The 57,671-nt window shown below is 40.4% G+C and carries 38 protein-coding genes and 1 pseudogene (1 of these 39 running past the window's edge); 31 read left to right on the top strand and 8 right to left on the bottom strand.

Going from position 1 to position 57,671, the window contains the following annotated elements; genetic code table 11:
* Together CYO89_RS07025 and rsmA are read right to left on the bottom strand one after the other, a co-directional pair.
* Positions 1–1,773, bottom strand: partial view of a ribonuclease J gene (locus tag CYO89_RS07025; RefSeq protein WP_181001818.1) — the 5' portion only. 381 nt of this gene lie to the left of the window's left edge; the window shows 1,773 of its 2,154 coding nt (coding positions 1–1,773); the start codon lies at positions 1,771–1,773; the stop codon falls past the left edge of the window.
* Positions 1,739–2,581 carry a 16S rRNA (adenine(1518)-N(6)/adenine(1519)-N(6))-dimethyltransferase RsmA gene (gene rsmA, locus CYO89_RS07020; protein ID WP_103581196.1) on the bottom strand — a complete coding sequence of 281 codons (843 nt, stop codon included), beginning with the start codon at positions 2,579–2,581 and terminating at the stop codon, positions 1,739–1,741. Before rsmA ends, CYO89_RS07025 begins: the two co-directional genes overlap by 35 nt.
* 107 nt (positions 2,582–2,688) lie before the next feature.
* Here rsmA and CYO89_RS07015 point away from each other — a divergent pair, with 107 nt between their 5' ends.
* The 4 genes from CYO89_RS07015 to rlmN are packed head-to-tail and all read left to right on the top strand — an operon-like array spanning position 2,689 to position 8,547.
* Positions 2,689–5,967, top strand: a complete 3,279-nt coding sequence (locus CYO89_RS07015; protein ID WP_103597763.1) for a DEAD/DEAH box helicase — start codon at positions 2,689–2,691, stop codon at positions 5,965–5,967.
* Between the two features lie 2 nt (positions 5,968–5,969).
* Positions 5,970–6,725 carry an imidazole glycerol phosphate synthase subunit HisF gene (gene hisF / locus CYO89_RS07010; protein ID WP_103597762.1) on the top strand — a complete coding sequence of 252 codons (756 nt, stop codon included), beginning with the start codon at positions 5,970–5,972 and terminating at the stop codon, positions 6,723–6,725.
* On the top strand, positions 6,725–7,405 hold the full coding sequence (locus CYO89_RS07005) for a purine-nucleoside phosphorylase (RefSeq protein ID WP_103597761.1): 681 nt from the start codon (positions 6,725–6,727) through the stop codon (positions 7,403–7,405). Before hisF ends, CYO89_RS07005 begins: the two co-directional genes overlap by 1 nt.
* A complete protein-coding gene (gene rlmN / locus CYO89_RS07000) occupies positions 7,402–8,547 on the top strand; it encodes a 23S rRNA (adenine(2503)-C(2))-methyltransferase RlmN (RefSeq protein ID WP_103597760.1) in 1,146 nt (381 codons plus the stop codon). The genes CYO89_RS07005 and rlmN overlap by 4 nt, the downstream gene beginning before the upstream one ends.
* A gap of 296 nt (positions 8,548–8,843) precedes the next feature.
* Here rlmN and CYO89_RS06995 read toward each other — a convergent pair whose 3' ends face one another.
* Entirely contained in the window at positions 8,844–9,767 is a 924-nt protein-coding gene (locus CYO89_RS06995) for a pseudouridine synthase family protein (RefSeq protein ID WP_103597759.1), read from the bottom strand.
* A 186-nt stretch (positions 9,768–9,953) separates the two neighbouring features.
* Between CYO89_RS06995 and purB the strand changes: the two genes are divergently transcribed.
* The 4 genes from purB to CYO89_RS06975 all read left to right on the top strand — a co-directional run bounded on the left by purB (position 9,954) and on the right by CYO89_RS06975 (position 15,307).
* Positions 9,954–11,285, top strand: coding sequence for an adenylosuccinate lyase (purB, locus tag CYO89_RS06990; RefSeq protein WP_103597758.1), 1,332 nt, complete (start codon positions 9,954–9,956; stop codon positions 11,283–11,285).
* A 348-nt stretch (positions 11,286–11,633) separates the two neighbouring features.
* Positions 11,634–14,009, top strand: a complete 2,376-nt coding sequence (locus CYO89_RS06985) for a ribonucleoside-diphosphate reductase subunit alpha (protein ID WP_103597757.1) — start codon at positions 11,634–11,636, stop codon at positions 14,007–14,009.
* Positions 14,000–14,647, top strand: a complete 648-nt coding sequence (locus CYO89_RS06980; RefSeq protein ID WP_141090664.1) for a hypothetical protein — start codon at positions 14,000–14,002, stop codon at positions 14,645–14,647. The genes CYO89_RS06985 and CYO89_RS06980 overlap by 10 nt, the downstream gene beginning before the upstream one ends.
* Before the next feature lie 141 nt (positions 14,648–14,788).
* Complete coding sequence (locus CYO89_RS06975) at positions 14,789–15,307, top strand: hypothetical protein (RefSeq protein WP_103597755.1); 519 nt, start codon at positions 14,789–14,791, stop codon at positions 15,305–15,307.
* 118 nt (positions 15,308–15,425) lie between these two features.
* Here the strand turns inward: CYO89_RS06975 and CYO89_RS06970 are convergent, their stop codons facing one another.
* Positions 15,426–15,665, bottom strand: a complete 240-nt coding sequence (locus CYO89_RS06970; RefSeq protein ID WP_103597754.1) for a hypothetical protein — start codon at positions 15,663–15,665, stop codon at positions 15,426–15,428.
* A 290-nt stretch (positions 15,666–15,955) separates the two neighbouring features.
* Between CYO89_RS06970 and CYO89_RS06965 the strand changes: the two are divergent.
* The 10 genes and pseudogenes from CYO89_RS06965 to CYO89_RS06925 all read left to right on the top strand — a co-directional run bounded on the left by CYO89_RS06965 (position 15,956) and on the right by CYO89_RS06925 (position 24,894).
* Positions 15,956–18,238, top strand: a pseudogene (locus CYO89_RS06965) (ribonucleoside triphosphate reductase).
* Positions 18,239–18,337: 99 nt separating this feature from the next.
* Positions 18,338–19,012, top strand: coding sequence for an anaerobic ribonucleoside-triphosphate reductase activating protein (locus CYO89_RS06960; RefSeq protein ID WP_103597752.1), 675 nt, complete (start codon positions 18,338–18,340; stop codon positions 19,010–19,012).
* An 84-nt stretch (positions 19,013–19,096) separates the two neighbouring features.
* A complete protein-coding gene (locus CYO89_RS06955; RefSeq protein ID WP_103597751.1) occupies positions 19,097–20,242 on the top strand; it encodes an iron-containing alcohol dehydrogenase in 1,146 nt (381 codons plus the stop codon).
* Between the two features lie 29 nt (positions 20,243–20,271).
* Positions 20,272–20,913, top strand: coding sequence for an NAD(P)H-binding protein (locus CYO89_RS06950; RefSeq protein ID WP_103597750.1), 642 nt, complete (start codon positions 20,272–20,274; stop codon positions 20,911–20,913).
* Positions 20,910–21,680, top strand: a complete 771-nt coding sequence (locus CYO89_RS06945; RefSeq protein WP_103597749.1) for an SDR family NAD(P)-dependent oxidoreductase — start codon at positions 20,910–20,912, stop codon at positions 21,678–21,680. The genes CYO89_RS06950 and CYO89_RS06945 overlap by 4 nt, the downstream gene beginning before the upstream one ends.
* 70 nt (positions 21,681–21,750) lie before the next feature.
* Complete coding sequence (locus CYO89_RS06940) at positions 21,751–23,187, top strand: subtype B tannase (protein ID WP_103597748.1); 1,437 nt, start codon at positions 21,751–21,753, stop codon at positions 23,185–23,187.
* 49 nt (positions 23,188–23,236) lie between these two features.
* A complete protein-coding gene (locus CYO89_RS06935; RefSeq protein ID WP_103597747.1) occupies positions 23,237–23,749 on the top strand; it encodes a hypothetical protein in 513 nt (170 codons plus the stop codon).
* Positions 23,750–23,761: 12 nt separating this feature from the next.
* Positions 23,762–24,442, top strand: a complete 681-nt coding sequence (locus CYO89_RS06930) for a putative quinol monooxygenase (protein WP_103597746.1) — start codon at positions 23,762–23,764, stop codon at positions 24,440–24,442.
* A gap of 78 nt (positions 24,443–24,520) precedes the next feature.
* Entirely contained in the window at positions 24,521–24,667 is a 147-nt protein-coding gene (locus CYO89_RS10410) for a hypothetical protein (protein WP_181000067.1), read from the top strand.
* Positions 24,664–24,894 (top strand): DUF2798 domain-containing protein, encoded by a 231-nt coding sequence (locus CYO89_RS06925; RefSeq protein WP_103597745.1) that lies wholly within the window; start codon positions 24,664–24,666, stop codon positions 24,892–24,894. Before CYO89_RS10410 ends, CYO89_RS06925 begins: the two co-directional genes overlap by 4 nt.
* 38 nt (positions 24,895–24,932) lie before the next feature.
* On the opposite strand, the gene CYO89_RS06920 is transcribed toward CYO89_RS06925, so the two are convergent.
* Both CYO89_RS06920 and CYO89_RS06915 read right to left on the bottom strand, forming a co-directional pair.
* Complete coding sequence (locus tag CYO89_RS06920; protein ID WP_002940734.1) at positions 24,933–25,223, bottom strand: DUF5339 domain-containing protein; 291 nt, start codon at positions 25,221–25,223, stop codon at positions 24,933–24,935.
* Positions 25,224–25,333: 110 nt separating this feature from the next.
* A complete protein-coding gene (locus CYO89_RS06915; protein WP_012140636.1) occupies positions 25,334–25,978 on the bottom strand; it encodes a ferritin family protein in 645 nt (214 codons plus the stop codon).
* Positions 25,979–26,217: 239 nt separating this feature from the next.
* Here CYO89_RS06915 and CYO89_RS06910 point away from each other — a divergent pair, with 239 nt between their 5' ends.
* The 9 genes from CYO89_RS06910 (at position 26,218) to CYO89_RS06870 (ending at position 39,133) form a co-directional block, all read left to right on the top strand.
* Positions 26,218–26,874 carry a thiol:disulfide interchange protein DsbA/DsbL gene (locus tag CYO89_RS06910; RefSeq protein WP_103597744.1) on the top strand — a complete coding sequence of 219 codons (657 nt, stop codon included), beginning with the start codon at positions 26,218–26,220 and terminating at the stop codon, positions 26,872–26,874.
* 8 nt (positions 26,875–26,882) lie between these two features.
* Positions 26,883–27,503, top strand: a complete 621-nt coding sequence (gene dsbI, locus CYO89_RS06905) for a protein-disulfide oxidoreductase DsbI (RefSeq protein ID WP_103597743.1) — start codon at positions 26,883–26,885, stop codon at positions 27,501–27,503.
* Positions 27,504–27,550: 47 nt separating this feature from the next.
* Positions 27,551–29,200, top strand: coding sequence for a sensor histidine kinase (locus tag CYO89_RS06900; RefSeq protein WP_103597742.1), 1,650 nt, complete (start codon positions 27,551–27,553; stop codon positions 29,198–29,200).
* A 3-nt stretch (positions 29,201–29,203) separates the two neighbouring features.
* Positions 29,204–29,884 carry a response regulator transcription factor gene (locus tag CYO89_RS06895; protein ID WP_103597741.1) on the top strand — a complete coding sequence of 227 codons (681 nt, stop codon included), beginning with the start codon at positions 29,204–29,206 and terminating at the stop codon, positions 29,882–29,884.
* A 69-nt stretch (positions 29,885–29,953) separates the two neighbouring features.
* Positions 29,954–30,136: a hypothetical protein gene (locus CYO89_RS06890; RefSeq protein WP_103597740.1), complete on the top strand. Its 183-nt coding sequence runs from the start codon at positions 29,954–29,956 to the stop codon at positions 30,134–30,136.
* Positions 30,137–30,406: 270 nt separating this feature from the next.
* Positions 30,407–33,352 (top strand): retention module-containing protein, encoded by a 2,946-nt coding sequence (locus CYO89_RS10260; RefSeq protein WP_141090730.1) that lies wholly within the window; start codon positions 30,407–30,409, stop codon positions 33,350–33,352.
* A 131-nt stretch (positions 33,353–33,483) separates the two neighbouring features.
* Positions 33,484–37,623 (top strand): retention module-containing protein, encoded by a 4,140-nt coding sequence (locus CYO89_RS06880; protein ID WP_103597739.1) that lies wholly within the window; start codon positions 33,484–33,486, stop codon positions 37,621–37,623.
* Between the two features lie 150 nt (positions 37,624–37,773).
* Entirely contained in the window at positions 37,774–38,310 is a 537-nt protein-coding gene (locus CYO89_RS06875; RefSeq protein WP_103597738.1) for a hypothetical protein, read from the top strand.
* 88 nt (positions 38,311–38,398) lie between these two features.
* Positions 38,399–39,133, top strand: a complete 735-nt coding sequence (locus CYO89_RS06870; protein WP_012140625.1) for a hydroxymethylpyrimidine/phosphomethylpyrimidine kinase — start codon at positions 38,399–38,401, stop codon at positions 39,131–39,133.
* Between the two features lie 55 nt (positions 39,134–39,188).
* Here the strand turns inward: CYO89_RS06870 and ilvD are convergent, their stop codons facing one another.
* Together ilvD and CYO89_RS06860 are read right to left on the bottom strand one after the other, a co-directional pair.
* On the bottom strand, positions 39,189–40,862 hold the full coding sequence (gene ilvD / locus CYO89_RS06865; protein ID WP_103597737.1) for a dihydroxy-acid dehydratase: 1,674 nt from the start codon (positions 40,860–40,862) through the stop codon (positions 39,189–39,191).
* A 93-nt stretch (positions 40,863–40,955) separates the two neighbouring features.
* The gene (locus tag CYO89_RS06860) at positions 40,956–41,990 is read right to left on the bottom strand and encodes a type II asparaginase (RefSeq protein ID WP_103597736.1); all 1,035 of its coding nucleotides are present in this window, start codon (positions 41,988–41,990) and stop codon (positions 40,956–40,958) included.
* A gap of 361 nt (positions 41,991–42,351) precedes the next feature.
* Here CYO89_RS06860 and CYO89_RS06855 point away from each other — a divergent pair, with 361 nt between their 5' ends.
* The 4 genes from CYO89_RS06855 to CYO89_RS06840 form a co-directional block, all read left to right on the top strand.
* Complete coding sequence (locus CYO89_RS06855; RefSeq protein ID WP_103597735.1) at positions 42,352–45,534, top strand: retention module-containing protein; 3,183 nt, start codon at positions 42,352–42,354, stop codon at positions 45,532–45,534.
* A gap of 172 nt (positions 45,535–45,706) precedes the next feature.
* The gene (locus CYO89_RS06850; protein WP_103597734.1) at positions 45,707–47,101 is read left to right on the top strand and encodes a hypothetical protein; all 1,395 of its coding nucleotides are present in this window, start codon (positions 45,707–45,709) and stop codon (positions 47,099–47,101) included.
* Positions 47,102–47,261: 160 nt separating this feature from the next.
* Positions 47,262–51,656, top strand: a complete 4,395-nt coding sequence (locus tag CYO89_RS10405) for a hypothetical protein (protein ID WP_181001904.1) — start codon at positions 47,262–47,264, stop codon at positions 51,654–51,656.
* Positions 51,657–51,968: 312 nt separating this feature from the next.
* On the top strand, positions 51,969–57,671 hold a 5,703-nt coding region (locus CYO89_RS06840; protein WP_181001903.1), incomplete at its 3' end, for a retention module-containing protein.

Below are 57,671 nucleotides of genomic sequence, written 5' to 3'. Positions count from 1 at the left end.
TAGGTATTTTTGACAAACCTCCATCTGATCGCCGTCGCTCATTAGATAGATATTTCTCTCATCCACACCACAGCTGATGGCCGTCTCTTTGTGCTTTGCGATGTGGTTGTACTCGCCATGCACTGGCAAGAAAAATTTTGGTTTTATCAGGCGAAGCATCAGCTTTTGCTCTTCTTGCGCTGCGTGACCGCTGACGTGGATCTCGCTAAAATCTTGGTAAGCGACGCTCGCACCTGATTTTAGTAAGAAATTTAGCACCGTTGAGACGCTGTTTTCATTGCCTGGGATCGCTTTTGAGCTGATTATGATCTGATCGGTCGGCTTTATCTTTATATATTTGTGCTCATCTGTCGCCATGCGGTAAAGCGCGCTCATGGTCTCGCCCTGAGAGCCAGTAGTGACGATAAGCACCTCGTCATCTTTAAATTTGCCAACCTCGTTTGCATCGATAAAAATTTTCTTATCAAGCTTGATGTAGCCAAGCTCCATCGCAGTGTATAAATTTCTCTCCATTGATCTGCCGATGACACAGACTTTGCGGTTGTATTTTAGACCCCATTCGATCGCTTGATAGACGCGGTGGATGTTTGAGCTAAATGTGCTCATTATGACGCGGCCTTTTGCCTTTGAAAATATCGCGTCAAAGGTCTTGCCAACGCTGCTTTCGCTCTTAGTAAAGCCCTCTTTGTAGCTGTTTGTGCTATCGCTTAATAGACAGAGCACGCCACGCTCGCCATAATACGCTAGTCTGCCAAGGTCTGTTGGGTAGCCATCTATCGGTGTGTGGTCGATCTTAAAATCGCCTGTGTGGATGATCGTGCCAGCCTTTGTCGTGATCGCAAGTGCTGAAGCGTCGATGATAGAGTGGGTTATATGTATCCACTCGACCTCAAAGTCACCTATGAGATATGGTTTTCTTTTTTCGACCGATCTAAAGAGTGAGCGCTCTTGCTTTAGTCCGTGCTCTTCAAATTTATTATTTATCATGCCAAGCGGTAACGGTGTGGCGTAGATAGGAAATTTAAACTCTTTGTAAAAATAAGGCACCGCGCCGATGTGATCTTCGTGTGCGTGAGTGATGATGACGCCTTTTATCTTATCTTTTATCTTGCGAACATAGTCGAAGTCTGGGATGAGGATATCCACGCCGTGCATGCTCTCGCTTGGAAAGCTCATGCCGATATCAACGATGATAGCGCTAGTTTCGGTCTCAAAGACAGTCATATTGCCGCCGATCTCGCCAAGGCCACCAAGTGGAGTTATGCGAATTTTATGCTCGCTTGAGTTTAGATATTTTAGTGGCTCAAGTCTTAGCTCGTGAGTGGCTTTGTTTGCCTCCATCGCGCTTGCGATGTCTTGCTGCCACTGCTCGTTGCCATTTAGCTTTGCGGGTAAATTTTTCTTTGGTTTTTTAGCCTTTTTTGGCTTCTCTTTTTGCTCTTTTGTCTCGTTTTTAGCTTCAGCTTTTGGCTCTTGCTTTGGCTTTTCTTTTTGCTGTTTTTGCTCTTTTGGCTTATTGTTTTCGCCAGTTTTGTTTTGATTTTTATTGTTTCTTTGCTTTTTTGGGCGAGGATTTTGACTTTTTGGCTCGGCGTGCGTTTTGGCTTCAGCTTGCTCTGCCGCAAAGAAGTTATCTATCACGCTTTTGCTTGCCAGTGAGGTTTGCTCGGTAGTTTCGCCATCTTGTTTTGGCTTATTTTTTGGTCTAAATCTTCGTCTTTTGTTGTTTTTACTTTGGTTAGTTACAACTTTCTCTTCGTTTTTGTCGTTCATTATCTTCCTTTAATCTTTCAAATACTTTTAGATAAGAATCGACATCTAGTTCGTGTGGACGTAAATTTTGAGCTAAGCTTAGGTCTTCAAAAATTTCTTCTAACACTTTTTTGTCAAAATTTGTGGATAAATTTTTCAAAAGCGTCTTTCTTGGCGAAGCAAACGCAGCTCTTAAAAATGCTTTAAAAGCCTCGTATTGTTTTGCATCTTTGAAAATCCCGTCTTTGCCAAAAATCTTTTTTGTTTTTTGTAGTTTGATGACTGAAGATGTGACCTTTGGAGGTGGATTAAAAAGTTTTGCATCCACGTCAAACAAAAGCTCACACCTGCCTTGAAGTGAAGCGAGGATCGATAAAGCGCTAAATTCTTTATCCCTGCTCTTTGCACTAAATTTAAGAGCAACCTCTTTTTGTATCATCACAATAAGCCCAAGGCATTTTTCGTCATCTATCGCATTTAGTATCATCTTCGTAGCAACGTAATAGGGCAAATTTGCGACCAAAAAGTAGTTCTCGCTACTTAGTCCGCCCTCTTGCTGCCACTGTTCTAAAGCATCTTTACAAAAAAGTTTTAATTGTCCATTTTGGATCTCATTTGCAAATTTGACCTTTAAAATTTGAAACAGCTCACAATCTATCTCAAAAGAGGTCGTCTTATAAATTTGCAAAAGTCTAAATGTCAAATCACCTAAGCCAGGCCCAATCTCAACGACGTTTTCTACGTCCTTGGGTATCGCTTGGATGATCTTATCTAGTGTCGCTTTGTCTTGTAAAAAATTCTGTCCAAAGTGCTTTTTTGCCTTTATCATAGCCGCGATATTAGCCAAAGATTACTTATACTATGATTACAAGTTTAGTTTAATCATATATAAAATGGACTATAATCGCTAAAAAACAACAAAATAAGGCAAGAAATTTGAGTAGGGCAAATACCTTAAAATACTTTTTATTATCACAATATTTAGAACCAAAAACCTTAGACGAGCCAAAAAAGACAAATAGCAAATTTAAAAAATCAATAGACCTTGAGATCGCAAATTTCGATGAGAAATTTGTCCAATTTTTAAGAGCGTTTGATAGGTCGCTTTTAAAAAATGGTGTAGAAATTTCGATTTATGGCGGCATTTTTGAGACGGACTTACTCGCTCTTGCGATATCAAAGCTAGCAAAGGTGAAATTTGAAAAAGAGCAAATTTTAGATGAGTTGCGCTCTGAGCAAACGAGCTTTGAAAAGGCATTTTGTTATAAGCTTAAGCTCTCTGGCGATCTAGTCTTTTGTAAAAATGAGCAAAGTTTTGCTTTAAAAGATGCAAATTTAGATGATGAGCTAAGCCCATTTTTCACGCCAAACTCAACAAATGAGCTTTTTATCCCAACGGCTCCTTGGGCGATGGTGCGCCTAAACCACCTAAAAGAGATCAGCCAAAGCGACTTTAACAAAGAGTGCGAGCACATAAAGGATAAAATTTCTATCCACAAAGAGAAAATGCGGCTTAGCGACTATGTAAAAGCAGTCCATGAGGAGCTAAAAAGCTCGCTAAAGACACCATTTTGCAAAGACGTGATCAGGCTTGAAGTAAGGATCGCTGATCCAAATTTTAAAGAGAACGACGCCCTTTTAAATAGCTTTTTTATAGATGATATAAATTTGCTTATCAAATTTTACGAGTCAGGCAGGACGCACGAGCTGACGGATCAGTTTTTAGACGAGGGCAGTGAGAATAAATTTGAGAGGCTTGACGTTAGAGATGAGCTAAATCAAAGGGCGGTGAGGGACTTTTTTAAGGCTGAACGCTACCCAAGATCGGCTTTTGCGAGTGATTTTGCCCTAAATTTCTCACAGCAAATGGCGCTAAATAACATAATAGAGAAATTTAAAGAAGGAAGCGGTGGAATTTACAGTGTAAATGGCGTTCCAGGCACGGGGAAGACGACGCTTTTAAAGGACGTGATGGCTGAAGTGGTGACGCTTAGGGCGATGAAGCTAGCACAAATGAGCAGACACGATATCTTTGAGCCAGTCTATGATAGCGACGAAAAGGCACTTTATTTTAGGCTAAATGACGAGCTACAAGGCTACGAGATGGTCGTTAGCTCATGCAACAACGGCGTGGTTGAGATTTTGAGTAAGGAGCTAAGCCAGTTAAAGAGCATAGGGGATTATAAGGGCGAGATTGATTATTTTAAATTTATAGCCACAAGGCTGCTCTCGGCTGATGAAAAGAGTGAATTTGGCGAGAAGTCCTTTATCTCAAAGCCAGCTTGGGGGCTATTTTGCGTGGCGCTTGGATCAAATCAAAACAAGTCAAATTTTGTTTTTAATGCAATTAACGGTGTAAAGATCGAGGCTACTCACAGCCAGTTTGACAAGATCGCAAGCGAATACGGCGAGTTTTTGGAACAAGATGGCTTTTTGATGGGGCTTGGCAAGTACCTTGCAGTGGGCGAAGGTGTCGATGACTTTGACGTGGCAAAGGAGAAATTTAACCTTGCACTTCACGAGGTAAATTTGCTTTTTAGCGAGATCAGGATCAAAGAAGAGGAGCTAAAGAGCCTAAAAAGTGAGCTAGCTGACGTCGATAGAAGGCTTGAGAGCTACTACTCGGCCAAGCAGATAGAGGAGCTTTTATCTCCGCTTGAGAGCGAGCTTGCCAGCGTTAGTGACGAGCTTGGCGCTAAAAAGGCGGAGGCAGAGGAGCTAACAAGGCTTGTTAGTCAAAATGAAGCCTTGCAGGAGTATTTAAATTTACCGCAAAAGCCAGCTTTTTTTGCCTTTCAGCAAATTTTTAAGACAGAGGCCTTTGAAAGATATAATGACGAGGCGCTAAAGGTCGGCGAGATAAACCGCCAGATAGCCGAGCAAAATTTAAAAGCAAGCAAGCAAAATGGCGAGAGCAAAGAGAAAAACGAGGCAAGGTTAAATGAATTAAAAGAGGATATAGCAGAGCTTGAGAGCAGGGCAGCAGCGCTTGGCACTAAGATAAATCTTTACAAAAGGCTGCAAAGCGACTTTGCTAGACGCCAAAAGATACTTGGTAGGAGCGAAGAGCTAGATATCTTTTTAAACGGCAGCTTTAGCGAGAGCAACGAAGAGATGCAAAAGAGTATGCCATTTATGATGGAATTTGGCATAGACCAGAAATTTCACAAGACAAAGCTTTTTAGGGCTAGGATAGAGCTTTTTAAAGAGGCGCTAAATTTACATAAGGCTGCCATTTTTGCTTGTAAAGAGGCTGTTAGGACAAATTTACGTGCCCTTAGCGTTATCTTTAACGATGAAAAGATGGCTGAGAAAAACGGCTTAGAGGCAAAGCATAGACGTGAGATCATTAAGGGGCTCTTCTTGCTAACGCCAGTTGTTAGCTCGACTTTTGCTTCGTTTAATAACACCTTTAAAGACCTTTTAAATAGCGATATAGGCATGCTTTTGATAGATGAAGCAGGGCAGGCAAATTTAACTAACGCGTTAGGCGCCTTGCTTCGCTCAAAGATGGCCGTGGTGGTTGGCGACCCACTTCAACTTGAACCGGTCGTAACACTGCCTGTTAGTTTAAATAACGCAATCCTTAGCTACTGCGAGGCAAAAGAGGAGTTTAACTTGCTTAAATCTTCTGTGCAACTAAGAGCCGACAAAGCACAAAAGATCGGCACATATATAAAAGGTAGTGGCGAGAGTATCTGGGTCGGCTCGCCACTGATCGTGCATAGAAGATGCGCTAACCCTATGTTTGAGATCTCAAACGAGACAACATACGACGATATGATGATACTTGGTAGAAGTGCAGCTAGTAAATTTGCAAACACTAACGTGCAAACAAAGTGGATAGACGTTAGAAGTGAAGAGTGGATAGGCAACTACAATAAAGCCGAGGGCGAGGTGGTTAAAGAGCTCTTGGCAGGCGAGCTAGCTAATGAAAAAAATAACATCAGGATAATAACGCCATTTAAAGACGTTTGTAGAAATTTAAAAGGTGCAGGTACTATCCACACGATGCAGGGCAAAGAAGCTGATATTATCGTATTTGTGTTAGGTGGAGCTACAAAGGGCGCTAGAGCATGGGCTGCTAGCAAGCCAAACCTGCTAAACGTGGCGCTAACAAGAGCAAAAGAGGTTATTTATATAGTTGGAAACCGAGAAAATTGGGCTAGTTTGCCATATTTTGAAGTGGCAGCTAGAAAGATAGACAAAGGATAAATTTGAATCATTTTTCAAAACGCATAATCCCATGCCTCGACGTAAAAGACGGCAGGGTCGTAAAAGGTGTAAATTTTGTTGGGCTTGTCGATGCTGGAGACCCAGTCGAGATAGCTAAAAGATACAACGACGAGGGCGCTGACGAGCTTTGCTTTTTGGATATCACAGCCTCTCACCTTGGCCGTGATACGATAGTTGATGTGGTAAAAAAGGTCGCAAGCAAGCTTTTTATACCCCTAACCGTTGGCGGAGGCATACGCACGATCGATGATATCTCTCGCCTTTTAAATGCGGGCTGTGACAAGGTGAGCCTAAACTCATCGGCGATAAAAGATCCAAATTTGATCGACGAAGCGGCTAAGAAATTTGGCTCACAATGTGTCGTCGTAGCGATCGACGCTAAAAAGATCGAAAATGGTTATAGCGTTTTTATAAATGGTGGCAGGATCGATACCAAAAAAGATGCCTTTTCTTGGGCAAAAGAGGTCGAGTCGCGTGGAGCAGGGGAGATATTGCTAACGTCTATGGATAATGACGGCGTCAAGCAGGGCTTTAGTCTGGAGCTAACAAGGATCTTTAGTGCGCTTTCTATACCGACTATCGCAAGCGGTGGCGCTGGTAAGATGGAGCATTTTAAAGATGCTTTTGAAGCCGGGGCTGATGCGTGTTTGGCGGCTTCGATATTTCACTTTGGAGAGATCGAGATAAAAAAGCTAAAAGAGTATCTCAAGGCAAATGGCGTTGAGGTTAGGCTTTGATGTTAGTTATCTCAGCTGGAAAAAATGAAATTTTTGACTTTGCCTTGCCGATGGGTGTGGGGCTAGTCGATATGGCGATAAATTTGACAAAGTTTTTGCAAAAAAGATCATGCGTGGGAGCAGATGAAAAGAGTATAAATTTAAAAAACATTGATCCACACTACCTCGCAAAGATCGAGGCTAAATTTGCAAACTCATCAAACCCAGAGCTACAAAATCTAAGCCAAAATTTGTCAAAAAATCCTGATCAAAATTTATACCAGATGCCAGAAAAGATAGTTTTTGTTGGCTCGGCTGGTCTATATAAAGATGGTGAAATTTTGCAAATTTATGAAAGCTCGGTTGGGGCAAATATTGAAATTTCTAGCATAGAAAATAGATCTTATTCGCCCATCGAGTGTGAAATTTCTTCTATCGTTTCACGTGGAACTATCAAAACAAATTCATCAAATTTCATAACGACAGACAAAAATTTGGCTCATAAAATGTTTGAAAAGGGATATTTTTTAGAAAATATGGAGTTTTTTTCTGTTCTAAAAGTGGCTAAAATTTTTAAAATTCCGGCTTATGGAATTTTCGTAGCGACAAATTTTTGTGATGAAAATGCGCATGCTGATTTTATAAAAAATCACTCTGCGGCCAAAGAGCTACTAACAAAATATGTAAAGGAAAATATGTGAAAAATTTGCTTGATCTTAGCATCGAAGAGTTAAAAGAGCTTGTCTCTCCCTCGTTCAGAGCGACGCAAATTTATGAGTGGGTATATAAAAAAAATGCAACAGAATTTAGCCAAATGCTAAATTTGCCAAAGGATATGCGTCAGGATCTGGCTGAGAAATTTTATCTTGATCCTCTAAAATGTGTGAAATTTGAGCAAAGTAGCGACGGCTCGATCAAGTATCTTTTTGAGCTAAAAGATGGTCTAAAGATAGAGAGCGTTTTGCTACCTATGAAAGAGGAGATTAGCGACGAAGATGGCAAGATTAGTCGCCATGCTCGTTACACTGTTTGTGTTAGTTCGCAGGTTGGCTGCAAAATGGGCTGTGCTTTTTGCCTAACAGCAAAGGGCGGGCTTGTTAGAAACCTAACTGCTGGCGAGATAGTAGGGCAAATTTTATGGATAAAAAGAGAGAACAACATACCATACGAGAGGCGCATAAACGTTGTCTATATGGGGATGGGCGAACCGCTTGATAACCTTGCTAACGTTAGTAAAGCGATCAAAATTTTAGCTCTAAATGAGGGCCTAGCCATATCGCCACGCCGCCAAACTGTTTCAACAAGTGGCCTTGGCAGTCAGATAAAAAAGCTTGGCGAGATGGACCTTGGTGTCTTGCTGGCCATATCGCTACATGCTGTTACTAACGAGCTTAGAAGCCGCCTGATGCCGATAAATAAGGCGTATAATATCGAGGCTGTTATGGATGCTGTTAGGGGATTTCCTATCGATATGCGAAAGCGTGTGATGTTTGAGTATCTTGTTATCAAGGACTTAAACGATAGTGTTAGTGACGCAAAAAAGCTGGTTAAACTGCTGCATGGCATCAAGGCAAAGGTAAATTTGATCTATTTTAACCCGCATGAGGGTAGTGAATTTGGACGGCCTGAGCTTGCTAGCATGCTAAAATTTCAAGAATATCTAAGGGATCATGGTGTCACTTGCACGATCAGACAGAGCAAGGGACTTGATATAAGTGCAGCTTGCGGACAACTAAAACAGCGAAATGAAAACCCAAAATTCAGAGCTAACGTTAGCGATAAGAGTACAGCTAAAACAGAAGAAAAACCAACTAACGATAAAACTAACGTGAGTAAAAAATGACAGCTCTTGATATCGCTGAGATAATTTTTATAGTAATAGTTGCTGCTGTTGGACTTGGGCTGATCCTAAAAGTTTTAAAAGAGGAAAATAAAACTTCAAAATAAATTCTAAAAATTTGGCATGAAATTTTGTGGATGAAAAACAAAAATACAAAGTTGATTGCCAAAAATTTAAATCACAATGTGGTGACACTAAAAATCTAATTCTACTTTTCAATAAAAACTCTATTTCAAATTTAAAAGCAAAATTACGAAAAATTTTTATAGATTATTTTTACTAGAAAGACTTTTTAAAATTTAAATAGTTTGATTATTTGCTTCTTTTGCAAATTTATAAAACTCACTCTCTGCATCAAATTTGCTTTTTATGGTGTAAAAAATTTCATCAAATTTAAATGAAATTTCGTCCGAGTGAAGTAGGAGCCTTTTTGCACCAGTTAAATTTATCCGTTCACTCTCACTCATCTCTTTGTCTAAAATTTTCTCGATCTGCGGACGCGACAAACCATAAAGTGGTTCGCCAAGGATCTTGTGTTTCACATGAAACAAATGCAACCGAATTTGATGCTGCCTGCCAGTGAGTGGGATAGCCCTAACCAAAGTCGTATCGATATCGTCAAAATATCTGAACGGCAAAATTTTAGTCACAGCGCTCTTGCCGTTTTCGCAAATTTGCATTCGCATTTTAACATCGTCGTAGTTGTTCGCTAGATCCATCTTAGCATCGATCGCAAATTCTCGCTCGATCTTGCCTTGCACCATCGCGACGTAGCTTTTAGAAACCTCTCTGTTTTCAAAGATCTTCTTTAGCTTTATCGTAGAATTTCTATCTTTTCCCACGACTATCACGCCACTTGTTTCGCAGTCCAGCCTATGTGCCACGCTCGCGTCTAGCCCAAAAAGTGTGTAAATTTCATCATTTAGCGAGTATTCGCAGTGCCTACCATTTGGGTGGCTCAGCACCCCACTTGGTTTGTCAAATATCGCAAAGCTCTCGCACTCAAAGATCGGCTTTAGTCCCTTTGGCTTGGCCTCATAGTCGATCAAAAAGACATCGCCGCACAAAACGGCATTTTTCTCACTCACGACACTACCGCCACAGATCAGCCTACCTTTATCTATTAGGCGCTGGGTTTGGCTCATGTTAAAGCCATTTTGCAACAAAATTTCGTAAGCTTTTTGATGATCTGCAGTGGTGATAAATTTATTTACGTAGGGCAAAAATGATCCTTTGAAAAACGAGCGAGCTATCTTAAGCCCAAATTTATAAGCGTATAACCGACATTTCAGCCCGGATTTTATATAATCAAAACTTAAATTTAGAGAAATTGCACGACGTGATTTCTGGCTCAAAAAGCCAAATTTATACTTTCAGGACAAAAGCAAACTAACACAAAAGGTTCAACAATGGTCGAAAGATACTCACGCAAAGAAATGGCTGAAAAGTGGAGCATACAAGCAAAATACGACGCTTGGCTCAAGGTAGAAAAAGCTGCTGTTAAAGCTTGGAATAAGCTTGGCTTCATAAGCGACAGCGATTGCGAGAAAATTTGCAAAAACGCTAAATTTGAAGTGGCTCGCATCGACGAGATAGAAAAGACGACAAAGCACGACGTCATCGCATTTTTAACAAGCGTCAGCGAGAGCCTTGGCGATGAGAGCAGGTTCGTGCACTACGGCATGACCTCAAGCGACTGTATCGACACAGCCGTCGCGCTTCAGATGAAAGAGAGCCTAGAGCTCATCATCAGCGACGTAGAGGAGTTTATGCAGGCGGTCAAAAACAGAGCAAACGAGCACAAGCATACGCTCATGGTCGGCAGAAGCCACGGCATCCACGGCGAGCCGATAACTTTTGGCCTTGTGCTTGCCATCTGGTACGACGAGATCGCAAGGGCACTAAAGCTCATCAAAGATGCAAAAGATACGATCAGCTACGGCAAACTCTCAGGCGCTATGGGAAATTTGGCCCACGCACCGATGGAATTTGAAGAGCTAACTTGCGAAGAGCTAGGTCTAAAAGCTGCTCCAGCGTCAAACCAAGTGATCCAGCGCGACCGCTATGCCCACGTGGTGAGTGCCATCGCTATCTTAGCCTCTACTTGTGAGAAGATCGCAGTTGCCATTAGACACTACCAAAGGACCGAAGTTTACGAGGCGGAGGAGTACTTTAGCCCAGGACAAAAGGGCTCAAGCGCGATGCCACACAAGCGCAATCCAGTCCTTAGCGAAAACATCACCGGCCTTTGCAGGGTGCTACGCTCATACGTCACGCCTTCTCTTGAAAACGTCGCCCTTTGGCACGAGCGCGATATCAGCCACAGCTCGGTTGAGAGATTTATCCTGCCAGATATGTTTATCACGGCTGATTTTATGCTGGTTCGTATCAAAAATTTGATAGCAAATTTAGTCGTCTATCCAGAAAATATGATGAAAAATTTAAATTTAACAGGCGGTTTAGTCTTTTCTCAGCGCGTGCTTTTACAGCTGCCACAGCGTGGAATTTCTAGAGAGGACGCCTACAAGATCGTTCAGCGCAACGCCATGAAAGTCTGGGCGGACTTGCAAGAGGGCAAAAAAGCGATCGATGAACAAGGTCACAGCCTATTTTTACAAAATTTGCTAAACGATGAGGATCTAACCAAGAGCCTTAGCAAAGATGAGATCAAAGAGTGCTTTGACTACAACTACTACACTAAAAACGTAGATAAAATTTTTGCCAGAGTTTTTGACAAATAAATTTAAACACAAGGGGTAAATTTAGCCCCTTGCAAAATACCCCAATACAAATCCACCTTAAATTTATCTCGCAAAATTTATAAGCTGGTGGCGGCATTTTCAATTAGCTTTTACAAGTGTTAGTAAAATTTAGTGGTAATGTTGGCGCATTTAAATTTTGGTCGTTAAAGCTAACACAAAAGCTCATCACGCTTAGCATTTTTTGCTGCTTGTAAAAGACTTTTGATAGCCTTTATCTTTCTCATTTTGGCTATAAATTTTATATTTATTGAGTAGTTTTTAGCAAAGAGAGTTTTTATATCTTTTTGGATAAAATCTCAAATTGAAATTTAACACGGAGAGATATTTTTGAAAGTTATAAAACGTAATGGCAGAACAGAAGAGCTTGATATCAGCAAGATCAAAAAATATACAAACGAAGCGGTTTTGGGGCTTAGCAACGTAAGTCTTAGCGAGCTTGAGGTAGATGCGAAAATTCAGTTTAGGGATATGATAACGACTGAGGAAATTCAGCAAACTCTTATAAAAACAGCAGTTGATAAGATCGACATCGACCGTCCAAACTGGACATTTGTCGCTGCGAGGCTATTTTTGTTCGACCTTTATCACAAAGTGACTGGCTTTAACGGCTACAACCACCTAAAAGACTACCTCGCAAAGGGCGAAAAGGTAGGCCGCATCATCCCTGGGCTAAAAGAGAAGTACGACTTAGAGGATCTAAACGCCTACATAAAGCCTGAGCGCGACCTTCAGTTTGCATACCTTGGTATCAAGACGCTTTATGATCGCTATCTCATCAAAGACAAGAGCGGTATGCCTATCGAGCTGCCACAGCACATGTTTATGGCGATAGCGATGTTTCTTGCGCAAAACGAGCTAGACAGCCAAGGCTGGGCTAAGAAATTTTACGACCTCATCTCTAAATTTGAAGTGATGCTAGCCACCCCAACGCTCTCAAACGCAAGGACTACACGCCACCAGCTAAGCAGCTGTTACGTAGGCAGCACGCCTGATAATATCGAGGGCATTTTTGATAGCTACAAAGAGATGGCGCTACTTTCAAAATTTGGCGGCGGTATCGGTTGGGACTGGAGCAAGGTGCGTGCGATGGGTGGTAGTATAGACGGACACAAAAACGCAGCCGGCGGTATCATACCATTTTTAAAAGTGACAAACGACATCGCAGTAGCGGTCGATCAGCTAGGCACTAGAAAGGGCGCGATCGCTGTTTATATCGAGCCTTGGCACATGGACGTGAGCGATTTTCTCGATCTTCGTAAAAACTCAGGCGAAGAGAGACGCCGCGCACACGAGCTTTTCCCTGCACTTTGGATAAACGACCTATTTATGAAGCGTGTCAAAGAAAATGGCCGCTGGAGCCTCTTTGACCCAGCTCAAGTAAGCGACCTTTGCGACCTTTATGGCGAGGAGTTTGAGAAGAGATATTTAGAGTATGAAAACGACGAAAATATCCAGAAAAACACCATCCTTGCAAAAGAGCTTTGGAAGAAAATTTTAACTAGCTATTTTGAAACGGGCATGCCATTTTTATGCTTTAAAGACAATGCCAACAAAGCAAATTCAAACGATCACGAAGGCATCATCAGAAGCTCAAATTTATGCACCGAAATTTTCCAAAACACAGCGCCAAACTACTATAAGATCAAGATCACTTATGAAGATGGCGGCGAGGAGCTATTTGACGAAGAAGAAGATGTCACGGTTGATAGCGGCATAACTAAAAAAGCCAAAAAGCTTAGCGCGCTTGATAGCCTAAAAGGCAAGCAAATTTTCATCGTAGAAAAAGAGAGTATCGAGGGCAAAACGGCAGTTTGCAACCTTGCGAGTATAAATTTAAGCAAGATAAACAGCAAAGAGGACATCGAGCGTGTCGTGCCGATAGCTATTAGAATGCTTGATAACGTTATAGACCTAAATTTCTACCCGCACAAAAAGGTAAAACACGCAAACCTAGCCTCTCGCTCGATCGGCCTTGGCGTCATGGGCGAGGCACAAATGCTAGCTGAGAAAAATGTAAAATGGGGCAGTTATGAGCACTTGGCGCTCATTGATAGCATAATGGAAAACATAAGCTACAATGCGATCTACGCTAGCTCAAATTTAGCCGTAGAAAAGGGCATATATCCAAAATTTGAAGGCTCAAAATGGAGCAAAGGCATCATGCCGATAGACACCGCAAACGAGAACGCAAAGGCTCTTTTAAACGACAAAGGCGGGCTATTTGACGAAAATGTCTGCGACTGGGACAAGCTAAGAGAGAAGGTCAAGCGCGACGGCATGAGAAATGGCTACCTAATGGCGATCGCTCCAACTAGCTCGATCTCGATCCTTGTTGGCACCACTCAGACCATCGAGCCAGTCTATAAACGCAAGTGGTTTGAGCACAACCTAAGCGGTATGATCCCAAATGTCGTGCCAAATTTAAGCCCAGATACTTGGCAGTTTTACACGCCAGCTTACGAGCTTGATCAAAGAATTCTTATAAAAGCAGGCGCGATCCGCCAAAAATGGATCGATCAAGGTCAAAGCCTAAATATCTTCATGAGCTTAGACAAAGCAAGCGGCGGATATCTAAGTGAAATTTACACGCTTGCATGGGAGCTCGGACTAAAATCAACTTATTATCTACGCTCTGAGTCACCAGATAGCGAAAAACTAAACGACGTAGCTGACCGCTCGATCGAGTGTGAGGGATGTCAGTAGTTAAATTTAAGATGGTCTTTTGCTTTGGCAAACTAGCCAAGGTAAAAGACCTATTTGTAAGTGATAAAACAGAGAGAAGCTCACGAGGTATCTCAGGTCTTATCGGCTACGTAAGTGCATCATACCTATATAAGATAGTCCTAGACTATATGCCTTTTACGGTTGGCATTGTAGCTGGAGCACTAGCCTTTATAAGCTATGTTATAGAGCTAGCTAAGTTTTACTACATCTCACCATTTGTTACAGCTTTTGCTGTCACTATGGGTAAAACAAACAAGATAGTTGACTTCTTAGTAGGGGCACTATCTATATTCTTTAAACCTATCTTGATAGTTATATTTATCTACTTTGGTCTATTTGTCTATGGTATATTTAAAGATATATTCTTACTCTATGCCGAAGAGCAGATGAATATGATGTATGAGCTTCAAAGCCAGTTCTTCTTAACAATTATGCTTCATATATTTATGGCACTGCTACACATCATAGGTGCAATAGGTGGTGCTTATATGCTTTGGAAGATCATACTTCATGCACCAACATGGGTTTTAAAGATGGTAGGTCTAAGTGATAGTGGAGCAAGCTTCGCTTCTCAAGAGTTGGCACGTAACCTAGAGAAATATACCTTCCATATGTAACAAAAGTGAGATATTTTTACAATGCTTTGATACCAAACTAGAAAGGAAAGAGATGAGTACAAAAACTTTACACCAAACAAGAAGAAAGGAAAGAGATGAGTACAAAAACTTTACACCAAACAAGAAGAAAGGAAAGTTAAGATGAGAAATAAAGCATTAATTGCAGCAGTTGTTGTAGGATTTATTGGTTGTATAAATTTAAATGCCTACTATGGATCTTCTGATGTTTTTAATAAACATTTAAGAGGAGAAGCTAAAGAAGAAGTAGTTGATTGTGATGATCCAAAAAATAGACCTAATTTTATTGGTGGTGTAATGATAAGTGGCAAGGAAGAGTGTGGTGTTAATCGTGGAACCGCTGCTAGAGCTAAACAAGAACTAGATAGGACTATCGGTAGAAACCCAGTAACTGGTAAGGTCACCTCAAAGGCTGAGCTACTAGGTGGCAACAAAGCTACAAACAACCTTGAAAAAGCTCAAAAGAACTATGGCAAAAAGGAATTTGAGCTAGAAGAAGCCGAAAAAGCCTATGCTGATAACCCAAGTGTCAAAAACTCTAACCGCTTAGAAAAAGCACGTAAAGCCTTTAAAAAAGCACAGCTTGACCTTGAAGCAGCAGAAGAGATAAAAGCTAAAGACGATAGAAGAAACACAAAATAGTAGCGGCGTGGTCTTTCACGCCTTGGGTTTAAATTCTCTGAAGCTTCAAAGCTTTTTTGAGAGTAGAATATTAAAATCTTTTTAAGGTCTGATTGGAAGCGTTTGCTTAATAAAAGCTTCATTTAGACCTTTCTTTTTTTAAATATGGCCTCATCTCTAGGTCAAATTCGTCTAAATTTACGCATTCTAATTCACCACGTTTTTTAGCGTTTATTAGCTCAGCCAGATCCTTTTGATCTGCTTCATCTAAATATCCGTCGTCATCATAATAAAGTATCGTTTCAGGATCAAGCGCAACAATGGCTTTGATAGCTTCTATGATGCTATCATTTGCGGTTTGTATATTCATCGAAGTCATTTTTATCCTTTAAATTTTTGAGATTATACCCAAATAAGCTTGATTGATTTGTAAAATTTTAAACAGACTATTTTAAAAACTAAAATTAAAATAATTATTTAAGTAAAAATAATCAAATTTTATTTTAAAATACCTAAAATATGTAAAATAATATTTAAGAAAACTTCTTAAAATTTTATATTTTTTGATAAATATTATTAAACAAAATAAAATAGTTATCTATCTTTTAAGCTTTCTTGTCCTATACTTTTAAACTCCATATCAAAAAAATAATCAGAAAAGAGCAAGTGATGCGTGAAATTTTAAAACGAGATGGCACAAGGCAAGAATTTGTAGCATATAAGATAGTAGATGCGATAAAAAAGGCATTTGCAAGCGAAAATAAAGCTTATGACGAGCAAGTTTTTACAAACGTAGTCCAAGACATCTTTCAAAAATCAAGTGCGATAACAGTCGAAGACATCCAAGATGCGATCGAAAAAGAGCTATTTGACGGCGGACATTTTGAAGTTTTAAAGAGCTTCATGCTCTACCGCCACACGCACAAGCTTCAACGCGAGCAAATTTTAGGCCTAAACGAAGATACGACCTATATAAACTCAACCCAAACTATAAATGAGTACATAAACGGCACAGATTGGAGAATTTCTGCAAATTCAAACACAAGCTACTCAAACGCAGGCCTTATAAACAACACCGCCGGCAAAGTCATAGCAAACTACTGGCTAGACGCTGTTTATAACAAAGAAGAAGGCCTTGCCCACAGAAACGGCGACTACCACATCCACGACCTAGACTGTCTTACAGGATACTGCGCTGGCTGGAGCCTGCGAGCCTTGCTAAATGAGGGCTTTAACGGCGTTCGTGGTAGGGTCGAGAGCAAGGCACCAAAGCACTTTAGAGAAGCACTCTATCAGATGGCAAATTTCTTAGGCATTTTACAAAGCGAGTGGGCTGGCGCTCAGGCGTTTTCTAGCTTTGACACCTACCTTGCGCCTTACGTTTTCAAAGACGATCTAAGCGACGCCGAGATCAAAAAGGCGATAACTAGCTTTATATTTAACCTAAATGTCCCTGCACGCTGGGGTCAAAGCCCATTTACAAACGTAACCATAGACATCACCTGCCCAAGCGACCTAAGAGATCAGATCCCAACGAGCGATGATATACACCTCTTTACAAACGTAAAAGATGAGAAAATTTTGAAAAAAGCAAACCAGCGTGGCAGGAAAAATTTGATCGATATGACCTACAAGGACTTTGAGCCTGAGATGGCGCGCATAGACAAGGCATTTTACGAGGTCTTGACAGCTGGCGACAAGTGCTCACAGCCTTTTACATTCCCTATACCAACTGTAAATATCACAGAGGATTTTAACTGGGATAGCGAAGTGGCGGATGTGCTCTTTGAAAATACCGCAAAAATGGGCTCAAGCTACTTTCAAAATTTCATCGGCTCACAATATACTTACGACGAAAATGGCAACAAGATAGAAAACGAAAACGCCTACAAACCAGGCCACGTGCGCTCTATGTGCTGCCGCTTGCAGCTTGATCTAAGAGAGCTTTTAAAGCGTGGTGGCGGTCTTTTTGGAAGTGCTGAGATGACTGGCTCAATAGGCGTCGTCACTATAAATTTAGCCCGCCTAGGATACAACTACAAAGGCGATAAGGTCGCACTTTATAACAGACTAAGCTACCTTTTAGAGCTAGCTAAATCAACCCTAGAGAAAAAGCGTAAATTTATCCAAGAGATGTATGACAGAGGGCTTTATCCTTACACAGCTAGGTATCTAAAGCACTTTAACAACCACTTTAGCACGATCGGCATAAATGGCATGAACGAGCTGCTTAGAAATTTCACCGACGATAAAGAGAACATTTCGACTAAATTTGGACGAGAATTTGCCCTTGAGATGGTTGGCTTTTTACGCGATAAGATAAGGACATTTCAAGAAGAGAGCGGAAATTTATATAACCTTGAAGCAACTCCAGCTGAGGGCACGACATACCGCTTTGCCAAAGAGGATAAGAAACGCTATCCAGACATCATCCAAGCAGGCGAGGGCGATAATATCTACTACACAAACTCGACCCAGCTACCTGCAAATTTCACAGACGATGCTTACGAAGCGCTTGACCTGCAAGATGAGCTACAAAGCGCCTATACTGGCGGCACCGTCTTTCACCTATATATGAAAGAGCGCATAAGCTCGGCTAAAGCTTGCAAAGAGCTTGTAAAGAGTATAATCTCAAACTACAAACTCCCATACATCACGATAACGCCAGTCTTTAGCGTCTGCTCAAAACATGGCTACATAGCTGGCGAGCATGAGTTTTGCCCACTTTGTGATGCAGAGCTTATAGAAAATGAGAAGAAAAAATCCAAATAAGGAGAGGAAATGACAGAAAAAGAAATTTTAGAAAAAGTGCAAGAAAAGCGCACAAGATGCGTGGTCTATACTCGTGTTATGGGCTATCACAGACCAGTTGAGAGCTTTAATCTCGGTAAAAAAGGCGAGCACAAAGAGCGTGTTAAATTTGACGAATACGCAAGTTGCTGCAAGAGATAAATTTCTTGCCTAAAAACAATAATAAATTTAAAAAAATAAATTAAAATGCAAACCAAAGGCACGCCCCTGTGCCTTTTAGTTTAAAAAAGGGTCAAAAACTTGCAAAAAGTCTTTAGTATAACGCCATTTACGACGCTTGACTACCCAGACAAAGTGGCAGCTGTCATTTGGTTTGCAGGGTGTAATATGCGCTGTGGATACTGCTACAACATCGAGGTTGTAAAGTCAAATGGCACTATAAGTTTTAGCGAAGTTTGCGACTTTTTAGACCGCAGGGTCGGCAAGCTAAATGGCATCGTCTTTAGCGGTGGCGAATGCACTGCAAACCCTCTTTTTTTAAGGCTAGCACGTGAGGTCAAGGCGCGCGGCTTTAGCTTAAAAGTTGATACCAACGGCTCATATCGTGACGTCTTGAAAGAGGCGATAGATGAGGGGCTGATTGACTACATCGCGCTTGATTTTAAAGCTCCAAAGGAGAAATTTATCGGCATCACTGGCTCAAATTTATATGAGAAATTTGCCGCCACGCTTAGATACCTGCTTGAGATAAATTTTAAATTTGAAGTTAGAACGACCGTGCATGCGGACTTGCTAAGCGAAAAGGATATCTCTGAGATGTCAGAGCTACTTTACGAACTTGGATATAGAGGGGATTATTTCTTACAAAAATTCTTTAACACTGGCGAAAATTTTGGAGGCTTAGGCGATCCAAAAAACAGCTTCGATCCAGATAAGATCACATCAAAACTACCTATCAGACTAAGAAATTTCTAAATTTAGCGCAGATAAAAATAGCTAAAAATAAGAAAATTTAACTAAAATTTACCCCAAATCACAAAAGCAAACAAGGAGAAAACTATGCAAAATTTCAGCTTTTTAAACCCTACTAAAATAGAATTTGGCAAAGACAAAGAGCAAAATATCGGCAAATATATGAAAGAATTTGGCGTAAAAAAGACGCTCATCATCTATGGCAGCGACAGGATCATGAAAAACGGACTTTTTGACATCGCCACAAAGAGCCTAAGCGCAAATGGCATCGAGTTTTGCAAGATAGGCGGCGTGAAGTCAAACCCAGTTCTAAGCAAGGTAAATGAGGCTATAAATTTAGCTAAAAAAGAGGGCGTCGATAGCGTGCTAGCCATAGGCGGTGGCTCGGTGCTTGATAGTGCTAAGGCCGTGGCTGCTGGTGTGAAGTATAACGGCGATGTTTGGGACTTTTTTACTGGCAAATGCCCAAAAGAGGCGCTTATGATCTTTGACATCATAACGCTTGCTGCAACTGGCTCAGAGATGAACGGCGGCGCAGTCGTCACAAACGAAGCCACAAAAGAGAAATTTGCCATGCACGGCGCTTGTCTTTACCCAAAGGTATCGGTGGTAAATCCGCTTCTTCAAGCAAGCGTTAGCAAGGAGTACTTGGTCTATTCAGCCTCAGACATCATCGCTCACAGCATCGAGGGCTACTTTACGGCGAGCATCCAGCCTGAGATCATAAATTTATACATCGAAGCAAACATCAAAACCGTTATGAAAACGACTGAAATTTTACTAAAAGAGCCTGAAAACTATGGCGCTAGAGGCGAGTTTGCTTGGGCTGCTACGATGGCGCTAAATGGCCTAACTTACGTTGGCACGGCTGGCTACTCTTATCCAAATCACATGATCGAGCATGCCATAGGTGCGGTGGTTGATTGCGCGCACGGGGCTGGGCTAAGTGTGGTTATGCCAGCTTGGATGAAGTGGTATAAAAATAAAAACTTAAAGGCATTTAAGCGCTTTGGCAAAGAAATTTTTGGCGTAGATGACGCAGACGAGGCTATTAAAAAGCTAAAAGAGTGGTTTAGCAAGATCGGCACACCAACAAGCCTCATCGAAATCGGCGTTGATGAGTCAAATTTAGACGAGATCATGGCGCTAGTTTATGACTACGCCAAGGGCAGGGGCTTGGAGCAAATTTATACAAAAGAGGCCATAAGCGAAATTTTTGCCTTAGCGAGATAGAATTTATCCAAAATTTACAAAGGATAAACATGAAAAAAGTCGCCCTTATAGCAGGAGCCAGCGGCGCTGTAGGAAGTGAAATTTTAAAAGATTTATGCGAGAGTGAGCACTATAGCAAGGTGGTCGCTCTTGTTAGGCATGAGCTAAAATTTACTCATGAAAAGCTTGAAGTAAAGATAGTAAATTTTGATGATTTTAAAGATGAGGTGCCATTTATCGCTGATGACGTATTTTGCGCGCTTGGCACGACGATGAAAGTGGCAAAGCACAAAGAGCAGTTTTACAAAGTCGATGTGACCTATCCGATAAATTTCGCCAAATTTGGCTTGGAGTGCGGTGCAAAACGCTTTGTCTTGCTCTCGGCTGCAGGCGCAAACAGAAAGTCAGGCTCGTTTTACCTAAAGGCAAAAGGTCAAGCAGAAGCAAAGATAAAAGAGCTTGGATATAGCTCATTTCATATCGCTAGGCTGCCACTTATCGAGGCTGAGAGAAAGGAATTTAGACTAGGTGAGTATTTGGCGATAAAGGCGTTTAAATTTATCCCAAAAGGCTTTTTTGACGAGTATCGTCCGATGAGAGCGGAAGATATCGCTAGAGTGATCGTGCAAGTAGCACAAGATGATCACAGTGAAGGTGTAAAAATTTATAGTCCGGAGGAATTTACAAAATGAAAAAATATATAGTGATCACTGGGGCAAGCTCAGGCATAGGAGCGGCGGCGGCAAAGGCATTTGCAAGGCGCGGGGAGAATTTGATCCTTGTTGCAAGACGTAGGAAGCTTTTAGAAGAGCTAAAAAGCGAGATAGCTAAATTTGCAGACGTAGAGGTCGTGATAGAAATTTGCGACCTTTCAAAGCAAGAAAATGTCCTAGCTCTTTGGCGTAATTTAGAAAAATTTGAGCTAAAAGCGCTTATAAACAATGCTGGCTTTGGCGACTATAACAAGGTTGGCGAGCAAAATTTAGACAAAATCACGCAGATGATAAATTTAAACATCATCTCACTTGTCACGCTCTCAACGCTCTTTACGAAAAAGTATAAAGACAAAGATACGCAGCTTATAAATATCTCTTCGATAGGCGGCTACAAGATCGTGCCAAACGCCGTCACATACTGCGCTAGCAAATTTTTCGTAAGTGCCTTTAGCGAGGGACTTTACCACGAGCTAGCGCAAGATAAGCAGGCAAAGATGCAAGCAAAAGTGCTGGCCCCAGCTGCTACAAAGACAGAATTTGGCATGGTAGCAACCAGCAAAGAGAGCTACGACTACGACAAGGCGTTTAAAAAGTACCACACGAGCGAGCAGATGGCGGAGTTTTTGCTTCGCCTTTATGATAGCCACTACTGCGTTGGCTCGGTCGATAGAGATAGCTTTGAGTTTTCACTGCACCAGCCTAAATTTGACTATGCGGTCAAATACGAGCCAAAAGATAACTAGGCGCTAAAGCCTTGGTAGCCTACGCCAAGGCTAGTAAAGTAAAAAGTAGGACAAAATAAAAAGGCAGATCATGAAATGCGTTAGAGTTGCTATTTTAGGGGTTTGTTTAGTAGGCGCTTGCTTTGGCGGCGAGCTTAAATTTGATGAAAAGAAATTTGAGCTAAAAAGCGTGCAAGTTGGCGAGAGGACACTTAAATTTAGAGCCTATGAGGGCATAGTCTATGTGGCAAAGCCAGTTAGCGACTATGAGGTCTTAAATTTCTACGTACCAGAGGGTAAATTTGACGATAAAACTACGGCTATTTTTATGCCAAATGGCATAGGCGGCTACATGCCAGCCAAACCGCAAAAGCCAGAAACCAAAAACGAAAAGCCAAATGCCACCCTTGAAGCGCTTATTAGAGGATACGTCGTGGCAAGCGTTGGCGCTAGGGGCAGGACGCTAAAAGATGGCGAGAAATTTATCGGCAAAGCGCCAGCTGCGATAGTCGATCTAAAAGCGGCCGTTAGATATCTTAAATTTAACGACAAATTTATGCCAGGCGACGCAAATAAGATCATCTCAAACGGCACGAGCGCAGGCGGCGCGATGTCAGCACTTCTAGGAGTAAGCGCAAATGCAAAAGAGTATGAGCCATATCTTAAAGAGCTAGGCGCTGCAAAGGCGGACGATCAAATTTATGCCGCCTCTATCTACTGCCCCGTGACAAATTTAGAGCATGAGGACGAGGCGTATGAGTGGATGTTTGGGGATTTGGATAAATTTGAAAGGATTGATTTTGCAAGTCTTGACGCGGCTAGCTTTAACGACAGAAGCAAAAAGCCAAAGATGATCACAGGCGAGCTAAACGCCACTCAAAAAGAGCTCTCACGCGAGCTAAAAAGTAAATTCCCAGCCTATCTAAACTCGCTAAATTTAAAAGACGCCAAAGGCCACGCGCTAAGCCTTGATGAAAACGGCGAGGGCAGCTTCAAAGAGTATATAAGCGCTCTCATCTCAAGGGCTTTTACCGCTACAAAAAACAGCGATAAAAGCACGCTTACGCCTAAATTTATCACGCTTGATACGAAGGGCTGCGAGCTTGGATATACGTTTAAGCTAGAAGACTTCATCGCCTCGCTAAAGCGTGCCAAAGCAGTAGTCGCCTTTGACGGCCTTGCTCTTGAAAATGCTGAAAACGACCTTTTTGGCGATAGCAAAACGCCTGCAAAGCACTTTACTAAATTTGCCAAAGAGCGAAGTGGCGGCGAGATGGCGGAGGCTAGCGTCATAAAGATGATGAATGCGATGAACTACACCGCAAACAAAAACGCGGCGAAATTTTACCGCATAAGACAGGGCACAAACGACACCGATCTAGCCCTTGCCGTGCCTGCTATGCTAGCACTCGCGCTTAAAAATGCTGGCAAAGAGGTTGATTTTGAAGCGGTCTGGGGGCAAGGACACGGTGGCGACTACGACTTAGACGAGCTTTTTGCTTGGATAAAAAGAGTTTTAGAAAAATAAAACTAAGGAGAAGATATGAGAAATTTTAAAATTTTCAAGGAGAGTAAAGATGAGAAATAAAGCATTAATTGCAGCATTTGTAGGATTTGTTGGTTGCATAAATTTAAATGCCTATGATGGATCTGATGTTTTTAATAAACATTTAAGAGGAGAAGCTAAAGAAGAAGTAGTTGATTGTGATGATCCAAAAAATAGACCTAATTATATTGGTGGTTCAATAGTAAGTGGTAAAGAAGAGTGCGGTGTTAATCGTGGAACCGCTGCTAGAGCTAAACGCGAACTAGATAGGACTATCGGTAGAAACCCAGTCACTGGTAAGGTCACATCAAAGGCTGAGCTACTAGGCGGCAATAAAGCTACAAACAACCTTGAAAAAGCTCAAAAGAACTATGGTAAAAGGGAATTTGAACTTGAAGAGGCAGAAAAAGCCTATGCTGATAACCCAAGTGTTAAAAACTCTAACCGCTTAGAAAAAGCACGTAAAGCCTTTAAAAAAGCACAGCTTGACCTAAAAGGCGCAGAAGAGATAAAAGCTAAGGCTGATATGAAAAAGGCAAAATGATAAGGAAATTTGATGTTTAAAAAGCTATTTTTACTAGCGGTTTTGGCAGCTTTTGCCTTTGGGGCGGAGGCTAAGATAGGTTTTTACGAGCTACTTGTGACGCCAAATAACAAGAGCTTGCTAAAGCAGCTTGGCAGGGAAAATATACTAAGCTCAAAGAGCGAGCCAGGCACGCAGGCGATATTTTTTATGAGCGCAAAGAGCAAGCCAGAGCTATTTTATGTGCTTGAGTTTTACAAGGACGAGGCGGCTTATAAAAAGCATATAAGCTCGGCACATTTTAAGAAATTTGCAAGTGCGAGCGCTGAAATTTTGGCTAGCAAAAAGGCTGTAAGCGTGAAAAAACGGGCTGCGTTTTCTAAAAATTTGACCCCAGAGCGCCTAAAAGATAGCTACTTTCACATCACAAATTTAAGCCTTTTGGCAAAGAGTGATGCGAAATTTGAAAAGATCATCAAAAAATATATGCAAAAAAGCGTAGATGATGGTGCTTACGCGCAGTTTGCCTTTAGTCAAAAAGAGACACCTAATAAGTGGGTGCTGGTTGAAATTTACAAAGACGAAGCTAGCTTTGAGAGCTACCGCCACAGCGAAAACTACAAAGCCTACGCCAAAGAGCGAGCTGGGCTAATAGATGAATTTGACGGCTTTGGTCTAAAAAATGAGACCTCATTTAGCAAGGTAAAATTTTAGGAGATTTATGAAAAAGATCTGCTTTTGCCATTTATAAGGCGGGCGGATTTGTTTGCAAGTAAATTTAAAGGAAAAAAGGTGTTTATCGTTACTATTAGTTTAAAAACAGATCTCATACCAAAAGAGAGTGCTGAGGAGCTTTTTGCCGAGCATAGAGGGTGGTTTATAAAGTATGCTGAGTATGTGGTTAGAGAATTTAAGGCTATTATGGGCAAGATTTCATGATACCGGCGAAATTTTATAGATATGTTTTTACTTTTATAATGTCAGCATTTATGGCGCTTATAATGTCCTTTATGTTGACATATTTTAACCTAGGCTTTATTGACGGCTTTGTGCAAATTTGGCTAGCAGCTTATCTAAAAGCCTTTATGGTCGCCTATCCTGTGATATTTTTCATAGCGCCACTGGCTGCAAAACTAGCAAATTTGATATGTAAAAGCGAGAAGTAAATTTGAAGTGTGGCTAGAGAGCCTAGCCACGTGAAGGTTTATTTTAAAAGACCTTGTTTTTTCATTTGGTCCATTACTTGAGCAAACATCTCTTTAGCTTGTTTGCAAGTAGCGTCTTGTTGCTCTTTTGGTAAAGAAGCTAGTTGATCCATTGATTGTTTCTTTTGATCTTCATACATTTTTACTTGTTGCTCTTGACCAGCTTGTTTGTAAGCTTCGACCATTTTGTCGATGTCTGAGAAGTAAGACTTGCAAGTATCTGTAAGATCTGCAGCGTTTAGGCTTAGTGCAAAGCCAAGAGTAGCTAAAACTAAAAGTGATTTTTTCATCTCTTTCTCCTTGTGAAAATTTAAGGAGATTATATAACTTTTTTATTTTAAATAGATTTAAATTTATTAAATTTAGCCAAGACAAGCGCCTTGGCTAAAATTTTGGCTTTTTAGCCTAAGAATTCGCGTTTAAAATACTCTTTTGGAGCTTTGCAAAGTGGGCAAGCGCCTGGAGCTTTTTTGCCTCTATGAACGTGTCCGCACACCTCGCAAACCCAGATATCTTCTTCGTCGCTCTCAAAAAAGCCCTCTTCATCAAGCATCTTTTTAAGCTCTAGATACTCCCTCTCATGCTCTACTTCAACCTTGCCGATCGCGTTAAATAGTCTCTCAACATCTCTTAGCTCTTCTTCTTTCGCGATCTTTGCAAAGTCTGGATACATCGTCGTATGCTCGTAGTTTTCGCCAGCTGCAGCGTCAAGTAAATTTTTATCCATCTTATCGATCGGATCGTTCATCATCTCGTGATACTTCTTAAATTCAGCCCTTGCGTGCCATTTCTCGTTTTCAGCTGCCTCGTAAAAGTGTCTAGCTATCGCGTGATAGCCTGCTTCTTTAGCTAGGTCGCCGTAAAGCTCATACTTGTTTCTAGCTTGTGACTCGCCAGCAAATGCCTTCATCAAATTTACCGCTGTTAAATTTTCAGTGATGCATTTCATCTCTTCGCCGCAACAGGTTAGTGTGCCGCCGCCAACCTTTTGAACTTCGATCTCGTTGCCGCATTTCTCGCATTTGTATGTTTCATACTGTCTCATTTTGACTCCTATTTTGATAAAATTTGAGCGGATTATAACCAAATAATTAAAATATGTAAATAATAATTTTTATTGATAACGTATATTATTTTTATAAATTTAACAAAATACAAAATCACCAAATCCATCATCATAAATTTAAAAAAGATAAATTTCAGCCAAAATTTATTCTAGCGTTAAAAGTGCGGTTGAGCTTGGTTGTAGAATAACTCAAAATAAATCATCCAAAGGAGATCATCATGAGTTTTCTATCTAAATTTAGTAAGGCTATCTTTGCCGTTGCCGTTGCTGGTGCGATCAGTGCTAGTGCATTTAGCGAGGGCGAGGACTACGTCAAGCTTGAAAAGCCACTAAGTGTGGGACAAAATACGCTAGTTAAAATTTTTAGCTACGCTTGCCCATTTTGCTACAAGTACGACAAGAGCGTCACTCCAAAGGTAGTTGAGAAAATCCCTGGACTAAAATACGAGCCATTTCACCTAAAGACAAAGGGCGATTATGGCGAGGTTGCGAGCAAGGTCTTTGCCGTGCTTATCGTTATGGACGAGGCAAAGGGAGTGAGCTTGTTTGATGAAAATTCGCTATTTAAAAAGGCTAAATTTGCCTACTACAAAGCTTATCACGACAAAAAAGAGCGCTGGAGCGATGGCAAAGACGCTGAGGGCTTTTTAAAGACTGGACTTGATGCTGCTGGCGTTAGCAAAGCAGACTACGAAAAAGAGCTAGCTAATCCAAAAGTGACTGAGCTACTTAAAAAGTGGGATGAGAGCTATGACGTGGCTAAAATTCAAGGTGTGCCAGCATTTGTCGTAAATGGCAAATATCTCATCATGACAAAATCAATCAGCTCGCTTGACGGCATGGCAGCACTCATCGAAGAGCTTCTTAAAAAATAAGGCGCCACATGAGCTTTTTTAAAAAAATGGCTAAATTTCAAGACTCACGCATCTCTTGGGCGATCTTAGTCTTTGTAAGTGTCGCGCTTGTCGTTATCGCGCACTCGCTCTTTCAAAACTACGCCTATATGCCGCCTTGCGAGCAGTGCGTCTATATACGTTTTGCCTTTTTATGTATGGCACTTGGCGGTGTGATAGCCATGATAAACCCTAAAAATTTGCTCTTTGCTTTAGTTGGCTACGTCTTTGCCTTTTGGGGAGCGGTGCAGGGCATAATGTATAGCGTAAAGCTAGCTAAAATCCACGACGCAGTGCATGGCGATGATCCTTTTGGCGTGCAGGGCTGCTCGACTGAGCCACACTATCCATTTGGCTTGCCACTTGAGAAGTGGGCGCCTGACTGGTTTATGCCAACGGGTGATTGTGGCTATGACAGCCCTATGGTGCCTGATGGCGTGGTGCTAAGCGATTTGCAAAAGAGCATAGTGGATCTTTATGCAGATGGTTGGTATCTTGTGCCGTCTTCTAAATTTATGTCGATGGCGGATTGCACGCTGCTTGGCTTTGGCATTTGCTCTGTTGTGCTTGCACTTATGCTTGTTTCAAAGCTCTTATCTTTTAAAAAATGAATTTTAGTTAGCCCTATTTTTGGGCTAACTTAGGATATACTGCGCGCATGGGTATTAATTTAAAATCACAAAATATTAAAATTTATGCGATCATCTTGCTAGCAAGCCTCTTTGTCGTGCTTCTTGGGCTAAATAGCTACAACAAAGCAAAAGAAAAGATCATCGAGCTATCTGATAAGAACAATATCGCAGTTAGTAAAAATATCGTTAGCAACTTTCAAATTTGGCTTGATGAGCGCTTAAATTCACTCATCCGTGCGTCAAAATTTATCCAAAACTCTAATATCATAGATGACGATACTAGGGTGGCAAATTTCATAAAGCTCTTTAAAGAAAATGCGAAAGAATTTGATCTCATGCAGCTTCTAAGAGAGGATGGCGAGATCTTTGTAGATGGGCAAAAGATCTCAGAAGAGGTGATGTCAAAGCGCGAGCGAGCGGGGCTTATCTGGTATGTCGAGACAAAAAATACAAATGCCCCAAGCGTAAATTTCATGCAAAATCACAAAATTTTAAATGACTCTACTTTAAATTTATGCGTGCCAGTTGAAAAAGACGCGAAATTTGAGGCAGCACTTTGCGGCGTCGTGCGCATAGGCACTATCTTTGATAGCATCAAAAACTTTAGTCTTGCGCCAAATTCTTACTCATTTTTAGTAACTCACAGCGGCGAGATCCTCACATCGATGGCTGATGCGACGCTAAAAAGAGAGATCGAGGAGAAATTTAAGGAGCTATTTTTAAAAGATGAAGACATCACTAGCCTAAAGATAGGGCAAAATTTGATCCAAGTAGCCGAGATACCGACGATGAACTGGTTTATCGGGGCTGGCACAAACAACGAAGAAGAAATTTTAGCCATGACAAGAGAGGCGCTAAAAAACGCCCTAAATTTACTCTTTGCCTTCGTCGCACTTGCATTTTTAGCAAACAGCCTGCACAACTTCATGTATAACAAGATAAAAAAGGTGCAAGACGAGTACGAGACCTTGCTAGCGCACAGAGCCAAGATGAGCGAGGCTGGAGAGCTTATAAGTGGTATAAGTCATCAGTTTATCCAGCCAGTAAATTCGCTAAAACTTATGTTAAGCTCGGCGATAATGCTAAAAAAAGAGGGCAAGCTAAGCGATGAGGAGCTTTTAAATTTATTAAAAAAAGGGCAAAGTTCGATCGAGCTTCTTTCAAAAACAATCGAAATTTTTAGAAATTTTTACAAAAGCGCTGAAAATGTGAGCGAATTTGAGATCCAAACAAGCGTTAGAAATTTAATAACACTTATGCACACAGAGCTTAGCCGTGCAAATGTGAGCGTGAAATTTAGCGGTTTTGAAGAGATGAAGGTCTGCCAGATAGAAAACATCATCCAGCAAATTTTACTAATCCTAATCCACAACGCAAAGGACTCACTAGTTGAAAGCTACAAAGATGAGCCGCTAAAACGCGTCATAGAGCTTAAATTTAGAAGCTTTGAAGATAAGTGCTACATCGGCGTTTATGATAGTGGTGGCGGTGTGAGCTACGAGATGAGTAAGAAAATTTTTACATGGCTAAACACGACTAAAAAGCAAGGAAATGGCATAGGACTTTACTTTGCTAAAAAGCTAGCACGTGAGAAGCTAAATGGCGACATCACGCTTGCGCACAACCTAAAGCCAACGATTTTTGAGCTAAGCTTTGATAAGAATTTAAAGGGTTAAAAGATGCAAGAGGCACTAGAAATTTTAAAAAAAGTATCTATCTTAGTAGCTGAGGATGACGAGATGGCAAGGGAGCTCATCATCACTGGGCTTAAGCCATACTGTGGTCAGGTAGTTGGCGCAAAAGATGGGCAAGATGGGCTGGAGAAATTTAAAAAACAGGGCTTTGACATCGTGATGAGCGACATTCACATGCCAGTGCTAAATGGCTTTGAGATGATGAATGAGATAAAAAAGCTAAAGCCTCATCAGAAATTTATCGTCTTTACTTCATACGACAGCGATGAAAATTTGATCAAGAGCTATGAGCAGGGTGCGACCTTGTTTTTAAAAAAGCCTATCGATATAAAGGATCTTAGATCGATGCTGATAAGCCTAAGCTTCGAGCGAGATGAGAAGCTAGTGCGCCTAAGTGATGAGGTGAGTATAAATTTAAAAAGAGAGAAAATTTATAAAAACGGCAGTGAGCTATACCTTAGCTTTTTGCAAAATAAGATATTTTGGCTATTTGCCTACAACCTAAACAAGCTTGTCACCTACGAGATGATAGAGGAATTTGTCTATGATAGCACCGAGGTGAGCAAGGCTGCGATACAAAATGTCGTTTTGCGCCTAAAACGCGAGCTTGGCGTGAAATTTAAAAACATCAGCGAGAGCGGATATATCTTAGTTGCCAAGAACTAAAAATCATAAATTCAAAATAGTAAAATTAATATTTTTATCTAAGAATATCTTAAAAGTAGTGATAAATTTATGTCACTACTAGCTAAAATTTATAGAAAAAGAGATGAAAATTTGCAAAATTTGATAGATAAACTTAAGAAAATTTATGTCACAAGCGGGTATAAATTTATGATAGTTATAAATAAAAAACATTTTGATATAAAAAGGCTAAATTTAGTGGCAATAAGGCTAGATAAAGGCTTTTTGAATTAAGAATTTATGCGTTTAAAATGAAAAAAATTTTGTGACATTTTTGGGTTATTTTATCAACTACTATACCATTTTGATGAACAAAAACTTAAAATTTTAAAATTTATATAGATAAATATAAAAATTTTCACACATTTATAAAAAATTTACACATTATTAACCCCTAAACTTAGGCTTTTCTTAAGGGTATTGTACCAAAGTACAATATAACTAAATTTTTTTCTTAGCTAAAATCTTGATATAGATCAATAAAATCCAAAGGGAGGCACTAAGATGCAAAAGTTAGGCGTTATCAAAAATATCCTAGGCGGTGAAATCGTAGCTGTTGATAAAAGCGGCAACGAAAGAGTCTTGAAGGTGGGTGATAGCATTTTTGAAGGCGAAACGATAAAAGCTAATGGCTCTGCAAAAGCAGTGATCGCAGGAAACGACGGCAAAGAGGTCAGCTTGCAAAATGGCGAAAGTCTAAGCCTAGATAAAGAGGCAAATGCACTTAGTGACAACCCAGAGATAGCCTCTATCCAAAAAGCCTTACTAAACGGCGCAAACATCACAGATCTTGAAGAGACTGCAGCTGGTGGTAACCAAGGCGGTGGTAACGCTACTGGAGATGGCGTGAGTTTGGGAGCTGCAAGCTTTGCTGAGGGCGGTCACTACTCAAATATCAATGAAAACTATAGAAATTTAACCGACGCAAATAGAGCTTTTCAAACCCCAGAAAACTCAATAGGCGGTTATAACGATGCAGGCACAGATGCAGATACGACAACTCCTATCTCACCAGCTACACCTGTCACTCCAAGCACTCCAGTAACGCCACCAACTCCGAGTACTCCAAGCACTCCTGGCGTCATCGTAACTCCAGGCACCCCATCACCTGCTAATCCTCCAGTCATCACGCCTCGTCCTGGTGCAGTAGAGATCACTACTAGCATCGATCCTGCTGCTAGCGAGGTAAGAGAGAGCGGCGCAGGGGCAAACGGCGAGGGCGGACACTACCTTGTTTATAAACTAGGTCTATCAGGCACTCCAGTAAGCCCAAGTGGCGAGACCACAGATCTAGGTTTAAATTTCCTCGGTGGCACTAGAGGAGAGGATTATTCAAGCGTAGTTGAGTACTCAACTGACAATGGAGCGACATTTCAGCCACTATCAGGCTACACGATAACTGGCGTAAATATAGAAGATATCTCAAAAGTGCAAGTAAGGATAAAGGTGCTTGACGATAACGGCCAAGATACCACAAAAGGTCCTTTGCATCATAACCAAAACGAGGGCGAGAACACTGGCCCTCAAGGCATGACTATCGACAACGTACAAAAAACTGATATGGTTGATAACTTTGCTGTATTTAAAGAGGGTGTAAAACTAAGTGTCACACCAAGCAGTAGCTACCTGCTACCAACAACTAATGCAAATATGGCTGAAGGCAAAATCATAGACAACGACGACAACATCGAGCTAAATAAAGACATCAAAGGCAATATCGCAAACCATACAAATTTAAATACAGATGATGGTGATGATACAGTTAGCATAAAAGCAAATTTAGAGAATTTGCATTTAGATACCGGCTCTGGTAACGACGTGGTAAATTTTGATAAAGAGGTTACGATTAGCGGCACTAAAAATAGCCCTAGCGTAGGTGGTGTTCTTGGACATTATAATAGCACTACTATAAACCTTGGTAGTGGCGATGACGTAGTAAATATCAATGCTGATCTTAGTATATTTAAGGCTGAGATCAAACTTGGCGCGTATACTCCTAGCTCAAGCAATAGCGCTCACGACGAAGCAGGAAATAACACTTTAAATATCAATGCAAATATCCTTGGCAAAGAAACATTTAAAGTTATAGACCCTAGTATCCACAACAGCTGGTACAATGATAACCGCATCCACACAGGTGACGGCGATGATGTGGTAAATGTAAAAGATGGTGTGAGGATAGAAAAAGTAAATATCCAGATGGATACTGGTAGTAATACCTTTAAAGCAAACAATGTAACCATGACAGATGCGTGGGTAGATACTAGCGATAGATACTCTGAGGCAAGAGATGTAAATACTATGGAGATATCAAACTCTACGCTAACAAATGTAAATTTAAATAGAGAGTCACAAGATGCAGTGCTGGGATATCAAAGTCTAAAACTAGATAATAACAAAGGCGAGAGCGTTACAGCTTATGCAAAAGACCTACTTGAAGTAAAAGGCAATAATGATGGCAATAGTCACTATGAAACTGGATCATTTAGCTCAGCCCACGTTATAGCAGACGGCATAAGCATAGGTCAAGCAGGCTTTAGTAATAAAACAGGTGTTGATTTTACAGCTGATATATCAAATTTAACAGCTAAAACTCGTGTGTGGGTAGGTAGCTATGGCGAAAGTAATGATACGATAAATTTTAAAGGTAACAACATCTTAAATAACCTTGAGGATTCAAGTAGTGCTGATATAGATACAAGAGGTGGCAACGATACTATAAATTTTGAAGGCAAAAACGTAGCTGGCGCCATCAATATAAATACTGACGCTGGCAATGACACCATAAATATCGGCGGCGAAACTAAATTTGGTGGAACACATGAAAAATATGTATTTAAAAGCGTTCAGTTCTCTAGCATAAACATGGGCGATGGCGACGATACGATAAATATCGACAAAGGTGCTGAGCTAAAAAGCACTACCATAAGAATGGGTGATGGTGATGACATTGTAAATTTAAATGGTAGTTTAAAACATGCTGGTGGTACATACTGGGATGGCTCAAGTACTATTGATCTAGGTAGTGGCAACGATATCATACATATCGGCAAGGACGCAGAGATAAATGCAGATGGCATGACTAGTGCTGGTGGTCGTTATGAAAAAGAGCATGGCGGTATAGTTATCCAAGGTGGAGCAGGTACTGATACGCTAGATATTGCTGGAAATATCGACTTTAGCAAGGTAGCTGGCTTTGAAAAACTTACTCTTGGTGGCAGCGAAAACAACGTAACACTAAATTTAACTATAAATGACGTGCTAAATATCACAAATGGCAACGGCACTAACCGCACTCTTAGGATAGATGGCGAAAATGGCGATCAAGTAGATATGTCAGCCTTTAGCAAAGGTGGGGTAAATTCTGAAGGATATACAGAGTACTCAGCTACGTCTAATGGCACGACATTTACTATCGAGATAAAAGACGAAATAGTCTTACACTCTTAAATTTCATGCCCTAGTCTCCCAAAACTAGGGCAAATTCTTACAAAATTTCAAATTTTAGTACCATAGTACAATTTACAAAGCTTTTTTAAGATATTAAAATACGTTCAAAATTTTTTAGATAAGGAAGTAAAATGGCAACAAGGATAGGCGTAATCAAAAGCATCTCACAAGGATCAAGCGTAATCGCAACTGCAAAGGATGGCACACAAAGAGTGTTAAAAGTAGGCGATGAAATTTTTCTTGGTGAGACTATACAGACAACTGATTTTGACTCAAAAGTAGTCATAACTGCAAACGATGGCAAAGATATCGCGATCATCGGAAAAGATACCCTAAATTTAGACAAGAGCGTAGCTCACAACGAGAGCTTTGGCGACGATAGCGTAGCTGATGTAAGCGCTATACAAAAAGCACTTCTTGATGGTGCAAACATCACTGATCTTGAAGAGACTGCAGCTGGCGGTAACCAAGGTGGCAACGCTGGTGGAGACGGCGTAAGCTTAGGTGCAGCAAGCTTTGAAGAGGGCGGTCACTACTCAAACATCAATGAAAACTACAGAAATTTAACTGACGCAAACAAAGCTTTTCAAACTCCAGAAAACTCAATCGGCGGCTACAATGACGGCAATGACGCAGGCGATGCAACTCCTGTTGCACCAGTCATACCTCCAATCAGCGTTGATATCAAAACTTTAACTGATGATTTTGGCACTATAACTGGAGATTATAGCTTAGACGCGCCAAGCGTACCTCGCACAAATGACGCTACTCCAACTATAAGTGGCACAGTAGATCCAGCTGCTGTAAGAGCGGTTGTTAGCGTGCTTGACAAGGACGGACACGAAGTCTTTACAAAAACTCTAAATCCAAGCGACTATGCTGATGGTAAATTTAAATTTACAACTGATGAGTTAAGCGTAAATGGTAGCCATGATGGCGATTATGAAGTAAAAATAGTAGCAACTGGACGAGACGGCAATACTGCAACCGATACTGGTAGCTTCGTGCTTGATACAGTTGCAAAAATAACTATAAATGTTGAAACCGAGATGAGCCTTGTAAAAGAGTCTGAGATGAGTAGCGGACTAAAAGGAAATTTCTGGTTTAACCACATCTATGAAGAAGGCGTAAGAGGTACTGAGCTAAGACCTTATGCCTTTAATAATACAACATACGCTCATAACGGTATGAAGCAAAATGATTTTGTCGAATACTACACAAACAATACCAAGCCTTGGGCAAGCTTTAAAGCAAAAGAGCTAAATTTCCAACAAGGTGAAGGTGGCGATAGAGATAATTTAAAAACTGATCCAGGTGCAGTCTCTGGACTTGATGGTGCTCATAACCGTACCGACCTAGCTGGAGCAAGAGATCTTGACGGAAATTTAATAACTCCAAACAGTGAGTGGGTAGCTCCAAATTTTAAAGCACTTAAGTACTTTATTGATAACGCAAAAGGCAGCGATATAGACATCATAAGAGATGCTCCTAATGGTAAAAACACAACAGCTGGTGCGATGATAAATTTAAAAGGCACTATGTATCTTGAGCCGGGCGATTATAAATTTGACGCAAAAGGCACTGATGATAGCGTAAGATTTAAGGTTGATGGCGTTACTATGGTTGATTATGACACTATCCACTCAGAAAACAGAGCCACAGTTACAACTTTACACGTTGATAAAGCAGGTTACTATGACTTTGATATGACCTATGCAAACTATATTTACGAAGGTGTGTTAAAACTAACCGTTTCAAAAGATGGCGGACCTGAGAGCATACTTGGCTCAGAGGCAAGTGGCATAAAACTAAATTCAACCGACTTTGACAGCTACGTAGATACAGTAACAAGAAATGTCTATAAAGTAACTCAAAAGATCACAGGAACTGTGGATAATGTAGAAGATGGACAGATCGTAACTGTCACATCAAGCACAGGCGAGAGCCATACAGCTAAAGTGGTAGATGGCAAATATGAAGTTGAGTTTAGAACAAGCGATCCAAAAGCAACATATACAGCTAAGGTTAGCGACGTTGTAGGTAACGAGGCAGAGGCAAAATCTGCTAAGCTAAATGTCGCCACAGACCTAATAGACGCTACCGATGATGACGCAAGCATTGTAAGCGCAAATACAAATACAGGTATAAATGACGCAACTAAATATTATAAATTTACAACTGATGATATCGCTCAAACCGATAAATTTTCATCTAATGCACCACTACCAGTTCTAAGCGACAAGACACCGACATTTACAGGTAGTATAGACAGTAGCGCAACTAAAGCGATCATCACTGTTCTTGATAAAAATGGACATAAAGTCTTTACAAAAGAGCTTAGCCAAAGCGAATTTGCAAATGGTAAATTTGAAGTCACATCTGATAGCTTAGAGGATGGCAACTACAAGATCAAAGCAACAGCTGTCTTTGCAAATGGCGACAAGAGTACGGTAGTGAGTGATTTTGTGGTTGATAAGACACCAGTTACTATAGAAAACATCAAGATCATCGAAAATGACAATGAGGGGCTACACCATACGATCAATTTTAACCTCAAAAACTATGAGGATGGCGATAAGATCGAGAGTATAAAAGTGGTAACAGCTGATGGAAATACTAACGTAATCTCTGTTGGCACTACTAAGCCAACCAATGGCGTACTAAGCTTTGAGTATGATCACAAGATAAAACTAGGCGATAAAATAGAAGTTGAGATGACCGATAAAGCTGGTACAAAATATACTCACGTAAATGAAATTTTAGTTCCAACTATGACGCAGTTTGAAAACGGCAACGACACAACTACAAATGCAAATAACCGCTCAGCTGAGAAGTTGTGGGGCACTATGGAGATGAGTGAGAGCGGCACTAGAGCTGATGGCTCAAGGATCGTTTCAAACGACGCTATCCCATACCTAAGAGCTGTGATCCCAGAAGATACAACAGCTGGTGCTACTAGCGATAATAAAACTGTAAGTGAGTTTTTAAATAGCGGCAGAGGCATAAGATGGAGTACTGGAGATGTTAAATTTGTATCTACAAATGTTGATACAGGTGTTACGAAAGTTTTACTATCTGAAGCGATAGAAAAACCAATAGGCAATGTAACGCCTGATCACTACAATAGACTTACAGGCTTTAACAACAGACTTGACGGCTATGGCAAGATGGCTGATGGTGTTTATAAAATTTCTATCGATGGTAAATATCAAGGTGGAGATGAGCTACTTTACAACTCTATTCAATTTACTATCGATGCAACAGCTGCAACGATAGACAACTCAAATTTTAACTACGATGCAGCTACAAATAAAACCACATGGAGTGGAAATTTAAGTGAAAATGGAGTTGGTGCAAGCTATACGCTAAAACAACACTTTGAAGAGGCGGTAAAAGGCATAGCTCTAAAAGATAGCATCACTTTAAGAGATGCAAATGGACACATCATACCTGCAAATTCTGTAACGCTTGATGATAATGGAAATTTCGAAGCAGTATTTAATGGCGATGTAAAAGCAAACGATGTCTATCTACAAATTTCTGATATCGCTAAAAACACAAGGGTGGATGCAGAAAATAACAACAATAACAATGTCATCACAACAAGTGAAGGCAACGATATCATAACCGTTGGAGATGGAAACAACACGATCAACGCAGGACGCGGCGAAAATGAAATTCGCACAGGCAATGGCAACAATGTAATCATCACTGGCGATAACAACGACGTCATAACCACAGGAAGTGGTAACGACTACATAGACGCTGGCAGAAGTGGCTATACTGGCATAAACAAAGGCGATCTAGTAAATGCTGGCGCTGGCAATGATAAGGTTGTATTTACCTTTGATGATCCAAGAGCAGCTCTATCTCAAAGTCTAGATGGCGGAGAGGGCACAGATACGCTTATCATGCGTCCAGTGGCAAAGGATGGCACTATCGACTTTGATAAGATAGATAATAAGTCTTTAACTAATGCGATCAAGAATTTTGAAGAGATCCAGCTTGGCATGGATGAGCATGGCAATGACAACCAAGATGTTAAGCTACTAAATTTAAAAGCAGATAATGTATTTAGCATCACTGATGATGTAAATACTATCTTAAAAATAAGCGGCGACAACAAAGATAGCGTTTCATTAAAAGGATTTACTGAGGCTACAGATCAAAGTGGTGTCCAAGCTGGATATACAAGATACGAGGGTGAAACAAGCACAGCAAAAACTATCTATATAGACATCGATAACGATATAAACAAACAACTTGTATAAAATTTGGGCTTTTTAGCCCAAATTCTTCTTTTAAATTTCTATTTTTACTCCTAAAAAAACGCTCTTAAAACCATCTTTGTACCAAAGTACAATATACAAATTTAATAAAAAACACTAGAATAAATCAAAAAATAAAAGTAAGGAATAAAGATGGCAGCTGTAGCCGGCAAGGTAAAAAGCGTCACATCTGATGTTATAGCGATAGATAAAAACGACCGTGTAAGAGTTTTAAACGTAGATGATGAGGTTTATATTGGAGAGAGTATAAAGGGAGAGAGCCAAAGTGCGAGCGTGACTATCACAGCTGTGGATGGCAGCGATATATCGCTAAATGGATATGACACAATATGGCTTGATAGTAGCGTGGTAAGTTCTGATACAAGCGCTGAAAATAGCATCGATACTGACGCACTTTTTAGAGCGCTTCTTGGAGAAAACTACGCTGAGATACTTGATCAGATGAATGAAAAAGTGGAAGATATGTTTGCAAAAACGCAGCCAAATGAGGCTGAAAATAGCTCAAATAGCCTTGAGGACAGTGAAAATTTAGCAGACAAACATAGCGCAAATGATGAGATTTTATCTGACTCAAACGAGCTAAAAGTAGATAACTCTTACGAGCATGCAAATTTTGACGCAACTACGATATATATCGAGATCGATAACGATCTAAACAAACTTTCATAAAATTTGAGCCTCTTGGCTCAAATCTTTTTAAAAACTCAAATTTAACTAACATCTCTTATAATAAGCCAAAATTTACAAAAGGAAAACGATGAAGAAAATTTTAATCATCGCAGGCTCTTGCAATAGCGGCACAGCAGGACTTCAGGCTGATATAAAGACATGCGCTAGGCTAAACTGCTATAGCGCAACGGCGGTCACTTCGCTAGTTGCTGAGACCACAGACGCGATAAAAAGCGTAGTTTGTCTTGAACCTAGCTTTGTTAAAGACCAGCTTAGCACGCTTGCGGAGGAATTTAGCTTTGATGCCATAAAGATCGGTATGCTCTTTAGCGAGGAGATAATGGACGTTGTTCGCGAGTTTTTACTCACTCAAAAGGCAAAAGTCGTGCTTGATCCAGTCTGCGTCTCAAAGAGCGGCCACAAGCTCATAAAAGATAGCGCAGTAGAAAAGCTAAAAGAGCTAATGAAGCTTGCCACCGTCGCCACGCCAAATTTAGACGAGGCAAATGTCCTTTTTGGTGGAAATTTTAAAGATCTGCCTTGCGATATCATAGTGAAAAAGCGAGTGAGCGAGGGAAATAGCATAGATACGCTTTATAGAAAAGATGGCTCACTGCAAAATTTCAAAACTCCGCTTGCTAATCCGCTTGTGATGAGTGGGACTGGTTGCACTTTCTCAACGGCGCTTGCTTGCTACCTTGCAAAGGGCAAGAGCCTAGAGGAGGCTATAGGGCTTTCAAAAGAGTATATCTGCTCCATTATAAAAGAGAGTATCGACACAAAGCTAGGTAAAAACCGCCTACTTTGGCACGGAGCGAAGTAAATTTAAGCCTAAAATTTAGGCTTAAATTTGATGTTTTTAAAATTTAAACTAAATTTCACGCCTCTAATATCGCTCCGTTGCTTGCGTTTGTGACTAGCTTTTGATACTGCCTTAGCCAGCGAGAGGTTAGCGCCTTATCGACTGGTTTAAATTCCGCTCTTCTCTTTGCGATCTCAGCTTCGCTTAGGCGAACGTTTATCTCATATTTATCGACGTCTATATCGATGATGTCGCCGTCTCGTAGCAAGCCTATCATGCCGCCTTCAGCTGCTTCTGGACTTACGTGGCCGATGCTTAGCCCTCTTGTCGCCCCGCTAAAGCGACCATCTGTGATGAGCGCTACGTCTGCGCCAAGACCTCGCCCCATGATGAGCGAAGTAGGGCTTAGCATCTCTTGCATGCCAGGGCCTCCGCGCGGGCCTTCGTAGCGGATGACGACGACGTCACCTTTATCTACTTTACCACTTGAGATGCCAGCTATGGCTTCATCTTGTGAGTTAAAGCAGACCGCTTTGCCGCTAAATTTACGCTCGCCAACGATGCCAGCTGTTTTTATAACACAGCCTTGCTCGGCTAAATTTCCAAACAAAATGGCAAGTCCGCCAACTTGCGAGTAGGCATTTTCCACCTTGTGAATGACACTTTCATCTTTGATGTCGCTGGCCTGTACACGCTCACCCAAAGTCTCGCCGCTAACTGTTAGGTTGTCTAAATTTAGCATGCCGTTATCTCTGCGTGAAATTTCTTTTATCACCGCATTCATACCGCCAGCCCTGCCGACGTCCTCCATGTGCACGTTTGGCAAGCTTGGGCTGATCTTAGCGATGTGAGCGATGTTTTGGCTGATCTTGTTTAGCTCTTTGATATCTAAATTTACACCAGCCTCTCTTGAGATAGCTAGCATGTGAAGGACGGTGTTGCTGCTGCCACCCATCGCCATATCAACGACAAGCGCATTGCGGATCGCCTTTTCATTTAGTATGTTTCTTATCTTAAATTTCTCATCAAGGGCGATTTGGCAAATTCTGCGAGCAGCCTGCCTGATGAGCTCCTCACGCTCTGGAGTTAGTGCAAGGATGGTGCCGTTGCCAGGAAGCGCTATACCCATCGCTTCGCAAAGCGTGTTCATAGAATTTGCCGTAAACATACCGCTACAGCTGCCCCCACTTGGACATGCGTTGCACTCGATATCTCTTAGCTCGGCCTCGTCTATCTCTTTGGTCTCAAATTTGCCAACCGCCTCAAACGCAGTCGCAAGGTCGATCGGCCTGCCATCTTTTGTGTGGCCTTTTCTCATAGGGCCGCCGCTTACAAAAATGGTTGGGACATTGACCCTTAAAGCGCCCATAACCATGCCAGGGACGATCTTGTCGCAGTTTGGCATACAAACAAGCGCGTCAAGCGCGTGCGCATTCATCACGGTTTCGATAGAATTTGCGATGATCTCGCGGCTAGGTAAGCTATATAACATGCCCCCATGCCCCATCGCTATGCCGTCATCCACGCCGATGCAGTTAAACTCAAACGGCACACAGCCATTTTTGCGAATTTCATCTTTTAAAATTTGTGCGTATTTGTTTAAGAAAAAGTGCCCAGGGATAATCTCTATAAAGCTGTTTGCAACGCCGATAAATGGCTTATTAAAGTCCTCGTCTTTTAGCCCAGTCGCACGTAAAAGTGAGCGGTGTGGGGCTCTTGTGTAGCCTTTTTTGATTATATCGCTTCTCAAATTTGATCCTTTTTTTAAAATTTGAGAGGATTTTATCACATCTAAAGTATCAAAAATTTTAAAGCTTGGCCGCACATGGCAGCCAAGTAAAATTTAGTATTCATCAAAGAATTTTTGAATTTCTTTGGTGTCGCTCGTCTTTGTGAGGGCTAGCATGAGTAAAATTCTAGCCTTTTGTGGGTTTAGATCGCTTGCTGTGATGAAATTTCCATTATCATCCATCTTTTTGTTGCTATCTACGTAGCCGCTGCCAACGATCGCGCTTCTTACTATTTTTATGCCTTTGGCATTTGCCTCTTGAAGCACGGCAAATACGTTGTTGTGTATGCTGCCATTACCTGTGCCTGCGTGGATGATGCCCTTTGAACCAACATCTATCAGGTGTTTTGCGATATCGCCGTAGTCATTTGCGTGTGAGTAGATGATATCAACCCTTGGCAAGGCCTCTAGCTTGCTTACATCAAAGACGCTGCTTGCGGTGTGTTTTTTGAGGCTTTTTGTGCTGTAAACGACCTTACCATAATAGACTCTGCCGATGGCGCCGGTGTTTCTTGACTTAAATGTATCAACTGATGAGGTGTTTGTCTTTGTAACCTCTCTAGCGGCGTTGATCTCGTCATTTAGCACGACTAAAACACCATTACCAACGCTTTCTTTGCTAGCTGCGACGCTTACTGCGTTATATAAATTTAGCGGACCATCAGCGCTCATAGATGTGGCACTTCTCATGGCTCCCACTAAAACTACAGGCTTATCTGACTTGACGACTAAATTTAAGAAGTAGGCGGTCTCTTCGAGGGTGTCGGTGCCGTGAGTTATGACGATGCCATCCACGTCTTTGCTGGCAAGTAGCTCATTTACGCGTTTTGCAAGCTTTAGCCAAATTTCATCAGTCATGTTGTTTGAGCTGATATTGGCGACTTGCTCGCCTTTGACATTTGCTAAATTTGCTATCTCAGGCACGGCTTTGATGAGGATATCAACGCCAAGTTGGGCCGCGTCGTACTGGGCGTTTGTCGTACCACTAGCGCTCCCTGCGATCGTACCACCTGTGGCTAAGATGACGACGTTTGGCTTTGCATAGAGCGAAGCAACTAGAATGCAGATTAGTAAAACTAGCTTTTTCATAGCTATCCTCCTAGTAAGAAATTTTACGCATTTTTAAATTTTCGTAATACCAAACCAAGCAAATAGACAAAAAATAAAGTAGCTCAAATAAATTTCTAAAATATTTTTATAAATTTAAAAAATATTATTTTCGCTCATTTTATCACAAAAAACACACGTTAAATTTAACTCTCTCTTAAAAGATAAGACAGATAAAATGAAATTTGCCTCATTTTGATCAAAATGATATATAAATTGATAACGTAAAATTGTCATATATGTGTCACAAATGCCGAATTTAAGGGCCTTATTGTACCTGGGTACAATATACATGAATTATAAAATTCATTAAAATGCGAGAAAAAATTTAACAAGGATGAACATGGCAGCAAAACTAGGAAGTATAAAATCAATTTCAGGTCAAACTGAAGTGATCGCAGTCGATAAAAGTGGAAACGAGAGAATTTTAAAAGTTGGCGATAGCTTGTATGAGGGCGAGAGTATAAAGACAACTTCAGCTGATGCGAAGGTAGTCATCGTTGCAAATGACGGCAAGGAAGTCTCGGTAGTAGGCGAAGATACTATCTCACTTGATCCAAAAGAGGCAGCAAACGCACAAAGTGCTAACCCAGAGGTCGCAGCGCTTCAAAATGCTCTTTTAAATGGTGCAAATATCACAGATCTAGAAGAGACCGCAGCTGGTGGTAACGCAGCAGCTGGAGCTGGCGGAGATGGCGTAAGTCTAGGCGCAGCTAGCTTTGCTGAGGGTGGCCACTACGCAAATATCAATGAAAATTTTAGAAATTTAACAGACGCAAATAGAGCTTTTGACTCTTTTAATAGCCCAATCGGCGGCTATGCTGATAATGGCGACAATGGAGAGAACGATAATGTTGCACCGCAAAATCCAGCAAATCCAACAAATCCAGTAACACCAGTAACACCAGCAACACCTGCAACCCCTGTTGCGCTAAGCGTATCGCTTGAAGGTAACGGCGAGGCAAGAGAGGCAACTCCAAACGAGTATCTAGTCTATAATCTCGGCCTATCAGCTGCTACAAGCTCAACTACACCTACTGATCTAACGCTAAATTTAAGTGGCGCAAGTGCAGGCAGAGACTACACAAACGCTATGGAGTATTCACTTGATGGCGGACATAGCTGGACAGCGATACAAAATGGCGGCACGATAAGCGGCGTTATGCCAAGCGATATCGCAAATGTAAAGGTTAGAGTGCAGGTTATCGACGACTACGGTCAAACAGCAGGTAATCAAAACGAGGGCACAAGTAGCGAAGATCTAGGTGCAAATATCGCTCCTGGCATAAAAGACTACGGCGTTTATAAAGAGGGCGTAACTCTTAGCGTGACCACAAACAACGCAGCTATCACATCTGGCGAGGCTGAGGGCAAGATCATCGATAATGATGACAATATAAATATCACAGAAAATATAGATGCATCTACAGAGGGCTTAAACCCTGCTCTTGTAAATTCTGACCCAGATAATGGCAACACTATGAAAACTATCATCGATACAAAAGATGGTGATGATACGATAACTATAAAAGAGGAAGTCTATTTTTCAAGTGGGTTATATGATCTAAAAGAAAATGCCAATGATGTCATAAAAATGGGCGATGGCGACGATGTGTTTAATACTGGAAAAGATGCTGTTGTAGAAAACACTAGGATAGACCTTGGAAACGCTGGCGGAGAGAAAAATCAAGATACACTCAATATAAATGGAACTGTTATAACAGATACAAGATTTACAAGCCATGATGGCAATGATGTATTTACTATAAAAGATGATTCTGGTCCAAGCCTTAGTAGTACGATTTTAGACAATGTCTTGTTTAAAACAGGAAGTGGCAACGACACTGTAAATATCGAAAAAAGCGATAATCATCAGCTTATAAAAAATACAAAAATAGACACTGGTGCTGATAACGACACCGTAAATATTAAAAGCGACATGTATGCTTACGTTACTAATAACGGAACAACTGACGAGACTGAGTATGCAGGAAGCAGAACTGATAGCTTTATAAAAACAGGCGAGGGTGACGACACTATAAATGTTACTGATGCAAGTATCAGGAGAGTTGATATCGATACAGGCGACTCAGACACAGGCGATATGCTAAATTTCATCAGTGCAGGCATATATAACTCTGAAATAAAAAGTGGCAATGGTAATGATAAGATCGTACTTCAAGATACTAAAGCAGATGTTATGGATATCTACACAGGCGAGGGCAATGATAGCCTAACTATCAAAGGTAGCACTGAAATAAAAAATAATAGCGCCGCACATAATGACCCTATAAGCTCACCAGCTCACGTGGCAAATCCAGTAGCTAACCAAGCTGGAATTTACTCAAACTACATAGAGATGGGCAAAGGTAGAGATACGTTAACTATCGAAAGAGGCGCTGAAATTTCAAACACTAAGATAAACACTAGCTCAGTTGACGCTGGAGTAAGTGACGATAGAGACAGCGTAGATGTTACTGGCGCTAAATTTAACAACGCTGCCATTGAGACTGGATATGGCGATGATGTGATAAATTTAAAAGATGTCACGATGATCTCAAATGATGGATATAGCACATATATCGGTGCAGGCGGCGGAAATGACACTATTAACGTCTCTGGAAATAGCTCATTTGACAAGGCTATCATCTACACAAATGGCGGAGATGACCGTGTAAATGTCGATGGTGATGTTTCTATGGTGGATTCAAACATTATGCTTGAAAATGGCAACGTAACTCTAAATGTCGCAAAGGCTACTGGTCTAGTTGATACAAATATAGAGGGTGCAGGCGTTGGAAATGCTGGCGTAAAAACCGTAACTATCGATAACGCTGAGCTTAGAAGGGTTACTATAAATACCGCGGATGACGGCGATAGTGTGACTATCGGAGCTGGCACTCATGATAATACTGATGTTAAAATTTTCACTCAAGGCGGAGACGATACGATAAATATCAACGCTGATCTAACTGGCACATCAAGTGTAAATTTAAGTCCAGCTGCAGGCGAAGCTGCACATGACTACGATGCATCAAACATCAACTCAGGCAAAGGCAACGACACTATCAATATAGCTGATAACGTAACACTAACCAACACCTACCTTTCAGGTGGCGACGGCAATGACTTAGTCGATCTTGGCAAGGACGTAAGCCTAAATGGCACTGCTATAAATGGAGGTGACGGCATAGATACGCTAAAAGTTCATGACGCATCATTTAATACGACAAATGCCGGCAAGATAAGCGGCTTTGAGGTGCTTGATATGTCAGAAGCAAATGAGGACTTTACATTTCACCATGCTTCAGATATCGCAAATTTCATAAAAAATGTCGGTGGCGAAGGTGCGACATCGCTGATCGTAAAAGGCGTAAAAGGCGTTGGTACATTTACAGAGGGCACTTCTGAAGTGGCGGACGCTTCTACGGTAGATAGCAACGGAAACTATGTATATAACGTAAATGAAGGTGGTCAGACATTTACGCTTACTATACAAGACGTTAACGTAAACGAATTAATGTAAAATTTAGACCCATTTTTTGGGTCTAAACTCCCCTTGCTTCATTTAATAAAATTTTTTATACAAAAAGCCTAAATTTAGGCATTTCTTTTGATAATCAATATAATTTATATTTCAATGTGATTTAAAAACGCTTATTAAAATCCAAAAGTCAATTTTTTAAGAAAGGATTAATATGAGCGTAGAAGTAGCCGACAAAGAGGGGTTAAATTTAAGTGGTGGCGTGATCCAAAATGACCCTCACGTGACTATCGTAGAGGAGATAAAGACGCTTGAGATACTTGAGCCCAAGAATTTTCTCGCTGAGCTATACGGACGAAGGGTGGCAGATGCAAGGCCAAAAGCGCAGGATCAAATTTTAAACATCACAGACGCAACCACGAGTGCAAACGATGTGCGTTTTGACAATGGCAACGACATAGTCGATATGACAAGATCTATCGTAAATGATGCCAAGATAGACGCAGGAGATGGCGACAATAAGCTAAGAATTCACGATAATATTGAGGTTAGAGGGCTGAGATTTGACGCTGGGGCTGGCAATGACGAGATAGAGATAAGAAACAACGTCGGCATAAAAGATCATACGCTTTTATACACAAATGACGGCGATGATAGCGTGAAAATTTATGGTGCGACGATGGAAAATGCTGCCATTCATACAGGTCTAGATAACGATGTCATAGATATCCAAAGATGTGAAATCAAAAATGGCGCAGATATAAGGCTTGGCGGAGGAAATGACACTATAAACACCGACTGGGTGGGCTTTTTTGGTGATACGAAAATTTCTCTTTCTAGCTTTACTAGTCCAAACGAAGTAGATACGCTAAATATGGACAACACTATCTTTAACGGACACACTACTATCGAAGCAAACGACGGCGAAAAAACCACTATGAATATAAAAGTGTGCGGTGGAGACGGCGAGATAGATATAAAAGGCTCGCACGCAAATTTGGACCACACACCGCTTTTTGATATGAATTTTCTTGGGCCAAAATTTATGGGTGACGTTAAATTTGACGGCAGAAACAACAAGGTCAATATGCATATAGATGACTCAGAATTTCATGGTAAAAATAACGAATTTTACTTCTCAGATAATCAAAACGATACTTTAAATGTGACATCAGCTATCATAAAAAATTCTAAATTTTATCTAGGTGGCGGAGACGATACAGTTAGTTTAACTATGACAAGAACAGATATAGATAATAATACTCAAATATTTGGTGGCAAGGGATATGATACTCTTGTGCTTGATAATAATATCGACTTCTCAAAGGTCTCTGGCTTTGAAGAATTAAAAGTAACGAGCGGTGCTTATGTGACATTAAATGGCAATGATGTGGCTCATTTGAGTGACATTTTAGACAATGGCTCTAATGTAGTTAAATTTAGCGAGGCGCATGGTACTGTAAAACTTAATGGTTTTAGCGAAACTAGCGGAGCAGAAAATGGCTACCATAGATATGAAAGTGCCTATAATACGCACTTAGCAGACGGTAGTGATCGTCAAGGCACAGTCTATATAGATATAAAAGAGGACATTCACGTCGATCTTTAAATTTTAGATCCCTCTTGGGATCTTATTTAAATTTATCAAAAATTTAATTTTTAAAACCCACTGCAACAGCGTAATCTTAAGAATTAACATCATATTTACATTACTTTATATTTAAAAGAAATATTTATAATGTGTCAAATTGATTTTAAAGGAGGCAGCGATGGCTGTTAAAGTAGGTGTTATCAAAAACATTCTTGGCTCCAAGGAAGTAGTAGTTATAGACAAAAATGGCAACGAAAGAGTTGTTGTCGCGGGAGATAGTTTATACGAGGGCGATGTCGTTAAAGCAAACGGCACAAAGGTAACTATCGCATCAAACGACGGCAAAGAGTTTGAGCTAAAAGATGGCGAAACTCTAAATTTAAATAACGACCTTAGCTCAGACAAAGAGGTAGCAGCTATACAAAAAGCCCTTTTAAAAGGTGAAAATTTAGCAAATCTCGAAGAGAGTGCCGCTGGTGGCAATAGCGGTGGCAGAGGCGGTGACGGCGTGAGCCTTGGCGAGACAAGGTTTGAGCATGGCGGTCATGAAAGCTCTGATGTATCAGCTAGCTTTAGATCACTTTCAGATACTTTTGGCGCTGTAAAACTAACTAACCAAGAGGTAAAAGGTGGCGGTAGTGATGTTTTTGATGGTTCAGATAGTGATATAAATTCTGCCATTGCACCTGTAGCCCCAGTTGAGCCATCACAACCAGAAAATCCAGCTCCAACTCCGCAGCCAAAGCCAGTTGAGCCAGTAGAGCCTAAACCTGAGCCAACTCCAGAACCACAACCAAAGCCAGAGCCGACCCCAGAGCCTAAACCAGAGCCAGCTCCGCAGCCTGAGCCTAAACCAGAACCAAAACCTGACGAGAGCAAAGATATAGTTAAAAATATCTCAGTTGAAAACAAGTCAGAATTTGGCTATGAAAAGAGCTCAGACCCAAGAAGCTCAAATGACAAATCATACTTAGAGTACAACCTAAAAGGCGAAGTAGCACAGGCTGATGCTGATAAAAAGGTAGATGTGACGCTTAAATTTGGCGGAGAGGCAACTGCTGGCAAAGACTATGAAAACGCAGAGTACTCACTAGATGGCGGTAAAACTTGGCAAAAGCTAGATGATAGCGGCGTCATAAAAGATGTAAGAGCTGGCGATATAAATAAAGTAAGCGTGCGTGTTGAAGTGACAAACGATCACGACCAAAATGAAGGCACACTTGACCCATCAGAGAAAATTTTCACAGATGCAGATAAGGGCGTAGAAAATAATGGCTACTTTAAAGAGAGCGTTTCGCTAGAAGTTAGCATAGGTGGCTTAAAAGCATCAAATAGCGAAAAGATCGTAGATAATGATCATGATATCACTGTAAATAACCAGTTTAATAATGATAAATCTTTTGATGTTACGTTTAAAGACAATGGCGACAATACACTAAATTTCAAAGATGCGACGATAAACCACAAAGCTGGTGACGTGGCTAGCACTATAGTCTTTGGCGATGGCAGCTATCTTAATGAAGGTAAAGATACCATCAATGCCGATAACTCAAATTTAAACTGGCTAAATATCAACACTCAAGGCGGAGATGACACCATAAATATAAATGGCGGAAGACACGAGAGACTTCACGTCGAAACTGGCGCTGGAGATGATGTCGTAAATTTAAACGGCGGAACTTACATAGGCACCGATCCTTATCAAAGTGGCTTCACGCTTGATAGTGGAAACGATGTATTAAATTTAAATGGCACAAAAGATGATCATGTAAAAATGACAGATATGTACCTAAGAACTGGCTCAGGCGAGAGAGACGAGATAAATATCAAATACGCTGAGATCGACTCAACATATAAAAATTCAGCCAACCACATCATCGCCGAATCAAAAAACAACACCGTAAATGTTGAAAACTCAACTTTAAAGAGTATCAACATAGGTACAGAGACCAACACAGGTACCGATGTAAATAGAAATCCACTAAATTTCGATCTAAATTTAAAATCATCTACCCTTGATGATGTCAATCTCAACACTATCTACAAAACTCACGTAGTAGTCGAAGATACAAAGATAAATGGCAGCTATCCAGAAAATGCTACAAAGTGGAATTTCGCAGATACAGATGATACTTTAGAGCTAAGATCAGGCACATTAAACGATATGACTGTTAATCTTGGCAACGGCGAAGATAAAGTCGTCGTCTCAAAAGCTATGAAGCTTAATGGATACACTACGATAAATGGTGGCACTAGCTACGAGACCGATACACTTGTGATCGATGGCAATGTTGATTTTAATAAATTTAAGAGCTTTGAAGAGCTACAAGTGACTGGCAACGAGAAGGTCAGCCTAAAACTAGAAGATCTATATGATATGCTTGACATTAAAAATAATGATAGCAAACATATCTTGACAGTTACAGAGGCAGCTGGCGGAGTAGAGCTAGCAGGCTTTAAGCTTTCAGAGTTCGGAAGAGGTCTAAAAGATGGCTTTACAAGATATGAGGCCGACTTTGGTTTTCAAAATAACGGTAGATCTTATACGGAGAAAGGCTATATAGATGTAAAAAATGGTATCAATGTCGATCTTGGTGCTAAGCCAGAGCCTACGCCTGTTGAGCCAGTCGAGCCTGTAAATCCAGCTCCAGCTCCGCAACCAGAGCCAACTCCACAGCCGACACCTGAGCCACAGCCAACGCCTGATCCAGAGCCAGAGTATATAAATGAATATGACTCAAAATATGTAAAAGACATAGGTATATATGGCAAACGAGGCTTTCAGATCGAAAACCATGAAAAATCGAATATGTGGGAACATAACAATTTAATATTTGAGCTAAGGGGTGAAGTGGCAGAAGCCGATGTGGATCAAAAAATCGATGTGAAGCTTAAATTTAGTGGAGAGGCGACTTACGGCAAAGACTACGATAAAATTCAGTACTCACTTGATAATGAAAACTGGATAGACCTAGATAGTAGTGGCGTCATAAAAGGTCTAAGAGCGGGCGATATCAACAAAGTAGTTGTTCGTGCAAATGTAATAGACGATAAAGAGCTAAATGAAGGCAAGCTTTTGTCTGAAAATAGTGAAAAATTTTATGAGAGCTGGGATAAAGAAAAGTTATTTAAAGATGCAGATAAGGGCGTTGAAAACAATCACTACTACAGCGAGAGTGTGATCTTAGAATTTAGTATAGATAACGCTAAATATACGTATGAGGGTGGCATCATAGATAATGACCATATAACAACTGTAAATAGCGAATTTCACAACGACAAACGCTTTGATGTAGAGTATCTTCAAAATGGAGATAATGTCTTAAATTTCAACAATGCAACCGTAAGTCATAAAGAAGGAGAAGAACCTAGTAAGATCCATTTTAGTGAAGTATATAGTAACTCTGGAGACACTGAGGTCAATATCAATAGTTCAAATTTAAATTGGCTTGATATTAGAACTAATACTGGAAAAGATAAGATTGATATCAATAACTCAAATTTAAATAATGTCACTATCGACACCCGTAACGGGAATGATACTATAAATATAAATGGTGGAACGCACGAAAAAGTTGAGATCAATGCGGGCTTTGGCAATGATGTCATAAACATAAATGGTGGAGTTTTTAACAAAGAGACCATCTATCTTGGCATTAACAGCGATATCTTAAATATAACAGGTACAAAAGCTGATCATGTAAAAATGACAGATATTGACATAAGCACTAATGCTAATAAGCTTAATGGTGCCTTCCAATTGGTTGGTAATGAATTAATTAAAGGCGATGAAGACGTTATAAATATCAAATACACTGACATTAACTCAACAACATCAGCAGAAAAAAGTGCGATCTATGCAGGATCATCAAAAGGTACTATAAATATAGATAGCTCAAACCTTGATAACGTAGAACTAAATGGAGGCAGTAGAGTCCCTTCATTTGGAGAAACTTATCATACAGATATAAATTTAAAGTCATCTACCCTAAAAGATGTAGATATCATGGCTTATATAAATGAAATGCATGTGGTAGTTGAAGATACTCACGCATCAGCTAGTGGTTTGCCAGCTGAACACCATGCGAACTGGATTTTGAGTGGACATGAAAATGCAAAAGATTATTTGGAGCTAAGATCTGGAAGCTTAACTAATATTAAAATAGATCTATCGGATGGCAGTGATAGTGTCTTTATATCTAAAGATATGAAGCTTGAGGGTGGCACTAGCATTCTTGGTGGATACTCAGACAATAGAAGTCGCTATGATCACGATACGCTTTTGGTTGATGGTCAGATAGACTTTACAAGGGTTAAGAGCTTTGAAGAGTTAAAGGTTACTAGCAATGAAAAGGTCACTCTAAAAGCTCTTGATATAGCTGATATGCTTGATGTCGGACACGAACATAGTAATAATTTGCTTCAAATAACTGAGGCAAGTGGCGGAGTAAAACTTGAAGGCTTTAGTAAATCTGCTGCTAACGCAGTAGAGGGCTTTGAAAGATATGAGGCGAATTACGGCACAACTACAGCTTATATCGATGTGAAAGAAAACATCCACGTCGATCTTTAAAATTTAGACCCTTTTTGGGTCTAAATTTCTTCTATATAAATTTACAAATATCTTTTATAAATTCTATTATTCTTTTAAAATTTACTACGATCAAATAAAACATTTATAACTTAAAATATCATTAATCAATTCTTACTAGAAAATTAAAATTTATATAAGAGTCATAGAAATATCATCTATTAATTACAAAAAATTCTATAAATATAACATATAATAAAATAATGTAACTATATTGTACCTAGGTACAATTTACAATTTCTCCTAATAGTTATAAAATAATGCCAAAATTAATTTAGCCCAAAAGGAATGAACATGGCAAAGAAACTAGGCACAATTAAGTCTATATCAGGTTCTACTGAGGTTATCGCAGTAGATAAAAGTGGTAACCAAAGAGTACTAAAAGTTGGTGATAGCCTTTATGAAGGTGAGACGGTAAAAACAACTTCAGCTGATTCTAAGGTTGTGATAGCGACAAATAATGGAAAAGAGCTATCAATGATCGGTGAAGATACGCTAAACCTCGATCCAAAGGCAACTGCTGCTGATTCACAAGTAGCAGCACTTCAAAAAGCATTGTTAAATGGTGCAAATTTAGAAGATCTTGAAGAGACAGCAGCTGGTGGCAATAGCGGTGGTCGTGGTGATGGCATGAGCCTTGGTGAGACTAGATTTGAGCATGGCGGACACTACTCAAACATAAGTGCTAGCACAAGTGCTATCAATCCTTTAGGCGCTGCATCTTTTGCAGGTCCAGTTGAGGGTAAAAGTGGCGGTTTAGATAGCGGTCGTGGTGGCAGTGATGACGATACAGTAGGCGCTGGTACTACTATCGATCCAGAAACCACTAGAAAACCAAGCAACCCAGAAATTAAATTCCCAGAAGATACAAACAAAGATGGCAAAATTTCTGATGATGAAAACAAAGCTGGTGACAAAGATGCTGGTAAAACAACAGTAGAAGTTACTATACCAAAAGATGGTTCAGTAAAACCAGGTGATAAAGTAGTAGTTACTGATGACAATGGTAAAAAGACTGAAAAACCAATCAACCAAGATGATATCGATAAAGGTAAGATTGATATCCCAGTTGATCTAAACCCAGGTAAAGATAACAACGTAACAGCAGAGATCATCAATCCAAATAACCCTAATAACCCAGGCAAGGATAGCAAGGTTATAGGTGAAGATACTGAGAATACTAAAGCTCCAGAAGCTCCAGTAATCAATGAGATAATAGATGATGTTAAAGGCTATGGAGAAGATACTAAAGTTGGTAACGTTCTTGATGTTAAAGGTCATCTAACAAACGATAAAACTCCAACTATCAAAGGCACTGCAAAAGCTGGCTCAAAAGTAGAAATTTATGATAATGGCGACAGAATAGGTGAGACAACAGCTAAAGCTGATGGTTCATGGGAATTTACACCAGAGCTTACTAAACAAGGCGAGCATAAATTTACAGCAACTGCTGAGAATAAATTTGGTAAGAGCACACCAAGCAATGAAGCTACAATTGATCTAGACTCAATCGCTCCAAAACTTGACAATGTAAAAATCACTCCAATTGATACAAACAGCAAAGCTGATGATACAGCAGAGCTAACTATGGGAACTGGTCATACAGATACTCCAAATGCTGAGATATTATTTAGAGATGAAAACAACAACATTATAGGAAAAGGTCACGCTAACAGTTCAGGTGACTTCTTAATTCAACTAGATAAAGCTGTTCAACCAGGTACTCCAGTAGTTGTTCAAGCAATAGACAAAGCTGGTAACGCAGGTACAGATATGGCTGTGGCTGGCAATATAGAGCATCCAAATGATACTAAAGGACCAAAAGTAGATATCGATACTGTAACTCCAGTAGATGAGACTAACCCATCAGATGGTACTCCAGATAAAGGTATCGTAAAAGGTAAATCAGAAGAGCCAAATGCTCCAGTAGTTGTTACTGATGAAAATGGTAAAACAATAGGTACTGGCACAACTGATGATAAAGGAAATTTCGAAATCACTACTACTCCAATCAAACCAGGTGATAAGGTAAAAGTAGAAGTAACTGATAAAGCTGGCCATAAAGGTAGTGATACAGAGACTGCAGGGGATACAGAGATTTTACATAAAGATCTTCCAGAAGCTCCAGTAATCAATGAGATAATAGATGATGTTAAAGGCTATGGAGAAGATACTAAAGTTGGTAACGTTCTTGATGTTAAAGGTCATCTAACAAACGATAAAACTCCAACTATCAAAGGCACTGCAAAAGCTGGCTCAAAAGTAGAAATTTATGATAATGGCGACAGAATAGGTGAGACAACAGCTAAAGCTGATGGTTCATGGGAATTTACACCAGAGCTTACTAAACAAGGCGAGCATAAATTTACAGCAACTGCTGAGAATAAATTTGGTAAGAGCACACCAAGCAATGAAGCTACAATTGATCTAGACTCAATCGCTCCAAAACTTGACAATGTAAAAATCACTCCAATTGATACAAACAGCAAAGCTGATGATACAGCAGAGCTAACTATGGGAACTGGTCATACAGATACTCCAAATGCTGAGATATTATTTAGAGATGAAAACAACAACATTATAGGAAAAGGTCACGCTAACAGTTCAGGTGACTTCTTAATTCAACTAGATAAAGCTGTTCAACCAGGTACTCCAGTAGTTGTTCAAGCAATAGACAAAGCTGGTAACGCAGGTACAGATATGGCTGTGGCTGGCAATATAGAGCATCCAAATGATACTAAAGGACCAAAAGTAGATATCGATACTGTAACTCCAGTAGATGAGACTAACCCATCAGATGGTACTCCAGATAAAGGTATCGTAAAAGGTAAATCAGAAGAGCCAAATGCTCCAGTAGTTGTTACTGATGAAAATGGTAAAACAATAGGTACTGGCACAACTGATGATAAAGGAAATTTCGAAATCACTACTACTCCAATCAAACCAGGTGATAAGGTAAAAGTAGAAGTAACTGATAAAGCTGGCCATAAAGGTAGTGATACAGAGACTGCAGGGGATACAGAATTTGTTGATAATACACCTCCAAGCGTAGAAGTTAAAGAGGTAACTCCAGTTGATACAAATAACCCAGCTGATGGCAACCCAGATAAAGGTATTGTAAAAGGTCATTCAGATGAGCCAAATGCTCCAGTTGTTGTTACAGACAAGGACGGCAAAATAATTGGTACTGGCACAACTGATGATAAAGGAAATTTCGAAATCACTACTGATCCAATCAAACCAGGTGATAAAGTAAATGTTGAAGTAACTGATAAAGCTGGCAATAAAGGTAACGGCGAAGGAACAGCTGGCAATACAGACTTTACTGATAAAACAGCTCCAGATGCTCCAGTCATCACAGAAGTAATAGATGATGTTAAGGGTGGTAAATTTAACGAAGACGTTAAAGGTGGTACTACAAACGATAGCACTCCTACATTTAAAGGTACAGCTGAGGCAGGCTCAACCATAACTCTTAAAAATGGCAATGATATCATCGCTGAAAATATCCCTGTAAAAGCTGATGGATCATGGGAATTTACACCAAAGAGCTCACTTGCTGAAGGTGAATACAGCATAACAGCAACTGCAACAGATAAAGCTGGCAATGTAAGCAATGCATCAAATGTAGCTACTGTAACAATAGATCTTCATACTTCTAAACCAGTAATTAATGAAATTATAGATAATGTAGAAGGGGATACAGGCAACGTGAAAAACGAAAGAATTGGCTGGACAAATGACAATACCCCAACATTAAAAGGTAGTGCTGAGGCTGGTGCAACCGTTGATGTCTATGTAGATGGTAGAAAAGCAGGTAGCGTAAAAGCTAATGAAAAAGGTGAGTGGGAGTATGCAACTAGCAAACTAAGCGACGGCAAGCACTCATTCTATGCTATCGCAACAGATGAAGCTGGCAACGTAAGCGAGAACTCAGAAATTTCTTGGATAAAAGTAGATACTAATCCAGGTCAAGTAGTAATCACTAGAATAACAGATGACAATGGTGATGACGTACTAAATGGCTCTTATGAAGGTGCTACAAAAGACAATACTCCTACTATTTGGGGTACAGGCGAGCAGTACGCAACTGTAACTGTTAGCGTAAAAGATAGTAGCGGTAAAGTAGTATGGAGCGATGAAGTATATATAGAAGATAGCCTTGGCGATTGGCATATTGACGTACCAGTAGCATTAAATGATGGCGACTATACTGTTGAAGCTAGTATGCAAGACTATGTCAAAAACCCAGTTCAAAACTCAAACGTTGTAAATCTTACAATAGACAACGCAACTGACAAACCAGTCATTAAAGAGATTATTGATGATGTTGAAGGTGATACAGGCGATATAAGCTCTAAAAATAACTGGACTAATGACAACACTCCAACACTAAAAGGTAGCGCTGAAGCTGGTGCAGATATAAAAGTATTTGTTGATGGTAAGATAGCAGGCACTACAAAAGCTGGCTTTGATGGTAGCTGGGAATTTACTCCTAGAACTAAACTTAGCGATGGCGATCATACATTCTATGTAGAGGCAACTGATAAGATAGGCAATACAAACACTTCAGATATTGAAACTATAAAAGTAGATACCAACCCAGGCAAAGTAGTAATCACTAGCGTAACAGATGACAACGGTGATGATGCTCTAAATGGTGCTTATGAAGGTGCTACAAAAGATAACACTCCAACTATAAACGGCTTTGCAGAGCCTTACTCAACTGTAACTGTTAGCGTAAAAGATAGCAGTGGCAAGGTAGTATGGAGCGGTGAAGTTTATGTAGAAGATAGCCTTGGCGACTGGTCTATCACAGTAGATAAACCACTAAATGATGGCGACTATACTGTTGAAGCTAGTATGCAAGACTATGTCAAAAACCCAGTTCAAAACTCAAACGTTGTAAATCTTACAATAGACAACGCAACTGACAAACCAGTCATTAAAGAGATTATTGATGATGTTGAAGGTGATACAGGCGATATAAGCTCTAAAAATAACTGGACTAATGACAACACTCCAACACTAAAAGGTAGCGCTGAAGCTGGTGCAGATATAAAAGTATTTGTTGATGGTAAGATAGCAGGCACTACAAAAGCTGGCTTTGATGGTAGCTGGGAATTTACTCCTAGAACTAAACTTAGCGATGGCGATCATACATTCTATGTAGAGGCAACTGATAAGATAGGCAATACAAACACTTCAGATATTGAAACTATAAAAGTAGATACCAACCCAGGCAAAGTAGTAATCACTAGCGTAACAGATGACAACGGTGATGATGCTCTAAATGGTGCTTATGAAGGTGCTACAAAAGATAACACTCCAACTATAAACGGCTTTGCAGAGCCTTACTCAACTGTAACTGTTAGCGTAAAAGATAGCAGTGGCAAGGTAGTATGGAGCGGTGAAGTTTATGTAGAAGATAGCCTTGGCGACTGGTCTATCACAGTAGATAAACCACTAAATGATGGCGACTATACTGTTGAAGCTAGTATGCAAGACTATGTCAAAAACCCAGTTCAAAACTCAAACGTTGTAAGTTTAACAGTTGATACTGCAACAGATATACCAGAGATCAAAGAGATCGTTGATAATGTAGCTGGTGGCGTAGAAAATGGTGATGTTAAAGGTAAGGTCACAAATGACAACACTCCAACACTAAAAGGTAGTGCTGAAGCTGGTGCAGATATAAAAGTATTTGTTGATGGTAAGATAGCAGGCACTACAAAAGCTGGCTTTGATGGTAGCTGGGAATTTACCCCTAGAACTAAACTTAGTGACGGCGAGCATAAATTTGTCGTAGAAGCGACTGATAAACTAGGACATAGCGCTAAATCTGTAGAAGCAAGCGTAGATGTTGATACAACAATAGGCAATCCAAAAGTTAGATTTGTAGAAGATACAAACAATGACGGTGTTTTAAGCGTTGCTGAAGTAGCTGCTATAAAAGATGGCAAAGCTCACTGGGTTATCGACATCCCAACAGATGGT

This window comes from Campylobacter concisus (assembly GCF_002913765.1).
GTDB classification, from domain to species: Bacteria; Campylobacterota; Campylobacteria; order Campylobacterales; family Campylobacteraceae; genus Campylobacter_A; species Campylobacter_A concisus_BB.
Note: the sequence above shows the minus strand (reverse complement) of the source record. Positions and strands in the feature narration are given on the sequence as shown.

What these genes read in the sequence shown, in the direction of transcription:
- rsmA (WP_103581196.1), bottom strand. Translation starts at nt 2,581, where the DNA reads ATGATAAAGGCAAAAAAGCACTTTGGACAGAATTTTTTACAAGACAAA.
- CYO89_RS07005 (WP_103597761.1), top strand. Translation starts at nt 6,725, where the DNA reads ATGTTAGTTATCTCAGCTGGAAAAAATGAAATTTTTGACTTTGCCTTG.
- purB (WP_103597758.1), top strand. Translation starts at nt 9,954, where the DNA reads ATGGTCGAAAGATACTCACGCAAAGAAATGGCTGAAAAGTGGAGCATA.
- CYO89_RS06980 (WP_141090664.1), top strand. Translation starts at nt 14,000, where the DNA reads ATGTCAGTAGTTAAATTTAAGATGGTCTTTTGCTTTGGCAAACTAGCC.
- CYO89_RS06975 (WP_103597755.1), top strand. Translation starts at nt 14,789, where the DNA reads ATGAGAAATAAAGCATTAATTGCAGCAGTTGTTGTAGGATTTATTGGT.
- CYO89_RS06970 (WP_103597754.1), bottom strand. Translation starts at nt 15,665, where the DNA reads ATGACTTCGATGAATATACAAACCGCAAATGATAGCATCATAGAAGCT.
- CYO89_RS06955 (WP_103597751.1), top strand. Translation starts at nt 19,097, where the DNA reads ATGCAAAATTTCAGCTTTTTAAACCCTACTAAAATAGAATTTGGCAAA.
- CYO89_RS06950 (WP_103597750.1), top strand. Translation starts at nt 20,272, where the DNA reads ATGAAAAAAGTCGCCCTTATAGCAGGAGCCAGCGGCGCTGTAGGAAGT.
- CYO89_RS06945 (WP_103597749.1), top strand. Translation starts at nt 20,910, where the DNA reads ATGAAAAAATATATAGTGATCACTGGGGCAAGCTCAGGCATAGGAGCG.
- CYO89_RS06940 (WP_103597748.1), top strand. Translation starts at nt 21,751, where the DNA reads ATGAAATGCGTTAGAGTTGCTATTTTAGGGGTTTGTTTAGTAGGCGCT.
- CYO89_RS06935 (WP_103597747.1), top strand. Translation starts at nt 23,237, where the DNA reads ATGAGAAATAAAGCATTAATTGCAGCATTTGTAGGATTTGTTGGTTGC.
- CYO89_RS06930 (WP_103597746.1), top strand. Translation starts at nt 23,762, where the DNA reads ATGTTTAAAAAGCTATTTTTACTAGCGGTTTTGGCAGCTTTTGCCTTT.
- CYO89_RS06925 (WP_103597745.1), top strand. Translation starts at nt 24,664, where the DNA reads ATGATACCGGCGAAATTTTATAGATATGTTTTTACTTTTATAATGTCA.
- CYO89_RS06920 (WP_002940734.1), bottom strand. Translation starts at nt 25,223, where the DNA reads ATGAAAAAATCACTTTTAGTTTTAGCTACTCTTGGCTTTGCACTAAGC.
- CYO89_RS06915 (WP_012140636.1), bottom strand. Translation starts at nt 25,978, where the DNA reads ATGAGACAGTATGAAACATACAAATGCGAGAAATGCGGCAACGAGATC.
- CYO89_RS06910 (WP_103597744.1), top strand. Translation starts at nt 26,218, where the DNA reads ATGAGTTTTCTATCTAAATTTAGTAAGGCTATCTTTGCCGTTGCCGTT.
- dsbI (WP_103597743.1), top strand. Translation starts at nt 26,883, where the DNA reads ATGAGCTTTTTTAAAAAAATGGCTAAATTTCAAGACTCACGCATCTCT.
- CYO89_RS06900 (WP_103597742.1), top strand. Translation starts at nt 27,551, where the DNA reads ATGGGTATTAATTTAAAATCACAAAATATTAAAATTTATGCGATCATC.
- CYO89_RS06895 (WP_103597741.1), top strand. Translation starts at nt 29,204, where the DNA reads ATGCAAGAGGCACTAGAAATTTTAAAAAAAGTATCTATCTTAGTAGCT.
- CYO89_RS06890 (WP_103597740.1), top strand. Translation starts at nt 29,954, where the DNA reads ATGTCACTACTAGCTAAAATTTATAGAAAAAGAGATGAAAATTTGCAA.
- CYO89_RS10260 (WP_141090730.1), top strand. Translation starts at nt 30,407, where the DNA reads ATGCAAAAGTTAGGCGTTATCAAAAATATCCTAGGCGGTGAAATCGTA.
- CYO89_RS06880 (WP_103597739.1), top strand. Translation starts at nt 33,484, where the DNA reads ATGGCAACAAGGATAGGCGTAATCAAAAGCATCTCACAAGGATCAAGC.
- CYO89_RS06875 (WP_103597738.1), top strand. Translation starts at nt 37,774, where the DNA reads ATGGCAGCTGTAGCCGGCAAGGTAAAAAGCGTCACATCTGATGTTATA.
- CYO89_RS06870 (WP_012140625.1), top strand. Translation starts at nt 38,399, where the DNA reads ATGAAGAAAATTTTAATCATCGCAGGCTCTTGCAATAGCGGCACAGCA.
- CYO89_RS06860 (WP_103597736.1), bottom strand. Translation starts at nt 41,990, where the DNA reads ATGAAAAAGCTAGTTTTACTAATCTGCATTCTAGTTGCTTCGCTCTAT.
- CYO89_RS06855 (WP_103597735.1), top strand. Translation starts at nt 42,352, where the DNA reads ATGGCAGCAAAACTAGGAAGTATAAAATCAATTTCAGGTCAAACTGAA.
- CYO89_RS06850 (WP_103597734.1), top strand. Translation starts at nt 45,707, where the DNA reads ATGAGCGTAGAAGTAGCCGACAAAGAGGGGTTAAATTTAAGTGGTGGC.
- CYO89_RS10405 (WP_181001904.1), top strand. Translation starts at nt 47,262, where the DNA reads ATGGCTGTTAAAGTAGGTGTTATCAAAAACATTCTTGGCTCCAAGGAA.